43 protein-coding genes and 2 tRNA genes are annotated in these 53,788 nt (G+C 58.4%); 17 read left to right on the top strand and 28 right to left on the bottom strand.

What is annotated here, in order from left to right; translation table 11 throughout:
• Window positions 1–572 precede the first annotated feature (572 nt).
• The 3 genes from Q0J85_RS07910 to Q0J85_RS07900 all read right to left on the bottom strand — a co-directional run bounded on the left by Q0J85_RS07910 (window position 573) and on the right by Q0J85_RS07900 (window position 4,198).
• On the bottom strand, window positions 573–1,223 hold the full coding sequence (locus Q0J85_RS07910; RefSeq protein WP_294480047.1) for an inovirus-type Gp2 protein: 651 nt from the start codon (window positions 1,221–1,223) through the stop codon (window positions 573–575).
• 607 nt (window positions 1,224–1,830) lie between these two features.
• Window positions 1,831–1,906: transfer RNA gene (locus Q0J85_RS07905), tRNA-Arg, on the bottom strand.
• A gap of 102 nt (window positions 1,907–2,008) precedes the next feature.
• Entirely contained in the window at window positions 2,009–4,198 is a 2,190-nt protein-coding gene (locus tag Q0J85_RS07900; protein WP_294480042.1) for an alpha-galactosidase, read from the bottom strand.
• Window positions 4,199–4,418: 220 nt separating this feature from the next.
• Here Q0J85_RS07900 and Q0J85_RS07895 point away from each other — a divergent pair, with 220 nt between their 5' ends.
• From Q0J85_RS07895 to Q0J85_RS07885, 3 genes are read left to right on the top strand one after another with little or no spacing between them, the layout of a single operon-like run.
• Window positions 4,419–7,391 carry an AIR synthase-related protein gene (locus Q0J85_RS07895; RefSeq protein ID WP_294480040.1) on the top strand — a complete coding sequence of 991 codons (2,973 nt, stop codon included), beginning with the start codon at window positions 4,419–4,421 and terminating at the stop codon, window positions 7,389–7,391.
• A 25-nt stretch (window positions 7,392–7,416) separates the two neighbouring features.
• Window positions 7,417–8,223 carry an RNA polymerase sigma factor RpoD/SigA gene (locus Q0J85_RS07890; RefSeq protein ID WP_294480036.1) on the top strand — a complete coding sequence of 269 codons (807 nt, stop codon included), beginning with the start codon at window positions 7,417–7,419 and terminating at the stop codon, window positions 8,221–8,223.
• Between the two features lie 4 nt (window positions 8,224–8,227).
• Complete coding sequence (locus Q0J85_RS07885; protein WP_294480035.1) at window positions 8,228–9,223, top strand: tRNA-dihydrouridine synthase; 996 nt, start codon at window positions 8,228–8,230, stop codon at window positions 9,221–9,223.
• Window positions 9,224–9,236: 13 nt separating this feature from the next.
• On the opposite strand, the gene Q0J85_RS07880 is transcribed toward Q0J85_RS07885, so the two are convergent.
• Together Q0J85_RS07880 and Q0J85_RS07875 are read right to left on the bottom strand one after the other, a co-directional pair.
• The gene (locus tag Q0J85_RS07880) at window positions 9,237–9,986 is read right to left on the bottom strand and encodes a hypothetical protein (RefSeq protein ID WP_294480033.1); all 750 of its coding nucleotides are present in this window, start codon (window positions 9,984–9,986) and stop codon (window positions 9,237–9,239) included.
• On the bottom strand, window positions 9,983–10,456 hold the full coding sequence (locus Q0J85_RS07875) for a TrmH family RNA methyltransferase (protein ID WP_294480030.1): 474 nt from the start codon (window positions 10,454–10,456) through the stop codon (window positions 9,983–9,985). Before Q0J85_RS07875 ends, Q0J85_RS07880 begins: the two co-directional genes overlap by 4 nt.
• Before the next feature lie 137 nt (window positions 10,457–10,593).
• Here Q0J85_RS07875 and lpxA point away from each other — a divergent pair, with 137 nt between their 5' ends.
• Window positions 10,594–11,394, top strand: coding sequence for an acyl-ACP--UDP-N-acetylglucosamine O-acyltransferase (gene lpxA, locus Q0J85_RS07870; RefSeq protein WP_294480029.1), 801 nt, complete (start codon window positions 10,594–10,596; stop codon window positions 11,392–11,394).
• Window positions 11,395–11,416: 22 nt separating this feature from the next.
• Window positions 11,417–13,069, top strand: coding sequence for a 2,3-bisphosphoglycerate-independent phosphoglycerate mutase (gpmI, locus tag Q0J85_RS07865; protein ID WP_294480027.1), 1,653 nt, complete (start codon window positions 11,417–11,419; stop codon window positions 13,067–13,069).
• Window positions 13,070–13,177: 108 nt separating this feature from the next.
• Here the strand turns inward: gpmI and Q0J85_RS07860 are convergent, their stop codons facing one another.
• Together Q0J85_RS07860 and Q0J85_RS07855 are read right to left on the bottom strand one after the other, a co-directional pair.
• Complete coding sequence (locus Q0J85_RS07860; RefSeq protein ID WP_294480024.1) at window positions 13,178–16,639, bottom strand: beta-galactosidase trimerization domain-containing protein; 3,462 nt, start codon at window positions 16,637–16,639, stop codon at window positions 13,178–13,180.
• Window positions 16,640–16,691: 52 nt separating this feature from the next.
• Entirely contained in the window at window positions 16,692–17,384 is a 693-nt protein-coding gene (locus Q0J85_RS07855) for a DUF1559 domain-containing protein (RefSeq protein WP_294480020.1), read from the bottom strand.
• A gap of 186 nt (window positions 17,385–17,570) precedes the next feature.
• Between Q0J85_RS07855 and Q0J85_RS07850 the strand changes: the two genes are divergently transcribed.
• Window positions 17,571–18,953 carry an extracellular solute-binding protein gene (locus Q0J85_RS07850; protein WP_294480017.1) on the top strand — a complete coding sequence of 461 codons (1,383 nt, stop codon included), beginning with the start codon at window positions 17,571–17,573 and terminating at the stop codon, window positions 18,951–18,953.
• A gap of 78 nt (window positions 18,954–19,031) precedes the next feature.
• Here Q0J85_RS07850 and Q0J85_RS07845 read toward each other — a convergent pair whose 3' ends face one another.
• The gene (locus tag Q0J85_RS07845; protein WP_294480015.1) at window positions 19,032–21,536 is read right to left on the bottom strand and encodes an ATP-dependent Clp protease ATP-binding subunit; all 2,505 of its coding nucleotides are present in this window, start codon (window positions 21,534–21,536) and stop codon (window positions 19,032–19,034) included.
• Between the two features lie 123 nt (window positions 21,537–21,659).
• Between Q0J85_RS07845 and mnmA the strand changes: the two genes are divergently transcribed.
• From mnmA to Q0J85_RS07830, 3 genes are read left to right on the top strand one after another with little or no spacing between them, the layout of a single operon-like run.
• Complete coding sequence (mnmA, locus tag Q0J85_RS07840) at window positions 21,660–22,733, top strand: tRNA 2-thiouridine(34) synthase MnmA (protein ID WP_294480013.1); 1,074 nt, start codon at window positions 21,660–21,662, stop codon at window positions 22,731–22,733.
• The gene (locus Q0J85_RS07835; RefSeq protein WP_294480012.1) at window positions 22,724–23,161 is read left to right on the top strand and encodes a 23S rRNA (pseudouridine(1915)-N(3))-methyltransferase RlmH; all 438 of its coding nucleotides are present in this window, start codon (window positions 22,724–22,726) and stop codon (window positions 23,159–23,161) included. The genes mnmA and Q0J85_RS07835 overlap by 10 nt, the downstream gene beginning before the upstream one ends.
• Window positions 23,162–23,186: 25 nt before the next feature.
• On the top strand, window positions 23,187–23,942 hold the full coding sequence (locus Q0J85_RS07830) for a class I SAM-dependent methyltransferase (protein WP_294480009.1): 756 nt from the start codon (window positions 23,187–23,189) through the stop codon (window positions 23,940–23,942).
• Between the two features lie 25 nt (window positions 23,943–23,967).
• Here the strand turns inward: Q0J85_RS07830 and prfA are convergent, their stop codons facing one another.
• A complete protein-coding gene (prfA, locus tag Q0J85_RS07825; protein WP_294480007.1) occupies window positions 23,968–25,059 on the bottom strand; it encodes a peptide chain release factor 1 in 1,092 nt (363 codons plus the stop codon).
• Window positions 25,060–25,139: 80 nt separating this feature from the next.
• Entirely contained in the window at window positions 25,140–25,340 is a 201-nt protein-coding gene (gene rpmE / locus Q0J85_RS07820) for a 50S ribosomal protein L31 (RefSeq protein ID WP_294480005.1), read from the bottom strand.
• Window positions 25,341–25,464: 124 nt separating this feature from the next.
• Here rpmE and Q0J85_RS07815 point away from each other — a divergent pair, with 124 nt between their 5' ends.
• The gene (locus Q0J85_RS07815) at window positions 25,465–26,703 is read left to right on the top strand and encodes a hypothetical protein (RefSeq protein WP_294480003.1); all 1,239 of its coding nucleotides are present in this window, start codon (window positions 25,465–25,467) and stop codon (window positions 26,701–26,703) included.
• Here the strand turns inward: Q0J85_RS07815 and Q0J85_RS07810 are convergent.
• The 8 genes from Q0J85_RS07810 to Q0J85_RS07775 form a co-directional block, all read right to left on the bottom strand.
• Window positions 26,679–27,512, bottom strand: a complete 834-nt coding sequence (locus tag Q0J85_RS07810) for an adenylate/guanylate cyclase domain-containing protein (RefSeq protein ID WP_294480002.1) — start codon at window positions 27,510–27,512, stop codon at window positions 26,679–26,681. The two genes, Q0J85_RS07815 and Q0J85_RS07810, sit on opposite strands and share 25 nt — an antisense overlap.
• Window positions 27,509–28,273, bottom strand: a complete 765-nt coding sequence (locus Q0J85_RS07805) for a glycosyltransferase family 2 protein (RefSeq protein WP_294479999.1) — start codon at window positions 28,271–28,273, stop codon at window positions 27,509–27,511. Before Q0J85_RS07805 ends, Q0J85_RS07810 begins: the two co-directional genes overlap by 4 nt.
• Window positions 28,273–29,076, bottom strand: a complete 804-nt coding sequence (gene proC / locus Q0J85_RS07800) for a pyrroline-5-carboxylate reductase (RefSeq protein WP_294479996.1) — start codon at window positions 29,074–29,076, stop codon at window positions 28,273–28,275. The genes Q0J85_RS07805 and proC overlap by 1 nt, the downstream gene beginning before the upstream one ends.
• A complete protein-coding gene (locus tag Q0J85_RS07795) occupies window positions 29,073–29,918 on the bottom strand; it encodes an undecaprenyl-diphosphate phosphatase (protein WP_294479994.1) in 846 nt (281 codons plus the stop codon). Before Q0J85_RS07795 ends, proC begins: the two co-directional genes overlap by 4 nt.
• 90 nt (window positions 29,919–30,008) lie before the next feature.
• Window positions 30,009–30,968, bottom strand: coding sequence for a helix-turn-helix domain-containing protein (locus Q0J85_RS07790; protein ID WP_294479991.1), 960 nt, complete (start codon window positions 30,966–30,968; stop codon window positions 30,009–30,011).
• A gap of 417 nt (window positions 30,969–31,385) precedes the next feature.
• A complete protein-coding gene (locus tag Q0J85_RS07785) occupies window positions 31,386–32,321 on the bottom strand; it encodes an RluA family pseudouridine synthase (RefSeq protein WP_294479990.1) in 936 nt (311 codons plus the stop codon).
• Window positions 32,290–33,087 (bottom strand): prolipoprotein diacylglyceryl transferase, encoded by a 798-nt coding sequence (gene lgt / locus Q0J85_RS07780; protein WP_294479987.1) that lies wholly within the window; start codon window positions 33,085–33,087, stop codon window positions 32,290–32,292. Before lgt ends, Q0J85_RS07785 begins: the two co-directional genes overlap by 32 nt.
• Window positions 33,088–33,975 carry a DUF368 domain-containing protein gene (locus Q0J85_RS07775; protein WP_294480051.1) on the bottom strand — a complete coding sequence of 296 codons (888 nt, stop codon included), beginning with the start codon at window positions 33,973–33,975 and terminating at the stop codon, window positions 33,088–33,090.
• 206 nt (window positions 33,976–34,181) lie between these two features.
• Between Q0J85_RS07775 and Q0J85_RS07770 the strand changes: the two genes are divergently transcribed.
• The 3 genes from Q0J85_RS07770 to Q0J85_RS07760 all read left to right on the top strand — a co-directional run bounded on the left by Q0J85_RS07770 (window position 34,182) and on the right by Q0J85_RS07760 (window position 38,455).
• Window positions 34,182–34,255, top strand: a tRNA-Gln gene (locus tag Q0J85_RS07770).
• A 514-nt stretch (window positions 34,256–34,769) separates the two neighbouring features.
• The gene (locus tag Q0J85_RS07765; RefSeq protein ID WP_367274621.1) at window positions 34,770–37,541 is read left to right on the top strand and encodes a DNA methyltransferase; all 2,772 of its coding nucleotides are present in this window, start codon (window positions 34,770–34,772) and stop codon (window positions 37,539–37,541) included.
• A complete protein-coding gene (locus Q0J85_RS07760) occupies window positions 37,538–38,455 on the top strand; it encodes a hypothetical protein (protein WP_294479982.1) in 918 nt (305 codons plus the stop codon). The genes Q0J85_RS07765 and Q0J85_RS07760 overlap by 4 nt, the downstream gene beginning before the upstream one ends.
• Window positions 38,456–38,570: 115 nt before the next feature.
• Here Q0J85_RS07760 and Q0J85_RS07755 read toward each other — a convergent pair whose 3' ends face one another.
• From Q0J85_RS07755 to Q0J85_RS07710, 10 genes are all read right to left on the bottom strand, one after another.
• Window positions 38,571–39,164 (bottom strand): hypothetical protein, encoded by a 594-nt coding sequence (locus tag Q0J85_RS07755; RefSeq protein ID WP_294479979.1) that lies wholly within the window; start codon window positions 39,162–39,164, stop codon window positions 38,571–38,573.
• Window positions 39,164–39,670 carry an STAS domain-containing protein gene (locus Q0J85_RS07750; RefSeq protein ID WP_294479976.1) on the bottom strand — a complete coding sequence of 169 codons (507 nt, stop codon included), beginning with the start codon at window positions 39,668–39,670 and terminating at the stop codon, window positions 39,164–39,166. The genes Q0J85_RS07755 and Q0J85_RS07750 overlap by 1 nt, the downstream gene beginning before the upstream one ends.
• A gap of 21 nt (window positions 39,671–39,691) precedes the next feature.
• Window positions 39,692–41,470 (bottom strand): alanine--tRNA ligase, encoded by a 1,779-nt coding sequence (locus Q0J85_RS07745; RefSeq protein WP_294479974.1) that lies wholly within the window; start codon window positions 41,468–41,470, stop codon window positions 39,692–39,694.
• Window positions 41,471–41,589: 119 nt separating this feature from the next.
• Window positions 41,590–42,951: an FAD-dependent oxidoreductase gene (locus tag Q0J85_RS07740; RefSeq protein ID WP_294479972.1), complete on the bottom strand. Its 1,362-nt coding sequence runs from the start codon at window positions 42,949–42,951 to the stop codon at window positions 41,590–41,592.
• A gap of 114 nt (window positions 42,952–43,065) precedes the next feature.
• The gene (locus Q0J85_RS07735; RefSeq protein ID WP_294479969.1) at window positions 43,066–44,433 is read right to left on the bottom strand and encodes a UDP-glucose 6-dehydrogenase; all 1,368 of its coding nucleotides are present in this window, start codon (window positions 44,431–44,433) and stop codon (window positions 43,066–43,068) included.
• Between the two features lie 123 nt (window positions 44,434–44,556).
• A complete protein-coding gene (locus Q0J85_RS07730) occupies window positions 44,557–45,519 on the bottom strand; it encodes a UDP-glucuronic acid decarboxylase family protein (RefSeq protein ID WP_294479967.1) in 963 nt (320 codons plus the stop codon).
• Window positions 45,520–45,584: 65 nt separating this feature from the next.
• Window positions 45,585–46,604 carry a glycosyltransferase family 4 protein gene (locus Q0J85_RS07725; RefSeq protein ID WP_294479965.1) on the bottom strand — a complete coding sequence of 340 codons (1,020 nt, stop codon included), beginning with the start codon at window positions 46,602–46,604 and terminating at the stop codon, window positions 45,585–45,587.
• On the bottom strand, window positions 46,601–47,539 hold the full coding sequence (locus Q0J85_RS07720) for a GDP-L-fucose synthase (RefSeq protein ID WP_294479962.1): 939 nt from the start codon (window positions 47,537–47,539) through the stop codon (window positions 46,601–46,603). Before Q0J85_RS07720 ends, Q0J85_RS07725 begins: the two co-directional genes overlap by 4 nt.
• Window positions 47,540–47,554: 15 nt before the next feature.
• Window positions 47,555–48,604, bottom strand: coding sequence for a GDP-mannose 4,6-dehydratase (gene gmd / locus Q0J85_RS07715; RefSeq protein ID WP_294479961.1), 1,050 nt, complete (start codon window positions 48,602–48,604; stop codon window positions 47,555–47,557).
• A gap of 85 nt (window positions 48,605–48,689) precedes the next feature.
• On the bottom strand, window positions 48,690–49,976 hold the full coding sequence (locus tag Q0J85_RS07710; protein ID WP_294479960.1) for a nucleotide sugar dehydrogenase: 1,287 nt from the start codon (window positions 49,974–49,976) through the stop codon (window positions 48,690–48,692).
• Window positions 49,977–50,008: 32 nt separating this feature from the next.
• Between Q0J85_RS07710 and Q0J85_RS07705 the strand changes: the two genes are divergently transcribed.
• The 4 genes from Q0J85_RS07705 to Q0J85_RS07690 all read left to right on the top strand — a co-directional run bounded on the left by Q0J85_RS07705 (window position 50,009) and on the right by Q0J85_RS07690 (window position 53,729).
• Window positions 50,009–50,407 (top strand): hypothetical protein, encoded by a 399-nt coding sequence (locus tag Q0J85_RS07705; protein ID WP_294479958.1) that lies wholly within the window; start codon window positions 50,009–50,011, stop codon window positions 50,405–50,407.
• A gap of 39 nt (window positions 50,408–50,446) precedes the next feature.
• Window positions 50,447–51,544, top strand: a complete 1,098-nt coding sequence (locus Q0J85_RS07700; protein WP_294479955.1) for a GntR family transcriptional regulator — start codon at window positions 50,447–50,449, stop codon at window positions 51,542–51,544.
• Window positions 51,541–52,992, top strand: coding sequence for a right-handed parallel beta-helix repeat-containing protein (locus Q0J85_RS07695; protein WP_294479953.1), 1,452 nt, complete (start codon window positions 51,541–51,543; stop codon window positions 52,990–52,992). The genes Q0J85_RS07700 and Q0J85_RS07695 overlap by 4 nt, the downstream gene beginning before the upstream one ends.
• Before the next feature lie 314 nt (window positions 52,993–53,306).
• A complete protein-coding gene (locus Q0J85_RS07690; RefSeq protein ID WP_294479949.1) occupies window positions 53,307–53,729 on the top strand; it encodes a hypothetical protein in 423 nt (140 codons plus the stop codon).
• Window positions 53,730–53,788 lie beyond the last annotated feature (59 nt).

Genomic DNA, 53,788 nt, shown 5'->3' with positions numbered 1-53,788 from the left:
GCCATGCGGTGAAGACGCACCTGAACTCCATCCAACGACCAGTTGGGAAAATCCCGGTAAAACTCTTTCTGCAGTTCAGCACTCTTCCGCCCCCTGACCTCCCACTCCCCGAAGCCGAAAAGGTCAAGAGAACAGGTTGCAAAACCGCGCTGTGCCAGATTGAATTCTTACAATGACTGCCAAGTCGGACAGGTTGTACAGTCGAATAACTTAGGATTGCAGTTGTTGGTTCCTGGGGCGGAGTGGTTAAAATTCGTTGTCTGACACTTTACTCATTCTGCAATAGCGGGCATAAAAAAGAGCCTTTTTAGATTCTGATACTACAGCTGAGAAACTTCATCGGATATGTGAGTCCGAAAAGAATGCCTGGTCAACACATTAATCCATTCGTCTGGGGGGAACTCGGAGAAGGGGCAGAGTTCCAGGAGTTCCGGGTGTCGGGAGAGGATGCGTGCTCACTGGGGCGGAGATAACGGTTCGGAGAGGTGTTCCGTGTCCGGAGTGAATGCTGCACAGTTCCATTCCAGATCAAGGAAGACATTCAGTTCTTGTTCGGTCATAGCGATTTCCTTTCATTGGTTCTTTTGAATGCGGGACGAGAATAGTTCCCGCTGATGTTTGGGGGAGGCGTCTTTCTGGTTGACCTTGGCAAGGTAGCTGCAACGTCGGAAACACTGATCGTATTTGCGTTCATATTCGGGATCATCCTTTCGGAGCATGACACCGTTTCCCTGCGGTTGACCTTGCCGGTTCCTCATACAATCGTCAATCAGACCGTAGCTGATTGGCTGTCCTGCATCATCGTATTTCGGAGGCAGATCCAGCGTCTTCTCCCATAGCCGTTCCGCTGTCTGGATATGGTCGTGGATATTTTGCGTCTTGTGTCCGTTCATCATCAAAGCAACGTGATAGTGCTGATGTTTCTCCCGGGCACACTCCCGGACTGCAATATACGCCGGGTCATATCCTGCCCTTTTACGGTTCTTGATGAAGCTCTCCTGAAACTGGCTGAAGAGTTCGTTGTCATTCGGATAATCGTAGCCTTGCGGGAATCTGATATCAAACCGCATAAAGAAAGTTTTGCTGTGACGGTTGCTCATGTCGGTCATCAGTTGATCGATCTTCTGCAATATCGATTCTTTACATCCAAGCTGTTTAGCTTTATCGGTCATGATAGGATGCCCGTGATACTGCTCCTCGTAGGTGATTTTTTCGTTTCTCATGTTACTGTCTTTCTCTTGCTTACGGTTTATTCTGTTTCCTTTCTGCAGGAATAAGCCTCCGGTGATGTCTGAAGCCCTCACCGGAGGCTTATATAGGTACTACCAATTTACCTGTTTTTGATAACGCGAAACATGCCTGCTGGCGCGGGGACTTTTGATGCGTGATCTCCTGCACAGCGCAGTTGGTACTTTGACCGGATTATTCCCCCGCATAAGATGACGGAGATAAATAAATGATATGTGCAAGCATAATTTCACACAGAACAGCGGAATCTCAGAGCGAGGGGGGCGAACTCACAACGAAACAGAATCATCTCATTCAACGGCTTCGCTGATTTTCATCCTGTTTATGCAGGGAGTTGGATATTTGAGAAGTAAGTTTTTACCGGGTTGTGCTGGTCTGGGTTCAAGGTCTGTTTTATGCAATTTCAAAGTTCAACTTGGAATCTGCATAGAGCACAAAAGATTGAGGTCTGAAAAGGAAATAAAAAAATGTGGCAAAAATGTGGCAATTTCTGCAATGAATACAGCAAAAATCAGCTTGATTCAGGATGAGGCAGAGAAGTTGGTTTTGTGTTGCTTCTTGCTTGAAATCAGGGAGTTAAAATGGTAGCCCGGGCGGGAATCGAACCCACGGCCAACTGCTTAGAAGGCAGCTGCTCTATCCTCTGAGCTACCGGGCCGGCTTGTTTCTGTCCTATAAAATATCCGCAGTTTGCTCGTTTTTCAAGGGGAAACACGGGAAATCAAGGCGCTTTCCTGCATTTCCCGTGCCTCACCCCTTGTCAGATGCGAACAAAATGGAAGAGTTCTCCTGCTCCGTCACGCTCATAGCGCGGTACGTTCAAACCGGCATTCATCAGCATCTCTCCCGTGTAGCAGACGCCGCTCTTCTCCTCTTTGTAAACCCCCGCCGGATCAAGTCCGCACAACCGCACCCGGAACAGCTGACCATTCGGCACGTTCCGCGGCTGAACCATCGTCACCAAAGCTTCTGAACCGTCTTTCGCAGCATGTTCCCAGATCACCACCACCGTCCCGGGATTGAACGGATCCGTCAGACGGTAAAGATCCCCCTGCGCCACCAGATGATTGTATTTGTGGTACGCCGCAACCTGTTTCCGGATCTCCGCACGCTCCTCGTCGTTCATCTTATTGAGGTCAAGTTCATAGCCGAACGTCCCCGACAATGCAACATAACCCCGCGTCGCAAACGGATTGATCCGCCCCGTCTGATGATTCGGGCAATCCGAAATGTGCGCACCCATCGTCGAGCAGGGGTAGACCAGGCTCGTCCCATACTGGATCTTCAGACGTTCGATCGCATCCGTGTCGTCGCTGGTCCAGATCTGCGGAACGTAGTAGAGCATCCCCGCGTCAAAGCGACCGCCACCACCGGAACAACCCTCGATCAGAAGTTTCGGATACCGTTTCAACAGCCGCTCATGCAGCTCGTACATCCCAAGCACATAACGGTGTGAGACCTCTTTTTGCCGGTCCGCAGGCATCACCGCCGAACCGACCTCGGTAAGATGACGGTTCGCATCCCATTTGATGTATTCGATGTTCGCACTGTCCAGCACCTTGCAGATCGTCTCATACAGATAATCGACCACTTCCGGACGCGACATGTCCAGCACCAACTGGTTTCGCCCCTCCGACGCACCGCGGCCGGGCACGTGCAGACACCAGTCCGGATGGGCACGGAAAAGCTCACTCTCGCGCGAGATCATCTCCGGCTCGAACCAGAGTCCGAACTTGAGCCCGAGTTGATTGACCTCTTTCACCAGTTTGCCGAGCCCGCCATCGAGTTTCTCCTCGTTGACGAACCAGTCTCCGAGGCTCGAGCGGTCGTCATTGCGCCTGCCGAACCAGCCGTCGTCGAGGACGAGCATCTCAATGCCCAGATCAGCCGCGTCCCTCGCGATCGAGAGCAGCTTTTTCGCATCGAAATCAAAGTAGGTCGCTTCCCAGTTGTTGACGAGAATCGGACGTTTCAGATCTTTCCAGTAGCTGCGGATCAGGTGATTCCGGAACATGTCGTGGAATGTCCGGCTCATCCCGCCGATCCCGTCCCGGGAATAGACGAGAAGCACTTCCGGCGCCGTGAAACTTTCTCCCGGCGCGAGCGTCCACTCGAATGTGCGCTCGTTGATGCCGATCTGGGCGCGAAGCTGGTTGAACTGATCGAGTTCGATCTCCGCAGCGAAATTCCCGCTGTAAAGCAGCGCCGCGCCGAAGATTTCGCCGTTCCTTTCAGTCGTTTCCGGCGTCGCCAGCGCGAAAAACGGGTTCTGCTGGTGACTCGAAAGTCCGCGCACGGATTCGAGTACGGTCCGCGAATGGTTCACCGGATGGCGTTCCACCGAGCGTTCACGCGCCCAGGCCCCGGGCAGGTGAATCAGGTCGAGCAGGCCGTCTGCGAAATCAAGTGCGGCGCTCGCGATTTTCTCCAGATGCACCGTCTCGGCGGAATGATTCACTACCTGCACGGAGCGGGCGATGGCGTTGTATTTCCGGAACGCACTGTAACGCAGCAGAATTTCCACATCACTCGCTTCGTCGTAAAGCGAGAGTTCCAGCGTATCGACATCATCGTCGCTGCCGAACGTCGCCGGCAGTCCGGGAAGCGCCGGTTTCCCTTTCCGAATCTGATGGGAGCGGTATTTGAAATCCGTAACCGTGTGCCCGTTCCCCTGGCGGACAATGATGGAGGGCGCGTGGAAGTCGCCGACCCCGTTTGTGCCGAACTCCTGGAGGATCACATCGCGTGACTCCGGGGCGGTCGTACCCGGCGCGGCCGGTGAAAAAGCCCGTTCCATCGGACGGTAAAGATATGCGAATGCGTCGGATGCAACTTCCGGACCATAATAAAGATGAGCCACATATCCGTTCGGTTCGATCATGAACGCATAGGTGGAGGCTCCTGCGTCGAGCTTGAACACTTTGTTCGTTTCGTTGAATGAAATCGCCATTCCCGGTATTCCCCGATATTTTGATTGCCAGATAAAAAGATTATTCCGGTTAATATACTCCTGATATTCGGAGATTTCAAGCGTTTTCGGACCGATGTCCGGAGCGCATGCGGAATTTTGTGGAATGTGGAAAAAGTCACGGATTCTGATTTGTATCCGGACGAGTTCGGGTGTAAATTACCCTTTGACAGGAATGGTATTGCATGGAAAGGCCTGGCTGATGAATTACAGAATCGAAATTTCGCCGCTGCCGCAGTGGCGCGACGCCCGTGGCGAGGGCGTTAAGAAACAGATTGAAAAGTTTTACGGCTTCCCCGTGGAGCAGGTTCGCACGCGCGACGTGTACACGGTCGTGGCGGATATCACCGAGAAAGAGGCGCAGAAGGTCGCCGCGTTGCTTTACAATCCGGTGCTGCAGGGGTGGCGGGTCACCGCGGCCAAATCCGAGAATTTCCAGGAGCTGCCCGAGTGTGACTTCCTGGTTGCGGTCGGTTTCCGGCCGGGTGTGACCGATAATGTCGGCCGTTCCGCGAAGTCGGCGGTCGGCGACATTCTCGGCCGCAAACTCGGGGAAAACGAAGTCGTGTTCAGTTCGACCGAATACCTTTTCTACGGTCGCGATCTGACCCGGGAACAGGCGCAGGCGATCGCATCGAAACTGCTTGCAAATGAACTGATCCAGACGGTTTGCGTTCTCTCCGGCGAAGAGGTCTCCGACGGGATTCCGATGAATCTGCCGTTCGTGACCGGCGTCGATAACGTGAAAGTGCGCGAATACGATCTCGAAGTTCCCGACGAGAAGCTCATGGAAATCAGCCGTCATGGAATTCTCGCCTTGTCGCTGGAGGAGATGAAAGCGATCCAGAACTATTTCCGCAATGCGAAGAACCGCGAGGCCTACGGTCTCGGACGCAATCCGACCGACGTTGAACTCGAGGTCATCGCCCAGACCTGGAGCGAACACTGCAAGCACAAGATCTTCGCCGCGAAAGTCGACTACACCGATGCCGAAACCGGCGAGAAGCGCGAAATCACCTCCTGCTATAAGACTTTCATCCAGAAGAGTACAAAGGAAATCGGCGAGAAAGTCGATTATCTCGTTTCGGTCTTCAAGGACAATGCCGGCGTCATCACTTTCAACGACAAGGTCGATCTCGTCTACAAGGTCGAGACCCACAACAGTCCGTCGGCGCTCGATCCCTACGGCGGGGCGATGACCGGAATCGTCGGCGTGAACCGTGACCCGCTCGGGACGGGGCAGGGGGCAGATCTCCTGATCAACGTCTGGGGGTATTGCCTCGGTTCGCCGTTTACCGACGACAAGGATGTTCCGGAGGGACTGCTGCATCCGCGGCGGTTGCGCGACGGGGTGCACAAGGGCGTGATCGACGGCGGCAATCAGTCCGGAATCCCTTATGGGAACGGGTTTGAATATTTCGATGCGCGTTATATCGGCAAGCCGCTGGTCTACTGCGGCACGGTCGGTACTCTGCCGAAGAGCATCAACGGTGTGCCGGGTTGGACGAAGCGGATCGAACCGGGCGACCTCATCGTCATGGGCGGCGGACGGATCGGCAAGGACGGCATCCACGGCGCGACGTTTTCGAGCGAGGAGCTGCACAAGGACAGCCCCGTTCAGGCCGTTCAGATCGGTGATCCGATCACGCAGAAGAAGCTCAGTGACTTTATCCGCGAGGCGCGCGATCGCGGCCTCTACCGGTTCATCACCGACAACGGCGCCGGCGGGCTCTCTTCGAGCGTCGGCGAGATGGCCGAGCACTGCAACGGCTGCCGCATGGATCTGGCGAAAGCACCGGTCAAATACGCAGGGCTTCAGCCGTGGGAGATTCTGGTCTCGGAAGCGCAGGAGCGCATGAGCTTCGCGGTTCCGCCCGAGAAGATCGAGGAGTTTAAAACCCTTGCGGCGGAACGTGATGTGGAGGTTTCGGTCCTCGGAGAGTTCACCAATGACGGCAAGTTTCACATCCTGTACGACGGTAAGACCGTCTGTCTGCTCGATCTCGAGTTCATGCACGACGGGCTGCCGCAGATGCATCTGAAAGCGGTGTGGAAAGCGCCGCACTTTGAGGAGCCGTCGATCTCCTGCCGCGACTGTGCTGCGGATCTGGTCGCGATGATGGGGCGGCTGAACATCTGCTCCGATGAATACAAGGCCCGCCAGTACGACCACGAGGTCAAGGGGTTGAGTGTGGTCAAGCCGTTTATCGGCAAATGTCGCGACGTGCAGGGCGATGCGACCGTCACGATGATCGAACCGCTTTCGACGGAGGGCGTGATTCTTTCGTCGGCGCTGCTGCCGCGCTACAGCGATATCGACACTTACCACATGGCGGCGTCGGAGATCGACCTCGGCATCCGCCGCGTGATCGCGGTCGGCGGCAAGCTCGACAAGATCGCCTGCCTCGACAACTTCTGCTGGCCCGATCCGGTGCAGAGCGAAAAGACGCCGGACGGCGAATACAAACTCGCGCAGCTCGTCCGCGCGAACGAAGCGCTGGCGGATTACACGAAGGCATTTCTCGTGCCGTGCATCTCGGGCAAGGATTCGATGAAGAACGACAGCACGCGCGGCGGGCGCAAGATTTCGATTCCTCCGTCGCTGCTCTTCAGCATGATTTCCAAGATGGACGATATCCGCAAGTCGGTTACGCCTGACGCCAAACAGGCCGGGGATCTTGTTTACGTGATCGGCCGGACATTGCCGGAGCTCGGCGGAAGTGAATATTTTGCAATGCTCGGCGCGCTCGGCAACCAGGTGCCGAAAGTGGATGCGGAGCGGGCGAAAGCGATCTACCGGGCGGTTTCGGCGGCGACCGATGCGGAACTTGTGCAGTCGCTCACGACGCCCGCACTCGGCGGATTGGGCGTGGCGTTTGCGCGAGTTGCGATGGCGGGGCGTCTCGGACTCGAGATCGATCTCGACGCGATTCCGGCAGAGGGCTGCAGCGATGTCGAAATCCTTTTCTCGGAGTCGAACAGCCGGTTTGTCGCGACGGTGCGTCCGTCCGATCGGGCGGCCTTCGAGGAGAAGCTCAAGGGCATTCCGTTCGCCTGCGTCGGAACGGTGACGGAGCAGCCGGAGTTGACTTTCCGGTCGAAAGCCGGCGGCGAAAAGCATATTGCACTGGAAGCGTTGCTGAACGCATATAAGGGCACGCTCGACCAGATCTGAAAAATTCTTAACTGCGAGGTCGGAAGTGGAGGAGGAGAATACCGGCACAACCCGGCAGAGCGAGAAAGAACGCATTGACGCGCAGAGCCAGTCTGCGTCCCCGGAGACGCAGACCGAAGAAGAGCGCGTCAATGCCCTGATTGAGCAGAATCTGCGGCTTGTACAGAAGATCGCGAATGATTTTCTGGGGCGCGGACTCTCCTGGGACGATCTTGTCTCGGAGGGGAATCGTGGTCTCATCACCGCCGCCCGGAAGTTCGACCCCTCGCGTGGAGCGCGGTTCAGTACGTACAGCGCCTGGTGGATCAAACAGGCGATCCGGCAGGCGATCGCCGAACAGGTCAGCACGGTGCGCGTTCCGATCGGCACGCAGATCAACTGGCGGCGGATCCGCAAGGTGACCCGTGAACTCGCTGACAAGCTCGGGCGCGAACCGACCGACGAAGAGGTCGCAGACGCGGCAAAACTGCCGGTCGCGACGATTCAGCGGCTGCGCAGCTCGAATCAGGTGGAGGTTCACTCGCTCAATGCGCCGGTTTCGAGCGATGAGAGCGATGGCGGGGAATTCATGGAATTCGTTCATGATGAAACCGCTCCGGGGCCGGATCAGGAGTTGATCAACCTTGAGGACATCGAACAGCTTCTGGCGCTGCTCGAGACGCTGCCCGAGCGCGAGCGCCAGGTGCTGCGTCTGCGGTTCGGCCTCGATGGCGAGCCGGTGCGTACGCTCGAAGAGGTCGGTGCAATCATCGGCTGTACGAATGAACGGGTTCGTCAGATTCAGAATCAGGCGCTGCGCAAACTCCAGCAGCAGATCGTCAAGATGAAGTAGCCAGATGAGTTTCCAGTTTCCGTATCCGGAGAATGCACTTGTGCTTGCTCCGCTTTCAGGTTATACTGACCTTGCCTATCGCCGCGCTGCGCGCAGCTGCGGCTGTCGTTACGCATTCACGGAGATGGTCGATGCGGCCTCTCTGGCCTACGCCCGCAAGCGGTCGGAGTCGATGCTGCGCCGTGGAGAGGATGAGTCTTTTCTCGGGGTTCAGCTCGTCGGAGCGAATCTCGAGCATCTGAAGATCGCGCTTGATGTGCTGAATGAATACTCCTTTGATATTCTGGACTTCAACCTCGGCTGTCCGGTTCCGAAAGTTGCGAAGAAAGGTGCCGGCGCGGAACTGGGGAGGCATATCGACCGGGCGCTCGAATGTTTTGCCCTGTTCCGGGAACGGTCGCGCCACCGGCTCTCCGCGAAGATCCGGATCGTTGATGCGGCAGATCCGGCGCCGACGCTCGAACTTGCGAAAGGGCTTGCCCGGCTCGGAGCGGAGGCGATAACGATTCACGGGAGAGTCAAGGAGGCGTTTTATTCCGGCCCTGTCGCGTTCGATCAGATCCGGCTTGTGCGCGAGGCGCTGCCCGGAGTTCAGATCATTGCGAACGGCGGTGTGACCGGGCGGGTGAGTTATGACGAGATCCGGCACGAAACCGGCTGCGGCGCAGTGATGCTTGCGCGCGGCGCGATGGGGAATCCGTGGCTCTTCCGGGAACTTGCGGAGGGGGAGGGGTATTCTCCCCCGACCATCGCACAGTGGAGCGAACTCGTCCGGAATCACATTTATGGAATGATCGAACTTTACGGTGAAGAATCCGCGATGCGGATCGCGCGGAAAATCCTGCACGACTACGTTCGTGGACGCGGGTTCCGCGGGGAGTTCCGGGCGCAGATTTCGTTTCTCTGCACGAAAACCGAATTCGACGCATTTCTCGCGGCGGCGCCGCAGGAACTTGTGCACCATCCCGATGGAGATCGTGCGCTCGCGGACGGTGCGTAAAGCTTTTGACGCTTCAGAAGAGCCAGCCGGACGGGCGCGGCTGCGGACTCGGATGGCGGAGCGCGCGGCAGGCGGGGCACATGAAGTTCTCAAGTCCATAGACCTCGGCACACTCCCCGGACTGACGGAACGTGACGAGCTCTCCCTCGGAGACGAGCGGCCGCTCGGGAGCGTTGTCGGCGATGAGGATTCCGGGACCGCGGACGACTTCAATCTCGATGACCGAGGAGGAGTCCAGCACAAGGTGGCTCACCTCTTCGGTCGAATTGCTGAACGCCAGCCCGATTCCGACCCGGAAGATGCTGTGGGTGATGCTCTTGTAATAGGCGGTGCTGCCGTGGACGCTCGCGATTCCGACTCCGTCGCCGACGACCTCGTTCGCATAGAGTTCGCGGTTGATGCGGACACGGTAGCGCAGCGCGCTCGACCGGTCGTGGTTGTGCAGAAACACGTCGTTGAGCGCACTCAGCGTGATGTCCCTGACCGTGCCGCACACTTTCGGCATGCGGGTGAGCTGCGTCGTGCCGGCGCGGAACGCATCGAGCTGGATTCCGCACTCGTGTTCGGGGCAGAGCGGCGCGGTGCGCGCGTCGCGGATCGGCAGCAGCGGCAGCTTCGGGTAGGCGCGGGCGGCTCCGAGCAGAGCCCCGTCTCCGCCGTGGGCCACAACCAGTTCCGGCGCGGCGGCGTCTTCGACGAATCCGCGGGCCGCGAGCATCGGGCGGATATCCTCGAGATTTTTGCCGACGAGAATGATCTTCATGGTTTTCGAACTCCGTATTGGGTGACCGCCACGACCGCGTAGAGGATGGCGGCGGCGGCGTTTCCGACGTTGATGGAGGCTTTCTGCCCGAGCATCGGCAGCCCGATGAGACCGTCAACCTCCGCGAGAGCCTCGGGCGAGACTCCGAGCGCCTCGTTGCCGAAGACCACCGCGAGCGGGAATTCATAATTTTTCTCCCAGGCGAATACGCTTTCCGGGCCCGGTTCGGCCGCGAGGATCATCCGGTAGCCCTCGCTGCGCAGCATGCGGATGGCCGATGCGGCATCCGGCATGGTGCGGCAGGGGACGGTGAGATCGGTACCCATCGCGGTTTTCGCGAGTTTCGGATGCGGCGGCGCGGGGGTGTACCCGCAGGCGACGATCTCCGCTCCGAGCGCTTCGGCGATGCGGAATATGTTGCCGGTGTTGTGCGCGCTGCGCAGCCGGTCGAGTATCAGACAGAGTTTCATTCAAACAAACAATCCCTTTCCTGTTAAAATACGCTCTTTTCCCGGGTTTTGCAAGCGCCGGGATTTGATAGTCGGCGGATTTGATGGTATATTAGGCAAACTTACACGAATCCAGAAACAGCGAGGTATAGAGTATCATGGCGAAAATCCATCCCTCTGCAATCGTCGCCGACGGAGCGACGCTCGAAGACGGCGTCGAAGTCGGTCCATTCTGCTATGTCGGTCCGAATGTGAAGATCGGTGCGGGTACCCGTCTGATCGGTCACTGCAATATCGACGGTTACACGACCCTCGGGCGCGAAAACGTCATTCATCCGTTTGCATCGCTCGGGCAGCCGGCGCAGGATCACTCGGTCGTGCCGGGCGAGGCGACCTACCTGAACATCGGCGACGGGAACATCTTCCGCGAAGGCTGCACGATCCATACCGGAACGAAGCCCGGCAGCGAGACCCGGATCGGCAACCACAACATGTTCATGAATGCGACTCATGTCGCCCATAACTGCATCGTCGGGAACAACGTCATCTACGTCGGCTACGCCGGGACCGCCGGATACTGCCAGGTGTTCGACAACGCGCTGATCTCGGGATTGGTCGGCATTCATCAGTTCTGCCGGGTCGGCCGCTACGCGATCATCTCGGGAGGATCGGTCTTCTCCAAGGACGTGCCGCCGTTCATGATGGCGGAGGGGCGCAACGGGGGCGTCAAGATGATCAACAAGGTCGGGCTGCAGCGTGCGGGATTCTCGACCGAGACGATTTCGATCATCAAGCAGATTTTCCGCATCTACTACCGCAGCGGGCTCATTCCGGCGAATGCGCTCGAGAAGATCCGGACGGAACTGCCGCAGATTCCGGAAGTTCAGGAATTCATCCATTTTTGTGAAACCAGCAAGAGAGGTGTCATCTCGGCTCAGGTCGAAGGTCACCGCAGCTAACTGATTTGAGGAGTTTGTCATTATGTTGGAAGCATTGAAGAAGAATCCGAAATTCACACCGCGCCGCGGTCCCGTGGTGCTCTGTATTCTCGATGGCGTCGGTTTCGGCAAGTATGCCGACGGAGACGCCGTGAAACTCGCGCGCACTCCGGTGCTCGACGGTCTGATGGCGAGCTGCCCGACCACGAAACTCAAGGCGCACGGAACGGCGGTCGGCATGCCCTCCGACGCCGATATGGGCAACAGTGAAGTCGGGCACAATGCGATCGGCTGCGGCCGCGTTTTTTCGCAGGGTGCGAAGCTGGTTGAAGAGGCGGTCACGTCGAAGAAGCTGTTTGCAGGCGACGTCTGGAAGAAACTCGTCGACAATGTGAAGTCGCACGATTCGACGCTGCATTTTCTCGGGCTTTTCTCGGACGGCAACGTCCACAGCAACATCAATCACCTGAAAGCGATGGTTGAAGAGGCGAAGAAAGCGGGCGTGAAACATGTCCGGATTCATGCGCTGCTCGACGGTCGCGACGTTCCCGAGACCTCCGCGCTCGACTACATCGATCCGTTCGAGGAGTTTCTTGCGGGGCTGAACGACGGGAGTTTCGATGCGCGGATCGCCTCCGGCGGCGGGCGTATGGTCATTACGATGGACCGTTACGGAGCGAACTGGGATATGGTTCGCAAGGGATGGGAGATCCACGTGCACGGCAACGGCGAGATGTTCAAGAGCGCGCATGAAGCGGTCGAGGAACTGCGCAAACGCACGGGTGCGATCGACCAGGATCTGCCGCCGTTCGTGATTTCCGATGATGGAAAGACGCCGGTCGGGGCGATGCACGATCACGACTCGGTGATCTTCTTCAACTTCCGCGGCGACCGGGCGCTTGAGATCACGAAGGCGTTCGAAGCCGATGAACTCGCTGAGTTCGACCGCGGTGTGCGTCCGGACGTGATGTACGCGGGTATGATGGAGTACGACGGCGACCTGCATGCGCCGAAGCTCTACCTTGTGAATCCGCCTGAGATCGACCGGACGATGGACGAATATCTCTGTGCGACCGGGGTTTCGCAGCTTGCGGTCAGTGAGACGCAGAAGTTCGGTCACGTGACCTACTTCTTCAACGGCAACCGTTCCGGGAAGTTCAGCGAGACGCTCGACGATTACGAGGAGATTCGTTCCGACATCGTCCCGTTCGAGCAGCGTCCGTGGATGAAGTGTGCGCAGATCACCGACCGGGTTGTTGAGGCGATCGGCAGCGGCAAATACGGCATGATCCGGCTGAACTTCCCGAACGGCGACATGGTCGGACATACGGGGAATATGGAGGCGGTCATCGTTGCGATGGAGTCGCTCGATCTCTGTCTCGCGCGGATCCGGGAGGCGATTGCAGAGGCCGGCGGCGTGCTGGTCATCAGCGCCGACCACGGCAACGCCGACGACATGCTCGAGCATGACAAGAAAGGCAACGTGAAGCTCGACAAGAACGGCGTTCCGGCGCGCAAGACGAGCCATTCGCTGAATCCGGTTCCGTGCATCGTCTACGATCCGGAGTCGAAAGGAGAGTACAAGCCGGAGCTGCGCGAGGGGCTTGGAATCAGTTCGCTTGCGGCGACCTGCATTGAGTTGCTCGGTTACGAGGCGCCGGAGGGGTATGACCCGAGCGTGCTGGTTTTCAAATAACCGTTGAGGCTGTTTTGATTCAGAAGCCGTTCCGTTTCCTGCGGGACGGCTTTTTCATATTCTGATGGAAAAAAAGCCCCGGCGGTGAGGCCGGGGCGTGCGTGTTCTTTACCGTTCTGCGGTGATGGCGATGATGACCGGAACTGCATCAGCAGCGGCGGATACCGCTTTGATCGACCGGACCGGTTTTTCCGGGTGTGGATTTTTCCAGCTTGTCACGTAGGCGCCGATTTTGACGCCGTTCGGCTTGGCGGTTTCCGCGACGATGCTGCCGTTGGAAATCGGCGTGTTGCCGACCCAGTCGTTGCATTCGCTGCCGCCATTGACCGGAAATGTTTCTGTGGTTCCATCATTATAGGTGATGCGGTATTCGAACTGTCTGCCCTTCTGTCCTCCCCAGGCGGCGGTGTGGAGGAAGTAAAGATTCTTCACGAGGCCGCCGACTTTGATGTCCGCTGATTCCTGCGGGAAATATTTGACGGTTCCTGCGAGGACGATGCAGCTTTTTCCGTCGTTTCCGGCGGGGTCGATCACCTGAAACGGAACGCCCGCAAATGTCTGCTTCCCAGTCGGGAATTCACGGAAATCCATCGCCCCCTGATCGGTCCAGCCGCCTTTGCGGTCTCCTGCCGCATCATCGCGGAATCCCATGTTTGCCGTGTCGGAAAGATCGAGCGGAACACAGGAGCGGGGATTGGCCGGGTATGGCTTGCGGGCCGCGAGAAAGGCGGCTTTTTCGGCGGCTTCGACTTCGGTGAGTTCCCGGTCGAGTTTCGCATTTTCGGCGTCAAGGAACTGTTTTGCGTCGGCGGCGAGTTTACGGACGGCTTCGGCGGTGAGCGGTGCATTCGTCGCCTCCGCGAACGGTTGGGTCGAGACGGCGATGAGCACGCGTTCCTGGGAGGGAATCGCGACCGGGAGTCCGGCGGCAAGTTCAGAGGCGCTCCACTCCAGCTTGCCGGAGGGGGCGGGCATCGGCGCCATGCGCACCATGTCAGTTACGTAAATCCGGTTTCCGGAGAGACGGGCCGGATGGAACTGGACGGTCCCCGCCGTGCGCGAATCCCAGTTGCAGAAGAAGTAGAGATCGGTCCCGGGGCGGCGGATGACCCGCGCTTCGAGTTCGGAGAGCAGTTTTTCATCGGAGGAGGTGACTCGGAAAGGCGCACGGTAACCCGCGTCGTCGAGGGCGGCATTCAGCCTTTTCGCCTGTTCATCCGAGGGGATTCCGGCCGGAATGGTCCGGACGTTTTTTCCGGAAAGTTTCGAATTTTTGAGTTCGCGGCCGTAGGGATCGAATTTCATCGAGCCTTCCCCGACGAGGACGATGCCGCCGTTTTTCGCGAATTCGCGCAGTTTCTCCGGCGTTTCGGCGAACGTATGCGACGGATACGGCACGGCGATGACCTTGAAGGAACCGGGGCCGCGCTCGATGAGCTCCTGCTCCGTGATGACCGCGACCGGGAGCTGGCGGCGCAGGAACGCATCGTACCAGTGGAAGCAGTTCTGCTGGTACGGGAATTTCTGATTCCCGCTCACGGCGTGCGGCTGCCGCCAGACCGACGGCAGAGAGTAGAGAATGCCGATCTCCTGCGTGACGCGGGGATAGGGCAGGGCGATTTCGGCGAGCCGTCCGATCTCGGTTTCGAAATCCTTGAATCCCTTCAGAGACTCGAACGGATAAGCGTAGGGATTCAGCAGTGCCGGGGGAACGATTTTGGTGGTTTTGCGGGCGTCTTCGAGCGTTTTCCAGCCGTTGTTGCGGTAGCCCTGCCACCAGCAGTAGACCTGCGAACCGGAGAAGTTGTGGAACACCTCGAACCAGAAGAGCGTCGGGAAATCGCTGCGCCGGGTCGGCACGATGCCGAGTTTGCCGTGCGTGCGCTTGACATAGGCCTCCTGATTCAGGATCGGCTTGTCGCCGGCGAAACTGCGCGCAAGGTCGTTGACGAACATGACTTTGATCTTCGAGTTGTTCATCACGTCGTCGAGATAGCTTTTGCCGCTTTCGGCGAAGAGGCCGAACGGCATGCCCCCTTCGGTGCCGAAGAGGTCGGCGGCTTTCATGAGTTTGTAATAATCGATGCCGTTCTGTTCATACCAGACCGAAGCAACTGCGATTTCGATGTCGAAGTAGACGTTGCTGCGGCGCGGGTCGACGCTCTGAATCGCGGCTTTGCCGTCGTTGAATACTTCGACGAAACGGTCGCCGAGGAACATCATCCAGTCGGCCTTCATCGCCTTGCCGCTCCATGGTGTCAGGTCGACGACGGCTTCGAATGAGGCGGGTGTTTCGTCTCCCCAGACGGCGCGGAGATGGTCGAGCGTGCCGTACTTTTTCCGAAGCCACTCTCCGAAGAGCTTCCGGTTTTCGAAGTGTTTGGAGTGGTACCACTGCACTTCGTTGAAGAGTTCGTAAACCCAGGGATTCGAGTTGCCGTAGTTGAGCCAATATTCGGCACCGCCCCTGAAGTAGGTGTTGTAGATCGCTCTGCCGAGCGGAACTTCCGGCACGTAGGGCATGAATCCGCCGTCATGAAGAAATTCAGCGGGAAATCCTGCCTTCCGGAGTCTTTCCCGCTGTGTCGGCATCGTGGAGAGATGCAGCCCCGAGTAATCGACCACGAGTGGTATTCCGGCTACCCGTTTCCGGTGCCGCGCCCGCTCGCTCCAATGTTGCGGGTAGCCGAGCCCGAACAGCTGGTCGGCCTGTTCCGGAGTGAGTTTCAACTCCTCCAGATACGGATCTGCCGCCTGCCGGGCCGAGGTCGGGACGTGCAGAGAGTTGAAGCCCATCTTCTTTGCGGTCTCGCGGCTCATGAGATCCGTGAACACGTCGTTTGGGGCGAACGGCGGCTCGGCGTTGAATTTGCCGAACTCCCAGAAGTTCTGGGAGTCGTTGACGCCGAGCATGAAGGTGGGTTTCCCGTCGACGTAAAAGGTTCCGTTCCGGATCTCGGGCCGCGTGAAACGGTCGACGACCGGCGGCTTCGGTTCCACCGGAGCTTCCAGCTGTGTGACCGTGAGATTGCGGATCTGCAGATTCGAGTTCCATTCGCCGCCGAGAGCGATCGAACCATAGACCTGAGCGGGTGCTTCGTACGTGCCGATTTCCACCCCGTTGATGCGGCAGATCACCTTGCGCCCGAGAACGTCGACTTCGATCGCGAGCGGAGACTTGGCGTCGACTTTCTGTGCGTAGTTGAATTCCGCGGCGGTTTCGCCTTTGGCCGTGATGAACTTGAGCGTTCCGGGGTAGGGGGGCGAAAAGACCAGCTTCACGAATTCGGGATAGCGCCATCCCACATAAAGCTGAAGACGCGAACCCGTCGGCCGGGTCACATTCAGGGTGACCCGGTAGTTTTTCCAGTTCTTCCCGTTGAGATAGAGAACCGGATTGCTCTTTTCGGAGCGGATCGTAAGCGCGTTGTCCGCAACGGAGAATGTTCCGCCGCTTCCATGCCAGTCAGCGCCGAGTTGATTCCCCGCGAAGTTGTCGGTGAAAAGTTCCGCCGCCATGACGGAGAGCGCGAATGCGCCGAACAGCAGAGTGGATATCATTTTTTTCATATTCGCACCATCGTTTTGTGGATTTCATGGAACTCGTTGCGGAAAAGGGAAATCACTCCCCGTAATTCCCGGGGGCATAGCGACCCCAGAAGTAGATGTGCTGTCCATCCGGCAGATCGTTCTTGCGCAACGGCGACGCGTGGCCGTCGCAGTAACCGATGTTACTGCCCGCATTGTTGAAGTGACGAGTGGACAGATCGCTTTTTCCTTCGAGAATCGGAAAATTGTAGGACGAGGTGATGCGGGAGTTGTCTCCCAGCAGACAGCGTTCCGAGGGACGGCGGAGCCTTTTGATCGTATTGGAATGTTCCGCATCCTGATAGGTCATATTGAAATTGATTCCGTAATTGTCCAGGAGCAGTTCGTTTTTCGTGCCGCTGGCGGCGCCGCGGGCGGGACAAAGCATCAGTTTGGAAATCGGCTGATATGTCCCGTTGCTGTTTTTCGTCAACCAGCTGTTGCAATTCGATTCCGTACTTTGATTGATACCGACATAGGGCGCGATCAAGCCGAGCCACGTGGCATCGACAGGATTCCCGCCGGAGGTGTGCGGCGGAATAATTCCGTTGTTCGCGTCGGTATACTGAATTGTCCCGAGTGCAAGTTGTTTGATGTTATTCAGACAATTGATGTCGCGTGCTTTGTTGCGCGCCTGGTTCAAAGCGGGCAGCAGCATCCCCGCCAGAATGGCGATAATCGCAATCACTACCAGGAGCTCTATCAAGGTAAACGATCTCTTTTTCATTGCCGTCCCTCATATTTGGTTGCGGTTGAATTTGTTCTTTTATAATTATACCAGAAATAAATCACATTGTCAAGCTGTATTTTAAATAAATAAAATAAAAATAATCCTCTTGACAAAGTGATATATTGTGATATATTAAATATAAAGTGGAATGGCGATAATCCGGGAATAAGGAGGGAGTTTGGAATGGATGGTGTGAGTCATGGGATTCCGATGACGCGGCGGATTGCGGCGGAGATGGAGGCGCGGATTTCCGACGGGACACTTCCCGCCGGGTCGCGTCTGCCGAGCGTACGCGATCTTGCCGGGCAGTATGAGATCAGCACGGCAGTCTGCCTCTCCGCGTATCGTGCCCTGGAGAAAAAAGGTCTGGTGGAGCGCAGACCCGGTTCCGGCACGTTCGTCCGCGGAACTGCCGCGGTCGAGGATCCGAAAAACTATTTCTACAACTGGGATTGCGTGCTGCCCTCGATGGAGACCATGGAGATGGCGGCGGCGCTTTCGCCGGAGCTGGAGTTTTCGCCGTTTCCCGCCGCGACCTACGACTACAATCCGCATTATATCGACTGGATTCTTTCGAGGAATTCCGGCACGGAGTCACATCCGGGATTGATTGCGCTGAACGAGGGCTTGCTGCCGGTTCTGGCTGCGGAGAAGGCGCTGCTGCCGCTCGACGGATTTCTCGAACATCCAACGCTGCTCTCCCTCCGGAAATTTCCGCCGGAACTGCTGCGCTCGATGAGTTTCGGCGGCAAGCTCTATGCGCTGCCGCTTTCGTTCAACCCGCTCATGCTGTTCTATAACCGCCGGGTGTTCCGCCGCCGCGGCATCCCCGTGCCGGACGGAGCGTGGAACTGGAACGACCTCCTGCATCACACGGAACTCCTGACCGAGGCAGGCGGCGACGGCGTCATCTGCTACGGACTGGCGATACTTTTCACCCCCAACAGCTTCATCCCGTTCGTATTTCAGAACAACGGCGAGTTCTTCGACCGCAATGGAAACTGCGTGATCGACAGCGATCCGGCGTTCGAGGCCCTCTCGTTCTTCTCCGAACTCTATCGGCAGCCGGGAGTCTGCAGCCATCGCCACGGTGATGCGCGCAGCGCTCTTGTCGATCTCATGAGCAACGATTTCGCCGCAATGCTCATCGGTGACGGCGTCGATTATGCGCTTTTGCGTGAACGCATGCCCGAGGCGGACTGGGGCATGGTGAAACTTCCTGCCGGGAAACGTTCCGCCACATCGCTTTCGGTCTGGGGAGTCGGCCTGTCGGCAGGCGGGCGCAAAAACGAGCGGTTTTCGTTGCTCGAACGCTGTTTCAATGCAGGAAGTTATGCAGATTTCTGCCGGAACATTCACACATTTCCCGCCTACGATCCGATCGTGAACGGCGTGCCTTCCCTGATGACCGATCTGTTGCCGGAGGCTTTCCCGTCGATCCAGAGCACCAGCCGTCAGGCCGTCAACGCGATTGCCGAAACAATTCAGATTCTGCTCGCTCACAAGCTGCGGTTGACCCGCGAACAGTGTCGCGATTTCTGCCGCAAGATCAATGCCCGGCTGTGAAATTTCCACATATGCAAAACGCCTCCGCGCAAACCGGTTGTCCGGAATGCGCAGAGGCGATGATGGGATTCGGTCAAATCAATCTTCCGGGAAGAAGAGGATCTTCTGCTGATCGAGTTCCACCCGCACTTTTTTCGCTTTTTCAAAGCGGCCGCGCAGAATCTCCTCCGCAAGCGGATCTTCGATATACCGTTCGACTGCGCGCCGCAGCGGCCGTGCGCCGAATTCCGGCTCGTACCCCTTGGAGATCAGGAAATCCTTGACCTCGTCCGAGATCTCGAACCCGAGTTTGCGTCCGAGCAGCCGTTCGCGCAGTTTCCCGAGTTCGATATCGATGATCGCAAGCAGATCCTCCTTGTTCAGCTTCCGGAAGACGATGATGTCATCGACCCGGTTGATGAATTCCGGCTTGAAGAACTTCTTCGCGATTCCGAGCAGACGCTCGTCGGCGTTCTGCGATTCACTCGAGTCGCTGCCGAATCCGAGCGGCGCATTCCCCTTGGCAAGCTGCTCGGCGCCGACGTTGCTCGTCATGATGATGATCGTGTTGCGGAAGTCGATGCGCCGTCCGAGCGTGTCGGTGATCCGGCCCTCTTCGAGAATCTGCAACAGCATGTGCATCACGTCCGGATGGGCTTTTTCGATCTCGTCGAAAAGCACGACCGAGTAGGGGCGGCGGCGGACTTTTTCGGTCAGCTCGCCTCCCTCGCCGTGGCCCACGTATCCCGGCGGCGAACCGACGAGGCGCGACACGTTGAACTTCTCCATATATTCCGACATATCGACCTGAATGAGCGCATCCTGGTCGCCGAACATGAATTCCGCCAGCGCCTTGGCCAGCAGCGTCTTGCCGACGCCGGTCGGCCCGAGGAAGATGAATGATCCGATCGGGCGCGCCGGATTCTTCAGGTCGGCGCGGCTGCGCCGCAGCGCCCGGGAGATGATCCCGACTGCGTTGTCCTGGCCGATGACGGTTTTCTTGAGCTCGGACTCCATGCGCAGAAGCTTCTTGCTCTCGCCCTCCTCCATCTGCTGGAGCGGCACGCCGGTCAACTTGGCGACGACGGCGGCGATATCACTCCTGGTGATGACGGTCTTCTTCTCGGCGCACTCCTGCTTCCACTTATCCTGGAGATCCTGCAGATTGCGCTTGAGTTCGCGTTCGCGGTCGCGCCATTTGGCGGCCGCCTCGAAGTTCTGCTCGACGATCGCAGCTTCCTTGTTCGCCTTGGCCGCCTCGATCTCCTGCTCGGCAAGCGCAGTGTCCGGCGGCGGACAGACGCTGCTGATCCGCGCGCGCGCTCCCGCCTCGTCCATCACGTCGATCGCCTTGTCCGGCAGGAATCTCCCCGTGATGTAACGGTCGGAGAGTTTCACCGCCGCTTCGAGCGAACCTTTCGCGTACTGGACGTGGTGGTGTTTCTCGTAAGTCTCCTTGAGACCCTCGAGAATCTTGATCGAATCCTCGACGCTCGGAGGATTCACGAGCACGGGCTGGAACCGCCGTTCCAGAGCCGCGTCTTTTTCGATCCCCTTGCGGTATTCGTCGAGGGTGGTTGCACCGACGCACTGAAGTTCCCCGCGCGAGAGCGCAGGTTTGATGATGTTCGCCGCATCCATCGCGCCCTCCGCGCCGCCCGCGCCGACGATCGTGTGCAGCTCATCGATGAACAAAATCACTTTGCCGGAGTTGCGCACCTCGTCGATCACGGCCTTGATCCGTTCCTCGAACTGGCCGCGGTATTTGGTTCCCGCGACCATGAGCGGCAGGTCGATCGCATAGACCATCTTGTCCGCAAGCAGATCCGGCACTTTCCGGGCGACGATCGCTTCCGCGAGTCCCTCGAGGATCGCGGTTTTGCCGACGCCGGCTTCGCCGATCAGCACGGGATTGTTCTTGGTTCGGCGGCAGAGCACCTGGATTACGCGCTCGATCTCGTCGGTACGTCCGATCACGGGGTCGAGTTCGCCTTTCGCCGCAAGCTCGGTCAGATTCCGACCAAAGGCGTTCAGCGCGTTCAAGCCCTCGGCTCCGGTCTGATTCGCGTTCCCGCCGTTGCCGGTGTTCGGCTGCGGCGGGATGTTCGGCGACGTATCGGGGTCGTCGTTGTTGTCGGGCAGATAGTCCGAATCGAGCGTCTTGATGACCGCCTGCCGGACCTCCTCGAGATTCACATTCAGATTCTGCAGAATCCGTGCCGCGGCGCTCTCGCCCTCACGCAGGATCGCCAGCAGCAGATGTTCCGTCCCGACGAAGTTGTAGTTCATCGCCTGAGCCTCGGTCGAGGCCAGCATCAGTACGCGCTTGAGCCGCGGAGTCATGGGCAGCGGACCGTCGGTCTGCGTCGACCCGCCGACGCCGCAGGACTTCTCCACCTCCAGCCGGAGCTGGGTCAGGTTCAAGCCGAGCGACTTGAGCACGTTGACCGCCACTCCCTCGTTCAGACAGAGAATACCCAGCAGCAGATGCTCGGTACCGATATGGTCATGGTTGAAACGCTCGGCCTCCTGATTCGCGAGAAGCAGGATCTGCCGCGCACGCGGGGTCAGATGCCCGAAATTGTTGTCTTCTGGTTTGGCCATAGATGTTTCTCCTCTCAAATGCTTTCGTGTTACTGACAATATAAACGTTTTTTTTTACAAGTCAACTTGAAAAGTTAACCATTTTCCTTTATACTATCGAAAAGATCGGATTTGAGGTGACAAATGAAAGAAAAAGTCGTGGTCGCTCTGTCGGGAGGTGTGGACTCCTCGGTGGCGGCGGCACTGGCGCTTGAGGCCGGATGTGAAGTGGTCGGGGCGACGTTGCGGTTGAAGCATCCCGATCCGGCGTTTTCCGGCGCGCAGCTCTGCGCCTCAGAACAGGATGAGGCGGCGATCGCGCAGGTCGTCAGGGCGCTCGGGATCGAACACCGCTTCCTCGAGGGATTCGACCGGTTTCGCTCGTGTGTGCTCGAGCCCTCCGCTCGTGAATACATGGCCGGCAGAACGCCGAATCCCTGCTGCATCTGCAATCTGCTTGTGAAATTCGGCATGCTCATCGAGTTCGCCCGGGAGATCGGCGCGAGCCGCGTTCTGACCGGGCACTATGCGAAACTCGAGCATCTGCCGGAGGGAGTCGTTCTGCGCCGCGGCGACGATTTGCGGAAAGATCAGAGTTACTTCCTCTACCGGCTGGGACAGCGCGAACTTTCGTTTCTGTCGTTCCCCGTCGGAACTCTGGAAAAGGAGGAGGTGCGCCGGATCGCTTCGCGGTTCGGGCTCGTGACATCACAGAAACCGGACAGCCAGGACGCCTGTTTTCAGGTCGAGGGCGAGTGTTTCGGCGAGACGCTGCGGCGGCTCTGCGGCTTCGCCGCGAAACCGGGGCGGTTCGTCTATCGCGGCCGGACGGTCGGACGCCATGCGGGCGTTCATCAGTTCACGATCGGACAGCGCAAAGGGTTGAATGTCGCGCTCGGCGTTCCCGCCTACATTGTGGCGATCGACCCGGTGTCGGGAGATATCCGGCTCGAAACCGATCCGGAGTCACTGCTCGCACATGAGTTTCCGGTTCACGATCTTGTCTGGCAGCTTGGAACTCCTCCGGAGGGGGAGCGGATGGACGTGCAGATCCGCTATCGCAGCCGGGCGGTCCCCTGCCGGATCGAGTCGACCGGGGAGGAGCGTTGCCGCGTGATTCCGGATCAGCCGCTGCGCGCGGTCACTCCCGGCCAGGCGGCGGTGTTTTACCGCGGCGACCGGCTGCTCGGGGGAGGGGTGATCGGATCATGCTGCTGAAACTTGTTTTGATCGGGAAACTCAAGGATCGCGCGATTCAGGCGCGCTGCGACGAATTCGCGAAATGGCTCTCTCCTTATGCGAAACTCGAGATCGTTGAACTGCCCGACTCGAACGTCGCGAAAGAGGGTCAGGCGATCGTCAAAGCGCTGGAAAAAGAGCGCGCCGCAGCTGTCGTCGTGCTTTCTGAGGAGGGGCGGCAGTTCTCAAGCCAGGAGTTCGCCGCAAAGCTCGGATCGTTCGACCGCAAGGTCGTTTTTGTGATCGGCGGCCCCTGCGGACTCGCTCCCGAAGTCAAGCAGCGGGCCGATCTGCTCTGGTCGCTCTCGAAACTCACATTTACGCATGAACTCGCGCGGCTGCTGTTGATGGAACAGCTCTTCCGGGCGACGAATATCCTGCATGGCGGCTCTTACCACAACCCCTGATGAAAATGAAAAATCGAAGACGGAAATGAAACGGAAATATACGCTTTTGAATGCGGAGATCATCGACGGCTGGTGCCGTCGTGGCTGGGAGTGGGCGATCCCGATTTCCCACGAGGTTTATGAGGAGGCGCGGCGCGGGAATTTCCGGCTGCTGCTGACCCCGACCCGTCCCGTTCCCCGCGAATGGTTCGGCGAACTCCGGGGGAAACGGGTGCTGGCGCTCGCTTCCGGCGGCGGGCAGCAAGGACCGCTTCTGGCGGCGCAGGGCGCTGAGGTTACGGTCATGGATCTCTCCGAAGAGCAGCTCCGCCGCGAGCGGCACGTGCGCGATCGCGAAAAGTACCCGGTCAGGATCGTCTGCGCCGATATGAGTGAACGATTCCCGTTCGGGGACGGTGAATTCGACCTCATCGTCCATCCGGTTGCGAACGTCTATGTCCATGATGTCAGGCACGTCTGGCGCGAGTGTTTCCGCGTGCTGAAACCCGGCGGACTCTTGATGGCGGGGCTCGACAACGGAATCAATTTCATCGCGGACGAGGACGGGTGCCGCATCGAAAACGCCCTGCCGATCGATCCGCTTGCGGACGAGGCGCTTTATCGGCGCGGGATCGAAACCAACTCCGGCTGCCAGTTCTCCCACACGGCCGAAGAACAGATCGCCGGACAGTTGAAAGCGGGGTTTGTGCTGCTCGATCTCTATGAGGATACGAACGGCTCCGGGAGGCTGCACGACATGAACATCCCGACTTTCTGGGCCACCCTCGCACGCAAGCGGTGAAAGAGCTTTTCCCGCCGGGGCTTTTTTACTGCTGGTGGCGGAGCTGTTCGAGCCGCTGTTCGCAGACAATCATCAGAATCTGGTCGAGAATCAGGTTCAGATCCCCCTCCATGAGTTTCGGCAGATCGAACGTGTTCACATTGTACCGGTGGTCCGTCACGCGGTTCTGCGGGAAGTTGTAGGTGCGGATCCGTTCGCTGCGGTCGCCTGTGCCGACCTGAGAGCGTTTGTCGGCGGCCTGGCGGCTCGCCTCCTCCTGCTGCTTGTGCTCGAGCATGCGGGCATAGAGGATACGCAGCGCGATCTCCTTGTTGCGGTGCTGCGACTTCTCCTGCTGACTCGCGACCGAGAGTCCGGTCGGGATGTGGGTCACGCGCACGGCGGAGTCGGTCGTGTTCACGCACTGCCCGCCGGGGCCGCTCGAACGGAACACGTCGAATCGCAAATCCTCCGGGCGGATGTCGAGTTCGACCTCCTCCGCTTCCGGCATGACTGCGACCGTCACGGTTGACGTGTGAATGCGCCCGCCCGCCTCTGTGGTCGGGACGCGCTGCACTCGATGCACGCCCGACTCGTATTTCATGAGCGAGTAGACGTCGCAGCCCGAAAGCGAGAACGACACATCCTTGATCCCTCCCAGGTCCGTATCGGACTGGTCGAGAATCTCGACTTTCCAGCCCTGTTTTTCCGCGAAATGCAGATAGGCGCGGAAAAGTTCTCCCGCGAAGAGCGCCGCTTCGTCGCCGCCGGCGGCCGGTTTGATCTCGACGATGATGTTCTTCGCATCGTTCGGGTCGGGCGGCAGCAGCGAGACCTGAATCTCCTCCTCGAGTTTCGCGGCTTTCTGTTCCAGCGCTTCGATATCGGCGGTGAGCAGTTCGCGCATTTCGGCGTCCTCTTCGACAGTCAGCATCTCGTGATTTTCCGCGAGTTCTGCGAGGGCTTTCTTCCAGCTCTCGAATTTTTCAAAGAGAGTTCCGAGTTTACGGTGCTCCTGCGAGACGTTGCGAAACTCGGCTCCCCGGGAATAAATCGTCGGGTCGGCCATGCGCTCCTCGAGCTCGGCAAAGCGTCCGTGCAGATTCTCAATGTATGCGGCAATATCTTCTGGAACCATGAAACGTAATCCAAAAAAGGGCTTGCAGAACGGAATCGTTCCGGCAAGCCCGGGTCATCGGTAAAACGCAGGAGCGGCGATTACGCTTTCTTGTAGCGGCGGTTGAATTTGTCGATACGACCCGCCGTGTCGACGAATTTCTGTTTGCCCGTGAAGAACGGGTGGCACTTCGCGCAGATGCCGACCTTCATCTCGGGACGGGTGGATTTGATGTGCCAGACTTCGCCGCAGGCGCAGGTCACAATGGCGTCTTCGTACTTCGGATGAATGTCCTTTTTCATTTTTTTGCACAACTCCGTTTTGCAGGTTATATTATATGAATTCTTGTTCAGATGCACATAAACGGCAATTTTAATAAAATAACAGAGATCGGCGGAATTTCAAGTCGGAAGCGGAGGATTTGCAATGATTTTGGCGGATTTTTTACGGGAGTGCGGATTTTCAGCGGAACTTGAACCGTTTTTTGCCCCGTACTGGGGGGAGGGGAGCTTCCCCGATGCGATGCCGGAACATCTCACGATGGCGTTTTTCCGCCGCTGGATGCCGCTGCTGGAACTGAATCCCGCGATCCCTGAATCCCGCATGGAATCTCTCGCCTCCGCCGTCCGGTCGAATTCCGCTCTGCGCATTTACGCAAATCTGCTCGACGGCTGGCTGCTCCGGGGTGTTCCGGGGCCGGACCATCGGCTGCTGCCATATCCGGTCGAACTGCTCGGAGAGGAGGGGGCGGGGCTCTTTTCGCTCATGGCGGCTCTGGCGGCACTGCCGCGGATCGCCGAGACGCATGCCCGGCTCGGACTGGATGAATCGTATGTTCGCGGGATCGCGAAGTGGATCGCCGGAACCACCTCCATTTACGGTTCCGCTCATCACGGCATTCCCGGTACCGACTTCCGGCAGCATCACTGGCTTGTCCACTCGATCGACGCCCGGCTCTTTCGCATCGGTCGGTTTGAATTCCTGATCCACACCGCGCCCGACTGGATTCCGGCTCTCTACCGCAACCGGTTTTCCGGACGGATCGAGGCTTTCTGCCGCGACGGCTGGCGCCTCGACAACGATGGTTTCCGCTGTGACAAGGGAGGAACTCCGGCGACGCTCGAGCAGGAGGGCTCCATGCTGACCGGCATCCCCGTCGATCCCGCGACCGGACGGGCGGTTCCCGGTGCCCGCCGGACAATCGACCTTGAACTTCATGAGCCGCTTCTGACTCCGCATGAATGGGTGCCGAGCGTCCATATCCCCGGTGGCGGCGGCATGACTCCGGAACTTGCGGGAGAGTCCCTGCGCTCTGCCGCCCGTTTTTTCCGCCGGCAGTTCCACAAGGAGATCCGGGTGTTCGTCTGCGAATCGTGGATCCTCAACCCCGCCTGGCTCGAGCTGCTGCCGGAGTCGAATCTGGCGAAATTCATGCGCGAACTCTTCCTCTTCCCGGCGCCGCCGGAGGAGCGCTCCGGACTGTTTTTCGTTTTCGGGCGGGATGACGGGGAGTTCTCCTCCTATCCGGCCGACAACTCTCTGCGGCGCGCGTTCCACCGGCTTCATGATTCGGGCGGAACGTTCCGTGCGGGCGGCATGTTCATTCCGGTCGGCGGGCTCGACCGCTGGGGGGAACAGATTTACCGTTCCAGATTCGGAGAGTGAGTGTCGAGGAAATACATCTTCATCACTCCTTTCCCCTTGACTTCCAGGGCGGGACGCTCGACAAAGCGGAACGTTTCCGGCGCCGCGTCCCGCACCGCCTGAGACACGTTGATCCGCATCGGTTCGGAGAGCTGCTCCATGCGGGCCGCCGTGTTGACCGTATCCCCGAAGATGTCGTAAATGTACTTTTCTGTTCCGACGATTCCGCCGACAACGCGCCCCGTGTGCACGCCGAACCGCATCCGCCAGCGATGGAATTTGACGAGGTTGCGCTCCTCCAGGTAATGCAGTGCCTCGCAGGCTCCCGCGAGAATGTTTTCGCAATGGTGTTCCGTCGGCGTCGGCAGACCCGAGACGCAGAGATAGGCGTCTCCGATGGTTTTGATCCGTTCACAGCCGTGGCTCGTGAAGATGCGGTCGAACTGCGAGAAGATGTCCGAAAGCTCCGCAATGACCTCCTCCGGATCGAGTGTCGCACTGCGGTTCGTAAAGCCGACGATATCCGAAAAAAGCACCGTCACGTGTTCAAACCGCTCCGGTTTGCTCGTCCCGTTCTCCTGAAGATCGGCGATGACCCGTTCCGGAAGCAGGTTCCGCAGCAGCTTCGCGGATTTCTCCTGTTCCGCCTCGAGTGACTCCTTGAGCTCGAGCAGCCGCAGACTGTTCTCCACCAGCGTAAAACGCTGATCAAGAGCCGCTTCCCGTTCGGCTTCCAGCTGCGTTTCAAGCTGTTGGTTTTTCCTCTGTTCCGCGGCGATGCGCTCCTCAAGTTCCGCGATTTTGCGCTCGAGCTCCGCTTCCCGGTTCATCGCATTTCCCGCCGGTCGGAGAGCACTTCATCCCACGGGCGGACAAAACTCGCGTCATCCCCCGTGAACAGATTGAAACGCACGATGTGGCAGAGCGCCGCCACCCCGTCTTTCCAGCCGATCTTCTTGCCCTCATCGAACCGGCGCGGATTGTAGGAGATCGGCACCTCCCAGATCCGTAGCCGTCGCGAGCGCGCGAGTTTCGCGGTCAGCTCCACTTCGATGCCGAACCGGCACGATTCGAGTTTCAGATTCTGAATCACCTCACGCCGGAACGCCTTGTAACAGGTCTCCATGTCCGAGAGGTGGATGTCTGAAAACCAGTTCGACAGAAACGTCAGGAATTTATTTCCCATCTCGTGCCGGAAGAAACGAACCTGACCCGGCGTACCCATGAAACGCGAACCGTAAACCGCGTCCGCCTTGCCCGCCAGCAGCGGCGCCAGCACGATCGGATAATCCTCTGGCGTGTACTCAAAATCCGCGTCCTGCACGATCACGAACGGTTTCGTCGCTTCCCGGAATCCCCGGATCAGCGCCGCACCCTTGCCCTGATTGACCTCCTGGTTGAAGAGCCGGACGCGCGGATTTCCCGCAAACTTCTGCAGATTCTCCCACGTGCGGTCCGTCGAGGCATCGTTCACGATCAGCAACTCGCCGACTTCGGGGCGCACCAGCACCCGGTTGATGATCTCCTCAATCGTCTGCTCTTCGTTGTAGGCCGGCATGACGACCGAAAGACAACCCGTCGCGTTGCTCATCAGTTTCTCCCCAGCTCTTCCGACCGGAGGCAGGCGGCACGCACCGCCTGAATCACCGCTCCGGCAAACGCACGGTCTTCGAGCACTTCCAACGCCCGGATCGTCGTTCCGCCGGGACTCGTGACCTGATCTTTCAGCACGGTCGGATGCAGTTTCGTCGCCCGTACCATTTCCGCTGAACCGATCACGGTCTGAACGGCCAGCTCCGTCGCCGCCGCACGCGAAAGCCCCGCCGCAACACCGCCGTCCGCCAGCGCCTGAATGAATTCAAACACATAGGCCGGACCACTGCCCGAGAGCGCCGTCACCGCATCGAGATTCCGCTCCTCCACGCGCATGACCACGCCGACCGAGCCGAAAATCTTTTCCGCAAGCGCAAGTTCCTCCGGCGCAGTTTCCGGCGAGGCGGCGATTCCGGCGGCGCCTTTGCCGATCAGCGCCGGCGTATTCGGCATGACCCGGATCACCTGGCGCGAGCCGGTCAGCTCCGCAATGCGCGCAATCGGCACCCCCGCGATGATCGTGATGACCGGTTTCCCCGACAGCACCTCCGAGAGTCCCGCGAGGGCAGCGGTCATGGTCTGCGGCTTGACTGCGAGCAGCACCCGTTCCGCATCGCGGGCAAGCGCGGCGCAATCCCGAATCGCGCACGCCACTCCGGTCGCTTTCGTGAACTCCGCCGCGGCGGTTTCGCTCACGTCGTAAGCCTGAAGTTCGCCGGGAGTGAACAGCTTCGCCCGGACGAGTCCGCCCGCGATTGCCGTCGCCATCTTTCCGGCGCCGATGAACAACAGTTTTTTCATAATCCGTTTGCCTTTCGAATCATCACAACAAGCTGCCAGAGAATCACGCCTCCGCCGAGTATATAGAGATACCAGGCGAAACATGCGAGTTTCCCCCGCTTGATGAGTTTGGTCAAAAACTGCAGCGCCCAGAAGCTGACCGCCGCGGAAATCACGAGCCCGACACCCATTTGCTGAAGCGTGATTTCTCCCGCCCCCGGGGGATTCTTCACGATCTTCAGCAGATGAACCAGCGCCGCACCCGCAATGACGGGAATGGCCATCAGGAACGAGAATGTTCCCGCCGCCTCCCGGTTTACCCCGGTCAGAATTCCCGCCGTGATCGTCGTGCCGGAGCGTGACAGCCCCGGCAGGATCGCGAACATCTGTCCCAGTCCGATCACAACGGCCTGGCGCAGGGAGATTTTGTCGAGCGGCGTCAGGTCCGCATTCTCCTCCCCGGCCGGGCGGACGATGAGTTTCGGTTTATTCGTCATGCGCAGCAGCGTTCCCGTAATCAGAAACGCGAAGCCGACCATAAACAGGTTGTCGAACATCTTCTCCGCCGAACCGGTGAACTCCAGCAGCAGTCCCGCCGCCCCGGCGGGAATCGTCGCGACGATCAGCATCGCCGCAAGCCTCCACCGCTCCGGTTTCAGGAATCCGAGCAGCGTTTTCCAGTAGAAAACCACGATCGCGAGAAGAGAACCCGCGTGCAGTACGATTCCGAGCGCCTGGCTCTTCTCTCCGTCGAATCCGAACAGCGCTCCGAGTACGGCGAGGTGTCCAGATGAGCTCACCGGAAGAAATTCCGCCACCCCCTGAATCACCGCCATGATGATGATGTAAAACCAGATGTTCACCAGGTATCCCTGCATTCAAAATGACCGGGCTGCGTCTCCGGCGTTCCCGGTCATGGATCGTTACAAATCCGCGCCCTCTGCCGCGGGCCTCTATTTCTTCTCCCTCGCGCCCGGTTTGGTTGGGCGGATGACCATCTCCAGCACCGGCAGTTTCCAGATTGCGGGGGAGGTGTTCGGCTTGCGTGTTCCCGCCAGCCGGAACTCTTTCACGCTGTTCCGCCGGGTTTCCTGCAGGACGAATTTGCCGTCCTCCGTGCGGCACAGATCCAGTTCCCGGTAACCGGCCGGCCGTTTCTCCGCCACGAACAACTGCACGTGCCCGGGCAGTCCGATCGCCAGATCCCGTCCGGAAGCTGTCACCGCGATCGTCTCTTCCGGCAGGTCGCGCGTCCCGAGATCGAGCACCTTTCCCGCCCGCTGCTGTGCGAATGCCGTGAGCGAACTGCCGTCGTACCCCTCCAGATCGACCAGATCCAGAAGCGGAATCTGCCGTTCCGCATGGTAGGTCCCGACCGCCTCACAGACCTCTTCGTCCGCCAGCTCGCCGGCCGCTGTGAGCTTATCGATCGCCGTGCGCGAGAGTCCTCCGACTCCTGCGCTCTGCAGCAGCGCCGCCGGAGTGCACCCCAGAATCGGGGCGAGTTTGCTCGCCTCATCCAGAGTCGGCACCGCCTCGAAACAGTTTTCAAATACCTGCAGGTGCGACGCCGGAATCCCGGACAGATTCGCCAGCTGCTGATGGGTGAGTCCGCGCTGGCAGCGCAGCGCAAACATCACTTCGTTGAATGGAGAACGCATGTTCTCTGCGCCCGTGCGGATGCACGAGAGCATCGATTGAAGTTCAAACGCCTGCGCCCGGTCAAGCTGCAGGAGTTCGCATATCACATTGAGCTGCTGCTGATTCGGCACGATCTTCCCGTGCAGCATCTGGGATACGGCCGAACCGGAAATCTGCAGCCTGGCGGCCAGATCGTTCTGGCGGATCTCCGCACTGCGGAGATAATCGCGAATCAGTTTCCCGAATTTCGTTTTCAGTGGTGTGATCGGCATGTCTACCTCTCCCTAAACCGTTTAGCATTTTGTAAACAGATTTCACGAATGTTCCGAACCTCACTTCATCGCATCCAATATTCTTTGCAATCTATTGTCGAACAATCGGATATCTGTTCTCCGGCGGATCCCCGTCCCCGCGGGATGCAGGGGCCGCCCCGACTATGGCAATAAGTATAATATACAGCCTTTTTTGCTGAATCCAAACCTGTCGCCGCTTAATTTATTCATTTTTCAGTGTTCCGTTTCCCGAATGCGGATCGGACGGCAGGCGAAAATGAAATGGCGAACTTCGCGTTCGCTGAACAGAAAAAGTAGCCGTTGTCTCTCCACTCGACGGCACTCAAGAAATGATCCAACACCATCTCTCACTATAGCACTTCGCTCGAGCTTTTCAAGATGGGAAAGAATTTTATTTTAAAAAAGATTAAGCGTTGCCTGAAAATCATCGGGCAGCGGCGCCGTGAATTCCAGTTCTTCCCCCGTAACCGGGTGCGGAATCCTCAACTTCCAGGCGTGCAGCATCTGACGGCTGATTCCCGGAATCGCCGCCGCCGTTCCCCCGTAGGTCGCATCCCCGAGCACCGGAATCCCGATCGAAGAGAGATGAACCCGGATCTGGTGCGTCCGCCCCGTCAGAATCTTCACTTCCATCAAACTGACCGGGACGCCGTTGATCAGCCCGCTTCGTTTCAGACAATAGCGGGTGATGGCGTATTTCCCGTTCCGTTCCACCACGGCCATCTTCTGCCGATTGACCGGATGACGGCCGATCAGCCCCGTGATTTCACCCTCCGGCCGGCGCGGAACTCCGCGCACAATGGCGAGATAGGTCTTGCCGGTCTCTCTGCTGGCAAAAGCGCTGCTGAGTTTGTATTGCGCCTCCGGAGTTTTGGCGATGGCGAGGCATCCCGACGTCTCTTTGTCGAGCCGATGTATGATCCCGGGCCGCCCCGACGTGCACGCCAGAGTCTCGGCCAGATGCGGATACCGTCCGAGCAGCGCATTCACCACCGTTCCGGTCGGATTCCCCGCCGCCGGATGCACCACGACTCCCGCCGGTTTGGCGATTACGAGCATCGACTCGTCCTCATAAAGAATCGGAAAGTCAAACGGTTCGGCGACCGGTTCGGTGTTTTCGGGCTCCGGCAGTTCCACGGTCACGCGCATCCCGGCGCGCACCGGATAGCGCGGAACCGTGAGCGCCGTCCCCTCGGAAGTGACCAGGCCGTCGGCGATCAGTTTCTGCAGATAGGTCCGCGACGACCCGGGAATCAGCCGTGACAGGCAGCGGTCCAGCCGCGTTCCCGCCTCCTGCGGATCAATTTGAAAGCTCAGTATCTTCCGGTTCATCTTGCTTCTTCCTGCCGGTGCGCAGAAAATAGATCAAAAGCACGATTCCGCCCGGAATCAACGCGAATCCGATCACCTGGGCGATCGTGAATGACTCGACCACTTTCGCATTGTCCCCGCGCATGAGTTCATTCAGAAAACGGAGAATTCCATACAAAATCAAGTAGCTCGACATCGTCACCCCGCGCCGCGTGTGCCGCACCATCCAGAAGTAGAGAAAGAAAAGCGCTATTTGTTCCCCCGCTTCGATGAGCTGCACCGGGTAGAGACTCTGCCCCGGATAGCACAACGCCGGACTGCTCCCCTCCGGGTAGGTCACCCCGAAGAAGAGATCCGTCGGCTTCCCCCAGCAGCAGCCGTTCAGAAAACAGCCGATCCGCCCGCAGGCATGCGCAATCGCCAGCGCCGGGGCATAGATGTCGAACACCCGGATGATGTCCAGTTTGCTCCAGCGGCAGTAAATCCACAGCATCGGCAGCGTCAGCAGAAAACCGCCGTAAAATACGAGTCCCCCCTGATCGATCCGGAACACGTTCCACAGATTGTCCCGGTAGCTGTCGAAAAATTGCACCACATAGAAGATCCGCGCCCCGACAATGCCGGAAATCATCGCCACAAACACCGAAGTCGACGCCTGGTCCGCGCTCATCTTCGCATATTTGCGGTTCATATTCACGAGCCAGCACCCCAGCAGAAATCCCACTGCGGCCATCGCTCCATAACTGCGGATGGAGAATTTCCCGATCGAAATCAGTATCGGATGCATTTACGCCTCCTGCGTTTTGGCACTCCGTTTTTCCAGCTGTTTCGCGATCGTTTCCAGCACGAGCACGAGCACGAATCCCGCCACCGCCAGCCCGATCGCCGACCAGAATTCCGTATTGAACTCCTGCGGCAGCACGTTCGGGGCGTCGTCCGCTCCGCTCGCTTTCCACGGCCACACCTTTCGCAGCGAACCGGCCATGAAGCCGATCAGCACCGCCACGGTCAGATCGTGGAATTTCCGGAACAGCCAGCTCAACAGCCGCACGAACGAACTGATCCCGATGACGATCCCCACGATGAACGACACCAGAATCAACAGATTCGGTCCGATATTCGTCATGCTTTTAAGTTCATGAACCGCATTCAGCACCAGGTGATATTTCCCCATCAGAAGCAGGATGAACGAACCCGAAATTCCCGGCAGAATCATCGCGCAGATTGCGATCGCTCCGCACAGCACCAGATAGAGCAGACTGTCCGGCGGATTATTCAAGAGCGGCAAGCCCACGACCACCCAGCCGGCGACCGTCCCCGCAATCAGCGCAATTACCGCGGCCGGATTCCATTTCCGTACCCGCCCGAACACCGTGAAGATCGACGCCACCACCAGCCCGAAGAAAAATGCCCAGATCTGCACCGGCCGATTCGCCAGCATCCAGTGAATCGGCGACGAAAGCAGCACGATCGCCGTCATAATCCCCAGCCCCAGCGCCAGCAGAAACGGCCACGGCAGCGTCTGAAACGCCTTTTTAACCTGGAATTTCAAACCCATTGCGATCGTTTCCGGCGATGTGAACTTCTTGATTGATTCAATCAGCTCCTCGTAGATCCCGAGAATAAATGCCATCGTTCCTCCGGAAACTCCGGGTACCACATCCGCTCCCCCCATGATCAAGCCTGTGATATAGATCCGAAGATATTCCTTGATCGAACGCTTTTTTCTGATTTCTCCGCTCATCGTATTCCTTGTTTCTCTGTTGTTCTTTCGGCGCATTTCCGAAATATACACCACTTTTCAAAAAAACGTAGCAATTTTTTCATTTTTATCTGGATTTTTTATCCAAATGGAGTTATCTTCTATAACCATCCGCATGAAACCCCGTGGTGTAATGGTAGCACAACTGGTTTTGGTCCAGTTAGTCTAAGTTCGAATCTTGGCGGGGTTGCCAATTCCCCGAAAAGTTGCTTACCCTTCGGCCACGGGCCTCGGGTCCCCGCTTCGCGGGATCACTACTTTTCGGGGACCCCGCTCTCCGGCATTCCGTGCGACGCTTCGCGTCGTACTCGTGCCTGCGAGAATGGAATGGATTGAAAGATTGCGAAAAGTTGCTTACCTTTCGGCCACGGGGCTCGGAACTTTTGCTTCGCAAAAGCAGCGGGTACTTTTCGGGGGCCCCTGTGAGGCACTGGCAACCCTTCGGGTTCCCATCCCCGCTCTCCGGCATTCCGTGCGCCGCTTCGCGTCGTACTCGTGCCTGCGAGAATGGAATGGATTGAAAGATTGCGAAAAGTTGCCTTCTTTCGCCCACGGGGCTCGGAACTTTTGCTTCGCAAAAGCAGCGGGTACTTTTCGGGGGGGGGGACACCCCGGTGGCGAATGCTTGATTTTACGTTGTTCTGCGTTATATTATCGAAAAAAATCAGCTTTTTGAATAAACGTCGACGTTTTTAAGGAATTTGTTTATGACTGGAGTGGAACAGCGAACCGCTGCCGCAAAATTTGCCGCTGATTGGCGGGAAAGAGGCTATGAAAAAGGGGAAAGCCAACCTTTTTGGCTGGCTTTGCTCCGGAATGTATTCGGGGTTTCTGAACCAGAAAAATTCATTTTTTTTGAAAATCAGGTCCAACTCGAACATACGAGTTTTATTGATGCATACATTCCGGAAACTCGAGTCATGATTGAACAGAAAGGCAGGAATGTCGATCTTCTCAAACCGGCGAAGCAATCCGATGGACAGGAATTGACTCCGTTTCGTCAGGCGAAACGATATGCCGATGAGTTGGAATATTCCAGACGACCGCGCTGGATCGTGGTCTGCAATTTTCAGGAGTTTCATGTCCATGATATGGAGCGCCCGCATATCGATCCGGAGATCATCCGGCTTGCTGATCTGCCGAAAGAATATCACCGCCTCTCTTTCCTGACGCAGGAAACCAATGCTCATCTGAAGCGCGAAATGGAGCTTTCCATTCAGGCCGGTGAAATTGTCGGCCGGTTGTACGACGAAATTCTCAAGCATTACAACGATCCGGCGGCGGAATCCTCTTTGAAATCCCTGAATAAACTTTGTGTCCGGTTGGTGTTCTGTCTTTATGCGGAGGATGCCGGAATTTTTGCGCGCCGCAATCAGTTTCATGATTATCTGGCGCAATTTGAACCGCGGTTTTTACGCCGGGCGTTGATTGATCTTTTCCAAGTGCTGGATACCGAACCCGGGGAACGTGACCCCTATCTGGAGGACGAACTTGCGGCATTTCCTTACGTCAACGGCGGGCTTTTTGCCGACGAGGCGATTGAGATTCCGCAGCTGGATGAAACAGTGAAGAATCTGCTGCTGATGAAAGCGAGCGATGATTTTGACTGGAGCGACATTTCCCCCACGATTTTCGGGGCGCTTTTCGAAAGTACCCTGAATCCGGACACCCGCCGTTCCGGAGGTATGCACTATACGAGTATTGAGAATATCCACAAAGTGATCGACCCCCTGTTTCTGAACGACTTGAAGAACGAATTTGCTGAGATTCGCAGCTTGAAGGTGCTCGGAACACGTAACCGGAGGCTGCTTGCTTTTCAGGAAAAACTTTCTTCTCTGACTTTTCTGGATCCGGCCTGCGGTTCCGGCAATTTTCTCACGGAGACCTATCTCTCGCTTCGGCAGTTGGAAAACGAAGTTCTTGAGTTGCTGAACAAGGATGGTCATGCGTGGTTGACAGTCAATCCCATTCGGGTTTCGATTCAGCAGTTTTTCGGGATCGAGATCAATGATTTTGCGGTTTCGGTTGCCAAGACCGCGCTCTGGATCGCCGAAAGCCAGATGATGAAAGCTACGGAGGAGATCGTTCATTCCGAACTCGACTTTCTGCCCCTCAAATCCTATGTCAATATTGTGGAGGGAAACGCGCTGCAGATGGAGTGGGAGAGCGTGGTCCCGCAAAATCGGCTCAATTACATCATGGGAAATCCGCCGTTTGTGGGCGCAAGGATCATGAGTGCGGAGCAGAAGGCCGATCTGCAGCAGATTTTTGCCGATACCCCGAGCGCCGGAAATCTGGATTATGTCTGCTGCTGGTACAGAAAAGCAGTGGAAATGATGAGAGAAAACGCGATCCGTGCCGCGCTGGTTTCCACCAACTCCATCACGCAGGGGGAGCAGGTGGCGTTGTTGTGGAAACCGCTTTTTGAACATTTTCATGTACATATTGATTTTGCTCATCGTACGTTCCGCTGGGACAGCGAAGCGAGTATAAAGGCCCATGTGCATTGCGTGATCGTCGGATTCAGCGTGGCGGAAAATCCCGCTCCGAAACGGATTTTCGACAGCGCAATCGGTCCGGAGGGAATGCGTTGTTCCTCCATCAATGCGTATCTTGTTGATGCACCCGATGTTTTTATTCCAAGCCGGAGCATACCGCTTTGTGATGTACCGGAGATCGGAATCGGAAATAAACCGATCGATGGCGGCAATTACCTCTTTACCGAAGCGGAGAAAGAAGCTTTCGTGAAAAAGGAGCCGGCGGCGGCAAAATTTTTCAGACCGTGGTTTGGGTCCGAAGAGTTCATCAACCGTCGATCGCGGTATTGTTTGTGGCTGGGAGAGTGTTCCCCCCGTGAGTTGCACGATATGCCGGAATGTCTGGCGCGGGTCGAAGCCGTTCGGTTATTCCGGTTAGCCAGCAAGAGCCCCGGAACCAGAAAACTTGCAGACAGACCGACTCGTTTTCATGTCGAAAACATGCCGGACGGGAATTATATCCTGATACCGGAAGTTTCCTCGGAGAGGCGTTATTATGTACCGATGGGATTCATGTCACCGGATACTCTTTGCAGCAATCTGGTTAAATTGGTCCCCGATGCCACGCGGTATCATTTCGGGATTCTGACCAGCCTGGTTCACATGGCGTGGATGCGTGCCGTCTGCGGAAGGTTGGAGACGCGCTATCGTTACTCTAAGGACATTGTGTATAACAATTTCCCGTGGCCGGAGGCTTCCGCTGGAGACAAAGAAAAAATCGGTGTGCTGGCTCAGGCGATTCTCGATGCCCGGGCACTGTTTCCCGACTGTACGCTTGCCGATCTTTACGACCAGACAACCATGCCGCCGGAACTGCGCAAGGCGCATCAGGAGAACGACAAGGCGGTGATGAGACTCTACGGCTTCCCGCCAAACGCGACCGAGCCGGAGATCGTTGCGAAATTGATGAGGCGTTATCAGGAGTTGACCGCATCTGCGTGATTTTGATCGGCATCGGATATGTCCTCGCGTCGCTCTTCGCTTTCTGGAACACTTTGACCTGGCGCGATCTCGCCGCATTCGGCATCTGGTTTCTGCTGCTCGTGGCGCTGGGCGGCCGTCTGCTGCTGCTCAATGCGGCCTTTTCCAAAAATCTGTACGATGAAACGCAGTCTTATGCCGAACTCCTCCTGCAGGAAGAGCCCACGCTCGTTTCGGCCTTTCCCGCCATCCGGGAGATCGCGGATCCCGGACAGGCGTTATCCAGAATCGATCTGAAAACCATCCCCGTGAAAGTCGTCTGCTCCGATCCGGTTACGGAATCACAATGCCGCGAAATCGCGAAGTTCGTTCGAACCCGGATCAGGTCGATGGGCGGAACACCGTTTGCCGATCTTCAACTCTCCGTATGGGGGCCCGCACCCGATTCCGGGGAGACTGCGCAACTCTTCTCTGAGACGATCACGGTCCGGGAACAGAATGAGATGCAGGATTTCCGCCTCTGGGTGGCGAAAGCGTTTCCGGTTCATCCGTGGCTCGGAACGGCGGCTCTCCTCCTGCTGGCCGTGCTCGCGGGAACAGCCGTGATCGGACTGGCCCGGGGGAGGGGAGACCCGGCGGATAGCATGCGGGCACGGATCATGTTCAGTGGTTGTTTCTGTGCGGCGGCGGTGGTGATTTTCGGCGGATTTTTTCTGTTGAACGGTTTTTATCCCGAGCTCCTCTATAGTCGCATGATGATGCTGTTCGTCCTCCCTTACGGAGTTGTGGCGGCGGGATGCTGGTGCGTACGGTTTTTCCGGAGAAAACGGACTCCGAACTTCTCCACACCGATAACACTCTTTTTTACACTGTTTTCTGTGCTTGCTGCGCTGTTCCTGCTGACGGTGGACTCCGTCGGTTCGAGTCTCTGGTGAAGCGGGGGAATCGGGGCGCAATCACAGATCGCAGTGAGTTCTGTTCCGTGCTTGACGGCCGCGCCGCCGCCCGGACGCCGGGTTCGCAGGGGAACTCATCGACTATGAGTATTCCTCAGAGCAGCTTTGACCATGCCGAGGTCAGCGCGACTTCGCGGTTCTTCGTAGGGATCGTCGCGTCGAGCACGGTGAGCAGTGACAGAACCCGTCTCCGGGAAATGCCGCTTTGTTCCGCGAGGGTTTCCACATCTGTTCGCCCCAGGTTTCCGAGTGTCCGGAGCAGCCGTTCCGATTCGTCGACCGGCGTAAAAAGCAGAATCAATCCCTGACCGCAGAGCCGCAGCCCGAGAAAAAACATATAGGGTGCAAACATCACAACCCGCCACCGCTGATCTTCATCGGGACTGGCGCCCGGTTCGCCTCGTTCAAAGAAGAGACCGTCGTCATCCCCATTCCTGAGGAAGAACTTTTTGTAATTCCCTATTCCGTAGCAAAGGAAGATTCCGGCCAGAACGATCAGGCCACTTCCGAGCAGCTGTTGGCTGCCCGCATCGAAAAAAAATCTGCGGGATCCACTGCCGGCGCAGAAGATGATCACGACGATCACCAGCAGCGAAACGAGCGCACTTACGATAACCGAACCGACCGCACCCAGAAAGAGCATGGCCGTCCGTTTTCGGATTTCCCGGCGCAGTGAGTTCGACTCCATTACTTCTGGGAATTTTCGCGCTCTTTTTTCAGCCGTTCCACATCCTGTTTCGAGAAAGCGATGACCTGATCGAACTTCTGAGCATTCGATTTATCCGCCTCGATGAGCGATTCGTGCGCTTCTGTGACGGTTTCGGCGGTGGTCAGCAGATCGGCTTTTTTCGCGGCCGAATCGTATTCTGGGGCGGTTCCCTCCGTCTCCGTCACGAATGTGAAGAGCTTCGTCACCCCGAGGTCGCGCAGAAGTTTGGTCAGGAACTCCGAGGCGTTCACAAGTTCGACCTGAGCTCCCGAACGCTTCGCCTTGAGCCCGATCATCGACAGCACTCCCATGAATGTGCTGTCCATCGCAAGGCATTCGCTCATATCCATCCGGACGCAGCGGAAATCCTCCAGCGTCCGGGCCAGTTCCCGCAGCGGAACCGCGTATTCAAAATTCGCCCGCCCCGAGACCTTGATGAAATAGACATCGTCCCGATGAGAAATCAGCAAATCGGATTCTTTCATTTGTCGTTCCTTTCCGATTCGTTAGCGTTCGAGCACTGCCTTGATGCGGCGCACGCCGCGGCTGGAGCTCTCCTCTTTCTTGATCTTGAACACTCCGAGTTCGCCGGTGCGTTTTGCATGCGGCCCGCCGCAGATCTCCTTGCTGACGTCGCCCATCGTGTAGACTTTCACTTTCGCGTCGTACTTGTTCTCGAAGAGACCCATTGCGCCGGATTTCTTCGCGGTTTCGAGATCCATCTCCTCGCAGATGATCGGCAGGTCGCGCCGGATCGCGTCGTTCACGAGATCTTCAACCTGCTTGAGCTGTTCCGGCGTAAGCTTCTCCTCATGCGAGAAGTCGAAGCGAAGCCGCTCGGCCGTGATGTTCGATCCGCGCTGTTCGACGTGCGTGCCGAGCACCTTGCGCAACGCCGCCTGCAGCAGGTGGGTCGCGCTGTGCAGCGCCGCAGTCGCCTCGGAGCTGTCGGCGAGGCCGCCCTTGAACTTCTGCTCGGCGCCCGCACGGCTCATCTCCTGATGTTTCGCGAATGCGGCGTCGTAGCCGGCGCGGTCGACCTGAAATCCCTTTTCCCGGGCCATCTCTTCGGTCAGTTCAATCGGGAAGCCGTAGGTCTCATAGAGATTGAACGCATTTTTGCCGGAGATGATCTTCTTCTCGATATGCGCGGGAACGCGGTCGATGAGTTTCTGGAACTCGTGCGTCCCTTTTTCCAGCGTCACGGCGAACTGCTTCTCCTCGCGGGTCAGTTCCTCGCGGATGATGTCGGCTTTCTCACGCAGTTCCGGGTAGACGTCGCCGAATTCCGCGATGACCGCGTCGGCGATCTTCGCGGTGAACGGCTCGGTGATCCCGAGTTTGCGCCCCTCGCGGATCGCCCGCCGGATCAGCCGCCGCAGCACGTAGGGCTGATCGACCTTGCCGGGCGTGATTCCGTCCGCGAGGATGAACGTCGCGGCGCGCAGGTGGTCCGCGATGATCCGTTCCGAACTTGTGCGGACTTCCGGCGCGACGGTGATGCCGCGGATCTCGTCGAGTTTCGCAAAGATCGGTGCGAAGATCTCGGTCTCATAACAGCTCGTCTTGCCCTGCAGAATCGCGGTCACGCGCTCGAGACCCATGCCGGTGTCGACGTTCCGCTGCGCGAGCGGTTCAAACTTGCCGTCGGCGGTTTTGTTGTACTGCATGAACACGTCATTCCAGATCTCGACCCACCGCTTGTCGGCCGGGTCGAACACCTGCGGCGCGGGCAGCGGGCCGGTCCAGTAGAACATCTCGGTATCGGGGCCGCACGGACCGGTGGTTCCGGCCGGACCCCACCAGTTGTCTTTTTTGCCGAGTTTCGCGATCCGCTCTTCCGGAATGCCGTGCGAGCGCCACTCGTTGAAAGCCTCTTCGTCGAACGGGCAGTCGCCGTCTCCCGCGAACACGGTCACGGCGAGCATGTCGACCGGAATGTTCAGATTCTCTTTCCCGGTCAGAAATTCAAAGCTCATGCCGATCATCTCTTTCTTGAAATAATCTCCGAGCGACCAGTTCCCGAGCATTTCAAAAAATGTGAGGTGCACCGCGTCTCCGACTTCGTCGATGTCGCCGGTGCGGATGCACTTCTGATAGTCGGTCAGCCGTTTCCCCGCCGGATGCTTCGCTCCGAGCAGATAGGGAACGAGCGGGTGCATCCCCGCCGTTGTGAAGAGGCAGGTCGGGTCGTTTTCGGGGATCAGAGGCGCGCTCTTGATCTCGACATGGTTGCGCTTTTTGAAAAAATCGATGTATTTGCGGCGGATTTCTGCTGCTTTCATGATGTTTCCGGAATTGTCTATTCTAAAGTTGTCTGTTTTTATGTTGATTTTTATAATTTACCGGATTTGTCTGTATTTTCAAGTGCCGGTTTGAGATTTTATGAATCAGCGGGCCGGTTTCACGCTTCCGGAATCAGGGAGCCGCCGCGGTTGAGTTCGTTCCGGACCGCGGCGCCGTCGATTTCGGTGATCGCTTTCCCGCTGTTCAGGGCGCAGCAGGCGGCGACACCGGCGGCTTCTCCGCACTGGTTCAGATTGACCATCACACGCACGGCTCCGAACGAATCTCCGTCGGCGTCGAGCATTCTCCCAGCCGCGATCAGATTCTTCGCCCCGCCCGGAATGAGGCACGAGAGCGGAATCCGGTAGAACGGCAGAAACTCCCCCTCCGGCAGCCAGCGTTCCTCCCGGACGAGCGTACGGGAACGAAAATACTGCCTGCTCCCGGTCAGGTGCAGGAACGAGATCGAATCATCCGCATTGCCGTGGATGTCGACCGGATAGGTTCCCGCGCCGATGGTGTCGCGGTAACACGTGCCTGTGAGCATCTCTTTCCCCCGGAGCGGCCCGGCAGAGACGATGTGGCAGCTCTCGCGGATGCCGATTTCGGAGGGGAGTCCCTGCAGCGAAATATGCGCCTCCGGCGCGGTCTCCCGCAGCAGGGAAGTCAGGGCGCGGATCTGGCGGCGCGACTCGAATTCCGCCTGCGTGATCGCGTCGGCATCCATGCAGTCGCAGTTCAGAATCCGCGTCGCCGAGAGCATGTAGACGTCGTCGCTGCCCGGAACGGCGGTCCCCCACGAGTAGCCGCACGGCAGATCCGGGTAACGGGAGCGGTTCTGCTCGATCAGCTCCTTGAGGTCGATGCGTCCGGCTTTGCGGTAGTTCTCCAGGAGCGCGCACGCCGTGGGCGGCTGGGGATTTCCCGCGCGCCGCATCGGGTATCCCGCCGCCCGGCAGAGCAGCCCGTCGCCGGAGGCGTCGATGAAGAATTTCGCCGCGACGGCGAATCGCCCGGATTTGTTTTCCGCGATGACGGCGCTGATCGTCCCGTCCCCGTTCATGACCGGGCGCGAATAGAACGTATGGAAACAGGTCCGGATCTGCGGATGCTCCTGCGCGAGCGCATCGAGTTCAAGCGTCAATTCATTGCTGTTGAATGGAATGCGCGGAACGTGCGGGCCGCCTTTGCGGAATTCGCCGATCGCACCGCGTTTTTCGAGCCGCTCCATCATCTCGAACGTCAGTCCGCCGATGATCTGTCTCTCTCCGGTGATGTCGAAGATCGAGTGCCACATGCAGACGAGTCCCGCCGTGGCAGCTCCGCCGAAACGGTTGTGTTTTTCGAGGAGGACGACCTTTGCTCCGAGGCGCGCCGCGCGGACGGCGGCGAACAGCCCCGTGCAGCTCCCCCCGATGACGCAGATATCGGCCTCTTCTGTGACCGGAATTGTTTCCGCCGGAATCGTGATCGATCTCATGATGAATGCTCCCGATGTGGTGATCCGATGATTGTGATGTTCTTACTATATCACCGCAACCGGGAGTTTCCCGCTGTTTCCGAATCAAAAAGTACGATTTTTCGGACTCCTTTCTCAGAAGTGCGTCAACTTCTTCTTGCCGATCGGGTAAACGTTGAAGCCGATCTCGTAAAGCGCCGCATGGTCGAGGATGTTGCGTCCGTCGAAAATAAAAGCCGGTTTCTCCATCGAATCGAAGATCCGTTTGTAATCGAGCTCCTGGAAGCATTTCCACTCGGTCATGACGGCGATCGCATGTGCGCCTTTCGCTGCCTCGTAGGGGTCCTCGACGTAATGAATTTCCCCCGTGACACCCTCGAGATCGAGTTTCGCGTTGCCGAGCGCTTTCGGGTCGTGAATGCTCAACCGCGCCCGCTCTTCGAGCAGCTGCACACAGACGGCGCGCGCGGGGGATTCGCGCGTATCACCGGTATCGGCCTTGAACGCGAAGCCGAAAATCGCGATCTTCTTGTCCGCCACGGTGTTGAACATCGCGTCCAGCATGTTCCCGACGAAACGGCGCGCCTGGAACTCGTTCATTTTGACGACCTGTTCCCAGTATTCCGCCACCTCCGGCAGCCCGTAGTGGCCGCAGAGGTAGACGAGATTCAGGATGTCTTTCTTGAAGCACGAGCCGCCGAAGCCGATGCTCGCCTTGAGAAACTTCGGACCGATGCGGCTGTCGCGTCCCGCCGCCGCAGTCACTTCATCGATGTTCGCCTCGGTCTTTTCGCAGAGAGCCGAGATGCTGTTGACCGACGAAACCCGCTGCGCCAGAAGCGCGTTCGACACGAGTTTCGTAAGTTCGCTCGACCAGAGGTTCGTCGTGATGATCCGCTCGCGCGGGACCCAGTGCGCGTAGATGGAGGCGACCTCCTCGACTGCGCGTTCCCCCTCGGGCGTCTCCATGCCGCCGATGAGCACGCGGTCGGGATTCTCCAGATCCCGGATCGCGGTTCCCTCCGCGAGAAACTCCGGATTCGAGATGATCTGGAACTTCAGATTTTTCGTGTTGGAGTGGAGAATCCGGCTCATCGCCTGCGCGGTCCGGACCGGCAGCGTGCTTTTCTCGACGACGATCTTGTCGTTTTCGGCATATTCGACGATGCTGCGCGCGGTCTTTTCGAGAAACTGCAGATCCGCCGCGCGTCCCGCGCCCGCACCGAATGTCTTGGTCGGCGTGTTCACGCTGACGAAGATGATGTCGGCCTCGCGGATCCCCCGCGGAATGTCGGTCGAGTAGAAGAGATTGCGCCCGCGGCAGCGGCTGACGACCTCCTCGAGTCCCGGTTCATAAATCGGCAGATTCCCGGAGTTCCAGGCGGCGATCCGGTCGGCGTTGATGTCGACGACGGTCACTTTGCAGTCGGGACAGCGGTCGGCGATGACCGCCATGGTCGGGCCGCCCACATAGCCGGCTCCGATGCACAGAATGTTCTTCATGATTCACCTCATTGCGGTTGTTTGGTTCAGATGGAAAAAAACGCCATGAAGCGTGAAAACGTTTCATGGCGCTTGTGCAAACCGGCCCGGTGACAGGCTGCGGTTTGGCGGTTTCTTCTCATATCAGCGGCAGAACTCCGGATCTTCCTTGAGCAGCTGGTCGAAATATTCGATCGTTTTGATCAATCCCTCGCGCAGCGGTGTGGTCGCCTGCCAGTTCAGGATTTTCGCGGCTTTGCTCGTATCGGGGCGGCGCTGTTTCGGATCGTCCGACGGCAGCGGCGCCCGGATGATCTTCGACTTCGAGCCGGTCAGCTCGATCACGAGTTCAGCCAGCTCGAGAATCGTGAATTCGGTCGGATTGCCGATGTTGATCGGCCCGGTGATCTCCGCCGGCGTCGCCATCATCCGGATCATCGCTTCGATGAGGTCGTCCCGGTAGCAGAAGCTGCGGGTCTGTTCGCCGCTCCCGTAGATCGTGATGTCCTCGTTCTTCAGCGCCTGGAGGATGAAATTGCTGACCACCCGCCCGTCGTTCGGGTGCATGCGCGGCCCGTAGGTGTTGAAGATCCGGACGATCTTGACCGGTACGCCGCACTGCAGATTGTAGGCGAAGAAGAGGGTCTCCGCGCACCGTTTCCCCTCGTCGTAGCAGGAGCGCAGTCCGACCGGATTCACATTGCCCCAGTACTCCTCGACCTGCGGATGGACGGTCGGATCGCCGTACACCTCACTGGTCGACGCCTGAAGCACTTTCGCCCCGGTCCGCTTGGCCAGCCCGAGCATGTTGATTGCGCCGTGAACGCAGGTCTTGATCGTCTGGGCCGGGTCGCGCTGATAGTGGATCGGCGACGCCGGGCAGGCGAGATTGTAGATCTCGTCCACCTCGACCACCAGCGGCAGCGTCACATCGTGCCGGATCAGTTCAAATCTGTGATTCTCGAGCAGATGGCGGATATTCCGCTTGCTGCCGGTGTAGAAGTTGTCCACGCAAATCACATCGTTCCCGAGCGCAAGCAGCCGCTCGCAGAGATGGGAGCCGAGAAATCCGCCGCCGCCGGTGACCAGAATGGTTTTGCTTTTCATCGTTCTCTTTTCCGGAAAATAAAAATTGACACTTTCCCGCTATACAATAACCGCAAAATCCGGATTTATCCACCGTTTTCCGCAAAAAAGTCCGGAATTGTCTCCGTCGCCCGTTCGATCGCCGCCGCGGCAGTGTCGAAACTCCATGCCTCCGCCGCACTGCGGGCGGCTTCTCCCATCCGGCGGAGCTGCTCTCTCGACACCGGCCGGATGTAGTCGAACCAGAGTTCCGGGTGAGCCGAGTCGACGCTCCAGCCTGTTTTGCCGGGACGCACGAGCGCGAGCCCCGCTCCCGCGTTTTCGGTCACGAGCACGGGGCGGCCGGACGCCATCGATTCCGCCACGGCGGCGGCTCTCGCTCCCGTTCTTTGCGATTTCGACGGCAGGGCGATGAGGTCTCCCGCCCGGCGGAGCACGGCCGGCGGCTCCGAGTCCGGCAGAAATCGCACCCGCGCCGAAGCGCCCGCGAGCGCCCGGAGCTGCCCCTCGAGCGGCCCGCTTCCGGCCAGTGCGAGCGTCCAGCCGGAGAGCCCGCACTCCCGCAGGCGCAGAAAAAATGATTCAAGCAGGATGCCGGGGGCGTTTTCCCGGGTGAACTCCCCCGCGAAGAGCAGGACACGCTCCGAATCGGGGATGCCGAGCGCGGAGCGGAGCGCCCGCGCGCGCTCCTCGTTTTTCCGCCGCTCAGCTGTCGTCTCGAATTCGAGCGGGTGCGGCGGGAGAAAATGGAGTCGTTCCGGTTCGATCCCGGCCCGGATGCGCTCCTCACGTGCGGCGTCACTTCCGTAGAAGTGCAGGGCCGCGTTCCGGAGCAGCCCCCGCCGGAACCGGGGGAGGGGAGCGGCGTCCCCGAGCAGAATCGGCAGGTGGCGGCGGGCGCGGCGCAGCAGTTGCCGGAGCGGGCCGCTCATGATTTCCGGGACAAAGAGCGCGTCGAATGATCCCCCCGCAGTTCCGGAAAACTCCGGTTCGCGGAAGAGTTGCGCTTTCACGCGCCCGCGTTCTTCGAGCCGTCGCAGAAGCCGGTCGTCGAACGGCGCCCGGGGCGAATCAGCGACCGCGAGCCTGAAAGGACGGCCGCTCATGATTGCCGCCGCAGCGCGCGATACTCCGCCACGGTGCGCCGGATTCCGTCGTCGAGCGTGATTTCCGGCCGCCAGCCGAGGGCGCGGGCGCGCGAAACGTCGAGCAGTTTGCGGCGCATTCCGTCCGGAGCCGCGGCCGGATCGAAGCGGATCTCTCCCCGGAATCCGGCGGCGGCGGCGATTTTGCCGGCGAGTTCGCGGATCGTCAGGTCATACCCCGCCCCGATGTTCACGATTTCCGGATCATTCCGTTCGCGCAGGAAAAAGAGCACCGCGCGCGCAACGTCATCGACGTGCAGAAACTCCCGCAATACCGTTCCGGTTCCCCAGAGCGTGACCTCCGGAGCGTCCGCTTCTGCCGCTTCGACGAACCGGCGCACGAGCGCCGGAAAGACGTGCGAGTGTTCCGGATCGTAGTTGTCGTTCGTGCCGTAGAGATTGCACGGCATGAGCGAAACCGTCGGAAATCCTTTCTCTTTCGAGAGATAATAACAGAGCTTGTACCCGGCGATCTTCGCGAGCGCATACCCCTCGTTGGTCGGCTCGAGCGGCCCCGTGAGCAGATCCTCCTCGCGGATCGGCTGCGGCGCTTCACGCGGATAGATGCAGCTGCTCCCGAGGAAACAGAGCTTTCGGCAGCCGTTCTTCCACGCCGCGGAGATCACGTTGTTCTGAATCTCGAGATTCGTGAGCAGAAAACCCGCCTTGTCGAGCATGTTTGCCTTGATTCCCCCGACCTGCGCCGCCGCGAGCACGACATATTCGGGCCGTTCCGTTTCAAAGAACGCATCGACCGCGCGGCGGTCCGTGAGTTCGAGTTCGGCGTGTGTGCGCAGCAGCAGATTCCGATACCCCTCCGCAATGAGTCGCCGGACGCAGGCCGACCCGACCATGCCGCAGTGTCCCGCCACGAAAATCCGGGAATCCCGGTTCATCACCTCTCCCATCGTTCAAAACCCCGTTTCATAGTTCGGATTGTCGAGCAGCCGCAGGTCGCCTTCGGTCATGATGCGCACGAGCTCGTGAAAACGCACCGTCGGCTCCCATCCGAGCTTCCGCTTCGCTTTCGAGGCGTCCCCGAGCAGGAAATCGACTTCGGCGGGACGGAAGTAGCGCGGATCGATCCGCACGACGCTCTTCCCGGTCACGGTATCGATTCCGATCTCGTCCGGACCGGAATTCCTCCACTCGACCGGGTGGCCGACGAGACGGAACGACTCCTCGATGAATTCACGCACCGTGTGCGACTCCCCGGTCGCGGCGACGTAGTCGTCCGGTTCCTCCTGCTGGAGCATGAGATACATCATCTTCACATAATCCGGCGCATATCCCCAGTCGCGTTTCGCGTCGAGGTTGCCCATGTAGAGACACTCCTGCGTGCCGCGCAGAATGCGGGCGACGGCCATCGTGATCTTGCGCGTCACGAACGTTTCGCCCCGGCGCGGCGATTCGTGGTTGAAGAGAATCCCGTTGCTCGCATGCAGGCCGTAGGCTTCGCGGTAGTTCCGGGTGATCCAGTAGCCGTAGAGTTTTGCGACGGCGTAGGGGCTGCGCGGACGGAACGGCGTCTCCTCATTCTGCGGAATCGCCGCGTCTCCGTAAAGCTCGCTCGTGGATGCCTGATAAAATCGCGCGGGCAGCCCCGTCTCGCGGAGCGCGTCGAGCAGTCGGACGGTTCCGATCGCGTCGACGTCTGCGGTGTATTCCGGCACTTCAAACGAAACGCGCACATGCGACTGCGCGCCGAGGTTGTAGATCTCCTGCGGCCGGATCTTTTCGAGCAGCCGGTTCAAGTTGCTCGTGTCCGTGAGGTCTCCGTAATGGAGAATGAGCCGCACATCCTCCTCATGCAGATCTTTGTAGAGGTGATCGATCCGGGCCGTGTTGAACGTGCTTGCGCGGCGGATGATGCCGTGAACCTCGTATCCTTTCTCGAGCAGAAGTTCCGCGAGATAGGAGCCGTCCTGCCCAGTGATTCCGGTGATGAGTGCGCGTTTCATGAGACTCCCCCTCCGTTGCGTTTGTTGAAAACATCTCCCGCGGGATTTCCGCACTCCCCCGCCGGTCCGGCTGGAACCCGTCCGCTCATAACCGTCCGTCCACCTTTTCGCGGGGCCAGAGTCCCTTGATATCGTAAATGACACAGGAGCTGTTCCGGAACCGCTCCGGATCGAGTCTGCGGAACTCGTCGTGCGCCACCGTGAGCACAACCGCTTCGTAACAGGAGAGATCCCGCCCCTCGAGCGAGCGGAATGAGTCGAGACTGTAGTAGCGTTTCACCTCTTCCGGCTCAGCCCACGGGTCGCAGATGTCGACTTTGCAGCCGAATTCGGCGAGTGTTCTGGCCACGTCGGCCGCGCGCGAGTTGCGGATGTCCGGGCAGTTCTCCTTGAATGTGATGCCGAGTTGCAGCACCCGCGCTCCGAGAATCCTGCTCCCGCTGCGGATCATGAGTTTGACCGTCTCGGTCGCGGCGTAACGTCCCATGCTGTCGTTGATCCGCCGTCCCGCGAGAATCACTTCCGGATGGTAACCGAGTTCGGTCGCCTTGTGCGTCAGGTAATAGGGGTCGACGCCGATGCAGTGTCCGCCGACGAGACCCGGCTGGAACTTCAGAAAATTCCATTTCGTTCCGGCGGCCGCGAGCACCTCGCGCGTGTCGATCCCGATCAGCCGGAAGATCTTCGCGAGTTCGTTCACAAAGGCGATGTTCAGATCGCGCTGGGAGTTTTCAATGACTTTCGCGGCTTCGGCCACCTTGAGCGAGCTTGCGCGATAGGTGCCCGCCTTGACGACGGTGCGGTAGAGCGCGTCGACCGCTTCGGCCGTTTCGGGAGTCGAGCCGGAGGTGATCTTGACGATCCGCTCGAGCGTATGCTCGCGGTCGCCCGGGTTGATCCGCTCCGGACTGTAGCCGCAGAAGAAGTCGCGATTGAAGACCAGACCGCTTTCGCGCTCGATGACCGGCACGCACTCTTCCTCCGTGCAGCCGGGATAGACCGTACTCTCATAAATCACGATCGCCCCGGGGGAGATCACTTTCCCGACGGTTTCGCTCGCGCGATAGAGGGGCGTGAGATCCGGTGTGTTGTAACGGTCGACCGGCGTCGGCACCGTAACAATATAAAAGTCGCGCCCGCGCAAATCTTCCGGTGAGGAACTGAAGCGCAGCTTCGTTGCGGAGGCGAGCTCCTCCGGCGAGGTTTCGAGCGTGCCGTCGCGCCCGCTTCTCAATTCGTCGATCCGCGCGGTTTTGATGTCGAAACCGACGGTGTCGAATTTTCTGCCGAAAGCAACCGCCAGCGGCAGTCCGACGTATCCGAGGCCGATCAGCGCGACTTTTGCGCTTTTGTCCGTGATTTTTCCTGACATATAACACCTCGTAATCCTGCATCCGGCAGGTGATGGAACATTCCGTTGTTTTACAGTACACCGTCTTTGCCGATTTTTCCAATTTTCGCGCGGTCGGCGTCCGGTTTTTCCGGGAAACTGCGGCGGAAATCCGGCAGACGTTTTCCGCGACCGGTGCATCCCTCCGTTTGGGGAAAATGATTTCAGAACATGAATATCTTCGGAAAAAGAGGCCGTTTCAAGCTGGAGTCAGAAATCCCGCAAAAACGGTTCGCAAAACCTGCCGGAACACGACAGTGCATGATCAAATCGAAATTGATACGCTTATAAATATCAGCTTTTGTGAAAAAATGCATATCCGTAATATGTTTATTTACAGGTTCTTGTTTCGTTTTTTGTGGATTGTGTTCCGAAAGGTGGTTGACATCATTCCGGAATTGTTCTATAATTAGTTGCAGAGCAATTTGAAAGATACGGAATATTTCGCGATCATGGAGAAACAGCAGCAACTGAAATTTCAGGTCGTCTACGACTACCTTGTCCACGGCATTGAGAGCGGCATCTTCTGTCCGGAGACACGGTTCCCGTCGGAACGGAAACTCGCGGAGAAGCTGTGTGTGAATGTTTCGACCGTCCGGCGGGCTTTCCGGGATCTCATCGCGGGGGGTGTCGTCGAGAAGCGCGTGGGTGACGGAACCTATCTGATCCATGGCGGAGCCGCCGACGTTGCCGGGCAGGTCAATGTCGTCATCTCCAATTACCTGGGAGAGACGCAGAATGAAATCGCGGAACTCGCTTTCGAGGAAGGGAGAAGACGTGGACTCCTCTGCCGGATTGTCCGGCTCGGCAGTGAGGAGACGACCATGTTCATCCGGACCGCGATCCGCTTCCGGCAGCCGACCATGGTGCTCGGAGACAATTTGCTGAATGATACGGCCATCCGGGAAATCGCCGGCAGCAGCTGGCTTTTCGCCGTGCTCGCGAACCGCCTCGATCAGCTCGGTGTCCCGTCGGTCATCGGGGATGATAATCACGGAATCCGGCAGATCGCCGACCATCTGCATTCGCTCGGTCACAGGCGCATCGCTTTGCTGCACAACAACTCGGGACATCCGATCGAAAATATCCAGATTGCAGTCTGGCGCGCCGTTACCGAAGGAGCGCCGGAGTTGCCGGCCGAAGTGCCGACCGGTGCGCAGCCGATTGAATACGCCTTTCAGGCGGTCTGCCGGGCACTGGCGCGAAACGAGCGTTTCACGGCGCTGATCGCACTGAATGACGAACTTGCCCAGGGAGCTCTGGCGGCTTTCAATGAAAACGGTATCCGGGTTCCGGAACAGATTTCCCTGGTGAGCATCGGCGACACTCCGTTCTGCCGGTATTCCGTGCCGCCGATCACTGCATTGAATCCGAATCTTGCCGAGCATGTCCGGCAGGGTTTTGAACTTCTCGCCCACAATCGACTCCGCCCCGGGGCTCCGGAGCTGCTGCGTCTGGTTGTGCCCTCTCTGGTCATCCGCAGGAGTGACTGCGCTCTTTCTCCGTTTTTCTCCGTTCAACTCAAATCCCGGGAAACAAAAGCATTATGAAATCTCTTCTGACTCTCTTTCTGATGATCACCACGGCTTTCTTCGCATGCGGGACGGAGTTCAATGTCCGCGACTTCGGCGCGAAAGGCGATGGCGTTTCCGACGATACCGCCGCAATTCAGAACGCTTTTGCGAAGCTGCGCGAGGATGGCGGCGTGCTCCGATTCGGCAGCGGCAGATTCGCGTTCCGGGGGCTCTTGCGGGTTCAGGGGCTTCGGAATGCAACCGTCGATCTTTCCGGCGCGACACTGCTCAATACCGAACAGAACGGCAGTTTCCACTTCAACAAATGCGAAGATCTGACCGTTTCCGGTGGTGTTCTGACTTACCGGGAAATGCCGAAGAAACCGCAAACTTCCGCGCAGCACCCGATCTATGTGACCAACGGGCGGAACATCCGGATCGAAAACGTCCATGTGCTCGGCTCTCCTTTCATGGGGATCGCGATCAACGGCTGCCGTTACGTCTGGGTCGTTGACTGCAAGATCGAGCAGACACAGCGCGATGGTCTCCATTTTGTTCATTCCCAGGATATTGTGTGTACGGGAAATTATATCACGCAGACCACTGACGATGCGCTTGCGCTCATCGATTACGGACATGAGAACGCTCTTCGGCTCGAACGGGCCATTGTCGCGAACAACATCATTTACAACTGCCGCCAGGGATTGGTCTGTCTCGGCGGCTCCGATGTGATTTTCAACGGCAATCACGTCGAACGTACGACCTTCTCCGGGTGCCAGATCACGACCAACGATCGTTTTAACAACAAACTCAAGGGGGCATGTTCCGCCCGGAGGATCAAGGTTGTGGCGAATCGGTTCCTCGAGAGCGGCGCCGACTTTGAAATCAACGGCGTATTCATTCGCAACACCGGGCAGGTCACGACCGGGCACGCCGGGATCGTCGTCTCCTACATCGACAGCGAAAAGGGGTGGAACCGGAACGGTGATGAGTATTTCACCCGGAGCGATTATCCGGTCTCCGAGGTGAAGCCGGGTGTCTATGCTGCCTCGAAAGATCTTTATTCCGAGCTGTTTCCCCGGCGGCGTATCCGCATGGGAGAGACATCCGCGCGAATCAAAACCTCCGTTCTGCGCGGCGACAAGGTTGAATTCACTCTTGACGCCAAAATCGCCGGAAAACCCGAAAGCTTCAAGCTCAGCCGCATTTTGACCGATATCGACATTCTGGACAATGAGATTTTGAACAGCCACGTGAACGGCATCTATACAAATGGCGTTTATCGGCTGCGCGTGATCAACAACAAGGTGTTCAACTGCAACAGCACTAACACGCAGTGGACTGGAACCATTGTCTCGATCCTGAACGGAGCAGAGGCGGATGTCCTCTATAACTGGATTCAGGACAACCGGACGGAGAAACTTCATAAGAAGCCTCTCTCCGTCACCGCCGCCGACAGCCGTGAAATCGGAAACCGTTTCTAACAGGAGGCCTGCCCATGAAGTCCCATTGCTATTCTGATGAACGTCCCGCTTCAGACGGAACCTGCTTTCCCCCGGTTTCGTTCCCCGCAGTCCGTGACGCCGGCAGGTGTCGGGCCGGATTCTTTCTCCTCGAGCTCCCGGCAATGAAAACTCACCCAATCCCCCATTCTCCGCTTGCACGCGCCGGACAGTCAAGAGAGAGGGTCGGGGGAGAGAACGCGGCTCATTCGCAAATTCGCCGCCCCGTCTCTGCCGCGCAACCCGTTCCTGCGCCCGGCAGTACAAGAGAGGGGTTCGGGGGAGAGAAAGCGGCTATGCCAGCCGCGTCTCTCCCCGTACCGAACAACCATCAAATACCCCATCGGCCGATCATCGCCGCGCAACGGAGTCTCCGCTCGGCAAGCGGCGAAGTGGAGCAAAAACGCGAAGAAATCTTTCCGCAGAAAAGCGGGAAGATTGCTTCGTGTTTTTGCGGCTCTTTCTCCCCGTGCCGGCCGACCGCAGCCGAGTCCGACTCCGACCCGTACGCGGCACCGGCACCTTGCCGGACGCAGGGGGTGCGGGGGGCGGCGGACACGCCCCCTGCCGCCCACGACCACGCAACGCTCCCCAACGAGGCACCTTGCCGGACGCAGGGGGTGCGGGGGGCGGCGGAAACGCCCCCTGCCTCCCACAGCCATGCAACGGTCAAAGCGGCGTTTACCTTGATAGAGCTCCTGGTGGTTACTACTTGTTAAATATACGTTTTAACATACAATACTATATCATGACTTGGGGTAGAAATCAAGGACTCAAG

This window comes from uncultured Victivallis sp., assembly GCA_944389935.1.
GTDB lineage: Bacteria > Verrucomicrobiota > Lentisphaeria > Victivallales > Victivallaceae > Victivallis.
Note: the sequence above shows the minus strand (reverse complement) of the source record. Positions and strands in the feature narration are given on the sequence as shown.

What these genes read in the sequence shown, in the direction of transcription:
- Q0J85_RS07855 (WP_294480020.1), bottom strand. Translation starts at nt 17,384, where the DNA reads ATGAAAAAGAGATCGTTTACCTTGATAGAGCTCCTGGTAGTGATTGCG.
- Q0J85_RS07755 (WP_294479979.1), bottom strand. Translation starts at nt 39,164, where the DNA reads ATGGAGTCGAACTCACTGCGCCGGGAAATCCGAAAACGGACGGCCATG.
- lpxA (WP_294480029.1), top strand. Translation starts at nt 10,594, where the DNA reads ATGGCGAAAATCCATCCCTCTGCAATCGTCGCCGACGGAGCGACGCTC.
- Q0J85_RS07735 (WP_294479969.1), bottom strand. Translation starts at nt 44,433, where the DNA reads ATGAAGAACATTCTGTGCATCGGAGCCGGCTATGTGGGCGGCCCGACC.
- Q0J85_RS07775 (WP_294480051.1), bottom strand. Translation starts at nt 33,975, where the DNA reads ATGGGGGGAGCGGATGTGGTACCCGGAGTTTCCGGAGGAACGATGGCA.
- Q0J85_RS07740 (WP_294479972.1), bottom strand. Translation starts at nt 42,951, where the DNA reads ATGAGATCGATCACGATTCCGGCGGAAACAATTCCGGTCACAGAAGAG.
- Q0J85_RS07860 (WP_294480024.1), bottom strand. Translation starts at nt 16,639, where the DNA reads ATGAAAAAAATGATATCCACTCTGCTGTTCGGCGCATTCGCGCTCTCC.
- Q0J85_RS07785 (WP_294479990.1), bottom strand. Translation starts at nt 32,321, where the DNA reads ATGAACCGGAAGATACTGAGCTTTCAAATTGATCCGCAGGAGGCGGGA.
- Q0J85_RS07805 (WP_294479999.1), bottom strand. Translation starts at nt 28,273, where the DNA reads ATGAGCAACGCGACGGGTTGTCTTTCGGTCGTCATGCCGGCCTACAAC.
- Q0J85_RS07790 (WP_294479991.1), bottom strand. Translation starts at nt 30,968, where the DNA reads ATGCCGATCACACCACTGAAAACGAAATTCGGGAAACTGATTCGCGAT.
- gmd (WP_294479961.1), bottom strand. Translation starts at nt 48,604, where the DNA reads ATGAAACGCGCACTCATCACCGGAATCACTGGGCAGGACGGCTCCTAT.
- Q0J85_RS07710 (WP_294479960.1), bottom strand. Translation starts at nt 49,976, where the DNA reads ATGTCAGGAAAAATCACGGACAAAAGCGCAAAAGTCGCGCTGATCGGC.
- mnmA (WP_294480013.1), top strand. Translation starts at nt 21,660, where the DNA reads ATGAAAGAAAAAGTCGTGGTCGCTCTGTCGGGAGGTGTGGACTCCTCG.
- Q0J85_RS07895 (WP_294480040.1), top strand. Translation starts at nt 4,419, where the DNA reads ATGAATTACAGAATCGAAATTTCGCCGCTGCCGCAGTGGCGCGACGCC.
- Q0J85_RS07720 (WP_294479962.1), bottom strand. Translation starts at nt 47,539, where the DNA reads ATGAACCGGGATTCCCGGATTTTCGTGGCGGGACACTGCGGCATGGTC.
- Q0J85_RS07745 (WP_294479974.1), bottom strand. Translation starts at nt 41,470, where the DNA reads ATGAAAGCAGCAGAAATCCGCCGCAAATACATCGATTTTTTCAAAAAG.
- Q0J85_RS07885 (WP_294480035.1), top strand. Translation starts at nt 8,228, where the DNA reads ATGAGTTTCCAGTTTCCGTATCCGGAGAATGCACTTGTGCTTGCTCCG.
- Q0J85_RS07750 (WP_294479976.1), bottom strand. Translation starts at nt 39,670, where the DNA reads ATGAAAGAATCCGATTTGCTGATTTCTCATCGGGACGATGTCTATTTC.
- Q0J85_RS07695 (WP_294479953.1), top strand. Translation starts at nt 51,541, where the DNA reads ATGAAATCTCTTCTGACTCTCTTTCTGATGATCACCACGGCTTTCTTC.
- Q0J85_RS07730 (WP_294479967.1), bottom strand. Translation starts at nt 45,519, where the DNA reads ATGAAAAGCAAAACCATTCTGGTCACCGGCGGCGGCGGATTTCTCGGC.
- Q0J85_RS07910 (WP_294480047.1), bottom strand. Translation starts at nt 1,223, where the DNA reads ATGAGAAACGAAAAAATCACCTACGAGGAGCAGTATCACGGGCATCCT.
- rpmE (WP_294480005.1), bottom strand. Translation starts at nt 25,340, where the DNA reads ATGAAAAAGGACATTCATCCGAAGTACGAAGACGCCATTGTGACCTGC.
- proC (WP_294479996.1), bottom strand. Translation starts at nt 29,076, where the DNA reads ATGAAAAAACTGTTGTTCATCGGCGCCGGAAAGATGGCGACGGCAATC.
- prfA (WP_294480007.1), bottom strand. Translation starts at nt 25,059, where the DNA reads ATGGTTCCAGAAGATATTGCCGCATACATTGAGAATCTGCACGGACGC.
- Q0J85_RS07845 (WP_294480015.1), bottom strand. Translation starts at nt 21,536, where the DNA reads ATGGCCAAACCAGAAGACAACAATTTCGGGCATCTGACCCCGCGTGCG.
- Q0J85_RS07725 (WP_294479965.1), bottom strand. Translation starts at nt 46,604, where the DNA reads ATGAGCGGCCGTCCTTTCAGGCTCGCGGTCGCTGATTCGCCCCGGGCG.
- gpmI (WP_294480027.1), top strand. Translation starts at nt 11,417, where the DNA reads ATGTTGGAAGCATTGAAGAAGAATCCGAAATTCACACCGCGCCGCGGT.
- Q0J85_RS07700 (WP_294479955.1), top strand. Translation starts at nt 50,447, where the DNA reads ATGGAGAAACAGCAGCAACTGAAATTTCAGGTCGTCTACGACTACCTT.
- Q0J85_RS07765 (WP_367274621.1), top strand. Translation starts at nt 34,770, where the DNA reads ATGACTGGAGTGGAACAGCGAACCGCTGCCGCAAAATTTGCCGCTGAT.
- Q0J85_RS07705 (WP_294479958.1), top strand. Translation starts at nt 50,009, where the DNA reads ATGGAACATTCCGTTGTTTTACAGTACACCGTCTTTGCCGATTTTTCC.
- Q0J85_RS07835 (WP_294480012.1), top strand. Translation starts at nt 22,724, where the DNA reads ATGCTGCTGAAACTTGTTTTGATCGGGAAACTCAAGGATCGCGCGATT.
- Q0J85_RS07875 (WP_294480030.1), bottom strand. Translation starts at nt 10,456, where the DNA reads ATGAAACTCTGTCTGATACTCGACCGGCTGCGCAGCGCGCACAACACC.
- Q0J85_RS07880 (WP_294480033.1), bottom strand. Translation starts at nt 9,986, where the DNA reads ATGAAGATCATTCTCGTCGGCAAAAATCTCGAGGATATCCGCCCGATG.
- Q0J85_RS07815 (WP_294480003.1), top strand. Translation starts at nt 25,465, where the DNA reads ATGATTTTGGCGGATTTTTTACGGGAGTGCGGATTTTCAGCGGAACTT.
- Q0J85_RS07810 (WP_294480002.1), bottom strand. Translation starts at nt 27,512, where the DNA reads ATGAACCGGGAAGCGGAGCTCGAGCGCAAAATCGCGGAACTTGAGGAG.
- Q0J85_RS07850 (WP_294480017.1), top strand. Translation starts at nt 17,571, where the DNA reads ATGGATGGTGTGAGTCATGGGATTCCGATGACGCGGCGGATTGCGGCG.
- Q0J85_RS07690 (WP_294479949.1), top strand. Translation starts at nt 53,307, where the DNA reads ATGCCAGCCGCGTCTCTCCCCGTACCGAACAACCATCAAATACCCCAT.
- Q0J85_RS07830 (WP_294480009.1), top strand. Translation starts at nt 23,187, where the DNA reads ATGAAACGGAAATATACGCTTTTGAATGCGGAGATCATCGACGGCTGG.
- Q0J85_RS07900 (WP_294480042.1), bottom strand. Translation starts at nt 4,198, where the DNA reads ATGGCGATTTCATTCAACGAAACGAACAAAGTGTTCAAGCTCGACGCA.
- lgt (WP_294479987.1), bottom strand. Translation starts at nt 33,087, where the DNA reads ATGCATCCGATACTGATTTCGATCGGGAAATTCTCCATCCGCAGTTAT.